Source organism: Lysobacter sp. CA199 (genome assembly GCF_052078715.1).
Lineage (GTDB): Bacteria > Pseudomonadota > Gammaproteobacteria > Xanthomonadales > Xanthomonadaceae > Lysobacter.
Genome location: NZ_JBQJIL010000001.1, coordinates 504,283 through 559,487, shown reverse-complemented (window position 1 = coordinate 559,487; position 55,205 = coordinate 504,283). Strand labels below are relative to the sequence as shown.

At 66.4% G+C, this 55,205-nt stretch carries 50 protein-coding genes (2 of these 50 only partly in view); 25 read left to right on the top strand and 25 right to left on the bottom strand.

Annotated features, from left to right (window positions below; genetic code table 11):
* Positions 1-13, top strand: the 3' portion of a protein-coding gene (locus tag ACTOWJ_RS02655; RefSeq protein WP_441333020.1) for a DMT family transporter. It extends 917 nt beyond the left edge of the window; only the last 13 of its 930 coding nucleotides appear in the window; its start codon lies beyond the left edge, outside the window; it ends in the stop codon at positions 11-13.
* A 67-nt stretch (positions 14-80) separates the two neighbouring features.
* On the opposite strand, the gene ACTOWJ_RS02650 is transcribed toward ACTOWJ_RS02655, so the two are convergent.
* A complete protein-coding gene (locus tag ACTOWJ_RS02650) occupies positions 81-206 on the bottom strand; it encodes a hypothetical protein (RefSeq protein ID WP_441333019.1) in 126 nt (41 codons plus the stop codon).
* A 22-nt stretch (positions 207-228) separates the two neighbouring features.
* Between ACTOWJ_RS02650 and ACTOWJ_RS02645 the strand changes: the two genes are divergently transcribed.
* A complete protein-coding gene (locus tag ACTOWJ_RS02645; RefSeq protein ID WP_441333018.1) occupies positions 229-1,125 on the top strand; it encodes a cyclase family protein in 897 nt (298 codons plus the stop codon).
* 261 nt (positions 1,126-1,386) lie between these two features.
* Here ACTOWJ_RS02645 and ACTOWJ_RS02640 read toward each other — a convergent pair whose 3' ends face one another.
* Positions 1,387-2,286 carry a LysR family transcriptional regulator gene (locus tag ACTOWJ_RS02640; RefSeq protein ID WP_441333017.1) on the bottom strand — a complete coding sequence of 300 codons (900 nt, stop codon included), beginning with the start codon at positions 2,284-2,286 and terminating at the stop codon, positions 1,387-1,389.
* Between the two features lie 82 nt (positions 2,287-2,368).
* On the opposite strand from ACTOWJ_RS02640, the gene ACTOWJ_RS02635 reads away from it, so the two are divergent.
* Complete coding sequence (locus ACTOWJ_RS02635; protein WP_441333016.1) at positions 2,369-3,019, top strand: NAD(P)-dependent oxidoreductase; 651 nt, start codon at positions 2,369-2,371, stop codon at positions 3,017-3,019.
* A gap of 750 nt (positions 3,020-3,769) precedes the next feature.
* On the opposite strand, the gene ACTOWJ_RS02630 is transcribed toward ACTOWJ_RS02635, so the two are convergent.
* The 3 genes from ACTOWJ_RS02630 to ACTOWJ_RS02620 all read right to left on the bottom strand — a co-directional run bounded on the left by ACTOWJ_RS02630 (position 3,770) and on the right by ACTOWJ_RS02620 (position 6,201).
* Positions 3,770-4,744 carry an aldo/keto reductase gene (locus tag ACTOWJ_RS02630; RefSeq protein ID WP_441333015.1) on the bottom strand — a complete coding sequence of 325 codons (975 nt, stop codon included), beginning with the start codon at positions 4,742-4,744 and terminating at the stop codon, positions 3,770-3,772.
* Positions 4,745-4,867: 123 nt separating this feature from the next.
* Positions 4,868-5,779 (bottom strand): DUF72 domain-containing protein, encoded by a 912-nt coding sequence (locus ACTOWJ_RS02625; protein WP_441333014.1) that lies wholly within the window; start codon positions 5,777-5,779, stop codon positions 4,868-4,870.
* A complete protein-coding gene (locus ACTOWJ_RS02620; RefSeq protein WP_441333013.1) occupies positions 5,776-6,201 on the bottom strand; it encodes a VOC family protein in 426 nt (141 codons plus the stop codon). Before ACTOWJ_RS02620 ends, ACTOWJ_RS02625 begins: the two co-directional genes overlap by 4 nt.
* A gap of 136 nt (positions 6,202-6,337) precedes the next feature.
* Between ACTOWJ_RS02620 and ACTOWJ_RS02615 the strand changes: the two genes are divergently transcribed.
* Both ACTOWJ_RS02615 and ACTOWJ_RS02610 read left to right on the top strand, forming a co-directional pair.
* A complete protein-coding gene (locus ACTOWJ_RS02615) occupies positions 6,338-6,688 on the top strand; it encodes a GFA family protein (RefSeq protein WP_441333012.1) in 351 nt (116 codons plus the stop codon).
* Between the two features lie 257 nt (positions 6,689-6,945).
* On the top strand, positions 6,946-7,260 hold the full coding sequence (locus tag ACTOWJ_RS02610) for a hypothetical protein (RefSeq protein WP_441333011.1): 315 nt from the start codon (positions 6,946-6,948) through the stop codon (positions 7,258-7,260).
* Between the two features lie 47 nt (positions 7,261-7,307).
* Here ACTOWJ_RS02610 and ACTOWJ_RS02605 read toward each other — a convergent pair whose 3' ends face one another.
* From ACTOWJ_RS02605 to ACTOWJ_RS02585, 5 genes are all read right to left on the bottom strand, one after another.
* Positions 7,308-7,526, bottom strand: coding sequence for a hypothetical protein (locus ACTOWJ_RS02605; RefSeq protein ID WP_441333077.1), 219 nt, complete (start codon positions 7,524-7,526; stop codon positions 7,308-7,310).
* A 13-nt stretch (positions 7,527-7,539) separates the two neighbouring features.
* Positions 7,540-9,891, bottom strand: a complete 2,352-nt coding sequence (locus tag ACTOWJ_RS02600) for an FdhF/YdeP family oxidoreductase (protein WP_441333010.1) — start codon at positions 9,889-9,891, stop codon at positions 7,540-7,542.
* Complete coding sequence (gene fdhD / locus ACTOWJ_RS02595) at positions 9,888-10,817, bottom strand: formate dehydrogenase accessory sulfurtransferase FdhD (RefSeq protein WP_441333009.1); 930 nt, start codon at positions 10,815-10,817, stop codon at positions 9,888-9,890. Before fdhD ends, ACTOWJ_RS02600 begins: the two co-directional genes overlap by 4 nt.
* Before the next feature lie 46 nt (positions 10,818-10,863).
* Positions 10,864-12,546, bottom strand: coding sequence for an OFA family MFS transporter (locus tag ACTOWJ_RS02590; RefSeq protein ID WP_441333008.1), 1,683 nt, complete (start codon positions 12,544-12,546; stop codon positions 10,864-10,866).
* Between the two features lie 292 nt (positions 12,547-12,838).
* Positions 12,839-13,294, bottom strand: a complete 456-nt coding sequence (locus ACTOWJ_RS02585) for a hypothetical protein (RefSeq protein WP_441333007.1) — start codon at positions 13,292-13,294, stop codon at positions 12,839-12,841.
* Between the two features lie 290 nt (positions 13,295-13,584).
* On the opposite strand from ACTOWJ_RS02585, the gene ACTOWJ_RS02580 reads away from it, so the two are divergent.
* Positions 13,585-14,670, top strand: coding sequence for a substrate-binding domain-containing protein (locus ACTOWJ_RS02580; RefSeq protein WP_441333006.1), 1,086 nt, complete (start codon positions 13,585-13,587; stop codon positions 14,668-14,670).
* A gap of 1,004 nt (positions 14,671-15,674) precedes the next feature.
* Positions 15,675-17,420 carry a ricin-type beta-trefoil lectin domain protein gene (locus tag ACTOWJ_RS02575; protein WP_441333005.1) on the top strand — a complete coding sequence of 582 codons (1,746 nt, stop codon included), beginning with the start codon at positions 15,675-15,677 and terminating at the stop codon, positions 17,418-17,420.
* 81 nt (positions 17,421-17,501) lie between these two features.
* On the opposite strand, the gene ACTOWJ_RS02570 is transcribed toward ACTOWJ_RS02575, so the two are convergent.
* The 3 genes from ACTOWJ_RS02570 to ACTOWJ_RS02560 form a co-directional block, all read right to left on the bottom strand.
* A complete protein-coding gene (locus ACTOWJ_RS02570) occupies positions 17,502-19,691 on the bottom strand; it encodes a TonB-dependent siderophore receptor (RefSeq protein ID WP_441333004.1) in 2,190 nt (729 codons plus the stop codon).
* A gap of 336 nt (positions 19,692-20,027) precedes the next feature.
* Complete coding sequence (locus tag ACTOWJ_RS02565) at positions 20,028-20,786, bottom strand: AAA family ATPase (RefSeq protein WP_441333003.1); 759 nt, start codon at positions 20,784-20,786, stop codon at positions 20,028-20,030.
* Between the two features lie 94 nt (positions 20,787-20,880).
* A complete protein-coding gene (locus tag ACTOWJ_RS02560; protein WP_441333002.1) occupies positions 20,881-22,725 on the bottom strand; it encodes a DUF885 domain-containing protein in 1,845 nt (614 codons plus the stop codon).
* A gap of 1,092 nt (positions 22,726-23,817) precedes the next feature.
* Between ACTOWJ_RS02560 and ACTOWJ_RS02555 the strand changes: the two genes are divergently transcribed.
* On the top strand, positions 23,818-26,463 hold the full coding sequence (locus ACTOWJ_RS02555; RefSeq protein WP_441333001.1) for a TonB-dependent receptor: 2,646 nt from the start codon (positions 23,818-23,820) through the stop codon (positions 26,461-26,463).
* 124 nt (positions 26,464-26,587) lie between these two features.
* Here ACTOWJ_RS02555 and ACTOWJ_RS02550 read toward each other — a convergent pair whose 3' ends face one another.
* Positions 26,588-29,422 (bottom strand): CshA/CshB family fibrillar adhesin-related protein, encoded by a 2,835-nt coding sequence (locus tag ACTOWJ_RS02550; RefSeq protein ID WP_441333000.1) that lies wholly within the window; start codon positions 29,420-29,422, stop codon positions 26,588-26,590.
* 74 nt (positions 29,423-29,496) lie between these two features.
* Between ACTOWJ_RS02550 and ACTOWJ_RS02545 the strand changes: the two genes are divergently transcribed.
* Positions 29,497-30,369 carry a DUF4349 domain-containing protein gene (locus ACTOWJ_RS02545; RefSeq protein ID WP_441332999.1) on the top strand — a complete coding sequence of 291 codons (873 nt, stop codon included), beginning with the start codon at positions 29,497-29,499 and terminating at the stop codon, positions 30,367-30,369.
* 106 nt (positions 30,370-30,475) lie between these two features.
* A complete protein-coding gene (locus tag ACTOWJ_RS02540) occupies positions 30,476-31,792 on the top strand; it encodes a hypothetical protein (RefSeq protein WP_441332998.1) in 1,317 nt (438 codons plus the stop codon).
* Positions 31,793-31,860: 68 nt separating this feature from the next.
* Here ACTOWJ_RS02540 and ACTOWJ_RS02535 read toward each other — a convergent pair whose 3' ends face one another.
* On the bottom strand, positions 31,861-32,157 hold the full coding sequence (locus tag ACTOWJ_RS02535; RefSeq protein WP_336092502.1) for a hypothetical protein: 297 nt from the start codon (positions 32,155-32,157) through the stop codon (positions 31,861-31,863).
* Between the two features lie 115 nt (positions 32,158-32,272).
* Between ACTOWJ_RS02535 and speG the strand changes: the two genes are divergently transcribed.
* The gene (speG, locus tag ACTOWJ_RS02530; RefSeq protein ID WP_441332997.1) at positions 32,273-32,875 is read left to right on the top strand and encodes a spermidine N1-acetyltransferase; all 603 of its coding nucleotides are present in this window, start codon (positions 32,273-32,275) and stop codon (positions 32,873-32,875) included.
* 210 nt (positions 32,876-33,085) lie between these two features.
* Here speG and ACTOWJ_RS02525 read toward each other — a convergent pair whose 3' ends face one another.
* Positions 33,086-34,036, bottom strand: coding sequence for a peptidylprolyl isomerase (locus ACTOWJ_RS02525; RefSeq protein ID WP_441332996.1), 951 nt, complete (start codon positions 34,034-34,036; stop codon positions 33,086-33,088).
* A 251-nt stretch (positions 34,037-34,287) separates the two neighbouring features.
* On the opposite strand from ACTOWJ_RS02525, the gene ACTOWJ_RS02520 reads away from it, so the two are divergent.
* Together ACTOWJ_RS02520 and ACTOWJ_RS02515 are read left to right on the top strand one after the other, a co-directional pair.
* Positions 34,288-34,653, top strand: coding sequence for a PadR family transcriptional regulator (locus ACTOWJ_RS02520; protein ID WP_441332995.1), 366 nt, complete (start codon positions 34,288-34,290; stop codon positions 34,651-34,653).
* Positions 34,650-35,633 (top strand): sensor domain-containing protein, encoded by a 984-nt coding sequence (locus ACTOWJ_RS02515; RefSeq protein WP_441332994.1) that lies wholly within the window; start codon positions 34,650-34,652, stop codon positions 35,631-35,633. Before ACTOWJ_RS02520 ends, ACTOWJ_RS02515 begins: the two co-directional genes overlap by 4 nt.
* Before the next feature lie 67 nt (positions 35,634-35,700).
* Here the strand turns inward: ACTOWJ_RS02515 and ACTOWJ_RS02510 are convergent, their stop codons facing one another.
* From ACTOWJ_RS02510 to ACTOWJ_RS02500, 3 genes are all read right to left on the bottom strand, one after another.
* Entirely contained in the window at positions 35,701-36,096 is a 396-nt protein-coding gene (locus ACTOWJ_RS02510) for a hypothetical protein (RefSeq protein ID WP_441332993.1), read from the bottom strand.
* A 520-nt stretch (positions 36,097-36,616) separates the two neighbouring features.
* Positions 36,617-37,864: a polyhydroxyalkanoate depolymerase gene (locus tag ACTOWJ_RS02505; protein ID WP_441333076.1), complete on the bottom strand. Its 1,248-nt coding sequence runs from the start codon at positions 37,862-37,864 to the stop codon at positions 36,617-36,619.
* Positions 37,865-38,142: 278 nt separating this feature from the next.
* Entirely contained in the window at positions 38,143-38,751 is a 609-nt protein-coding gene (locus tag ACTOWJ_RS02500; protein WP_441332992.1) for a class I SAM-dependent DNA methyltransferase, read from the bottom strand.
* A gap of 127 nt (positions 38,752-38,878) precedes the next feature.
* On the opposite strand from ACTOWJ_RS02500, the gene ACTOWJ_RS02495 reads away from it, so the two are divergent.
* Positions 38,879-39,331: a CopD family protein gene (locus ACTOWJ_RS02495; RefSeq protein WP_441332991.1), complete on the top strand. Its 453-nt coding sequence runs from the start codon at positions 38,879-38,881 to the stop codon at positions 39,329-39,331.
* A gap of 251 nt (positions 39,332-39,582) precedes the next feature.
* Here ACTOWJ_RS02495 and ACTOWJ_RS02490 read toward each other — a convergent pair whose 3' ends face one another.
* Positions 39,583-41,292: an alkaline phosphatase gene (locus ACTOWJ_RS02490; protein WP_441332990.1), complete on the bottom strand. Its 1,710-nt coding sequence runs from the start codon at positions 41,290-41,292 to the stop codon at positions 39,583-39,585.
* 232 nt (positions 41,293-41,524) lie between these two features.
* Positions 41,525-42,697: an MFS transporter gene (locus ACTOWJ_RS02485; protein ID WP_441332989.1), complete on the bottom strand. Its 1,173-nt coding sequence runs from the start codon at positions 42,695-42,697 to the stop codon at positions 41,525-41,527.
* Positions 42,698-42,937: 240 nt separating this feature from the next.
* Between ACTOWJ_RS02485 and ACTOWJ_RS02480 the strand changes: the two genes are divergently transcribed.
* From ACTOWJ_RS02480 to ACTOWJ_RS02460, 5 genes are all read left to right on the top strand, one after another.
* Positions 42,938-43,381 (top strand): ArsR/SmtB family transcription factor, encoded by a 444-nt coding sequence (locus ACTOWJ_RS02480; protein ID WP_441332988.1) that lies wholly within the window; start codon positions 42,938-42,940, stop codon positions 43,379-43,381.
* Positions 43,378-43,545 (top strand): hypothetical protein, encoded by a 168-nt coding sequence (locus ACTOWJ_RS02475; protein WP_441332987.1) that lies wholly within the window; start codon positions 43,378-43,380, stop codon positions 43,543-43,545. Before ACTOWJ_RS02480 ends, ACTOWJ_RS02475 begins: the two co-directional genes overlap by 4 nt.
* Positions 43,546-43,552: 7 nt before the next feature.
* The gene (locus ACTOWJ_RS02470) at positions 43,553-44,878 is read left to right on the top strand and encodes a dicarboxylate/amino acid:cation symporter (RefSeq protein WP_441332986.1); all 1,326 of its coding nucleotides are present in this window, start codon (positions 43,553-43,555) and stop codon (positions 44,876-44,878) included.
* An 88-nt stretch (positions 44,879-44,966) separates the two neighbouring features.
* Positions 44,967-45,761 carry a hypothetical protein gene (locus ACTOWJ_RS02465; RefSeq protein ID WP_441332985.1) on the top strand — a complete coding sequence of 265 codons (795 nt, stop codon included), beginning with the start codon at positions 44,967-44,969 and terminating at the stop codon, positions 45,759-45,761.
* An 8-nt stretch (positions 45,762-45,769) separates the two neighbouring features.
* On the top strand, positions 45,770-46,306 hold the full coding sequence (locus tag ACTOWJ_RS02460; RefSeq protein WP_441332984.1) for a hypothetical protein: 537 nt from the start codon (positions 45,770-45,772) through the stop codon (positions 46,304-46,306).
* A 190-nt stretch (positions 46,307-46,496) separates the two neighbouring features.
* Here the strand turns inward: ACTOWJ_RS02460 and ACTOWJ_RS02455 are convergent, their stop codons facing one another.
* Positions 46,497-46,985 carry an NUDIX hydrolase gene (locus tag ACTOWJ_RS02455; protein ID WP_215056417.1) on the bottom strand — a complete coding sequence of 163 codons (489 nt, stop codon included), beginning with the start codon at positions 46,983-46,985 and terminating at the stop codon, positions 46,497-46,499.
* Positions 46,986-47,212: 227 nt separating this feature from the next.
* Between ACTOWJ_RS02455 and ACTOWJ_RS02450 the strand changes: the two genes are divergently transcribed.
* Positions 47,213-48,643, top strand: coding sequence for a M16 family metallopeptidase (locus tag ACTOWJ_RS02450; RefSeq protein ID WP_441332983.1), 1,431 nt, complete (start codon positions 47,213-47,215; stop codon positions 48,641-48,643).
* 12 nt (positions 48,644-48,655) lie between these two features.
* Positions 48,656-50,074, top strand: coding sequence for a M16 family metallopeptidase (locus ACTOWJ_RS02445; protein ID WP_441332982.1), 1,419 nt, complete (start codon positions 48,656-48,658; stop codon positions 50,072-50,074).
* Between the two features lie 365 nt (positions 50,075-50,439).
* Here the strand turns inward: ACTOWJ_RS02445 and ACTOWJ_RS02440 are convergent, their stop codons facing one another.
* Positions 50,440-50,874: a hypothetical protein gene (locus ACTOWJ_RS02440; RefSeq protein ID WP_441332981.1), complete on the bottom strand. Its 435-nt coding sequence runs from the start codon at positions 50,872-50,874 to the stop codon at positions 50,440-50,442.
* Positions 50,875-50,985: 111 nt separating this feature from the next.
* Between ACTOWJ_RS02440 and ACTOWJ_RS02435 the strand changes: the two genes are divergently transcribed.
* Both ACTOWJ_RS02435 and ACTOWJ_RS02430 read left to right on the top strand, forming a co-directional pair.
* On the top strand, positions 50,986-51,603 hold the full coding sequence (locus ACTOWJ_RS02435; RefSeq protein WP_441332980.1) for an NADPH-dependent FMN reductase: 618 nt from the start codon (positions 50,986-50,988) through the stop codon (positions 51,601-51,603).
* Positions 51,600-52,097 carry an acyl-CoA thioesterase gene (locus tag ACTOWJ_RS02430; RefSeq protein ID WP_441332979.1) on the top strand — a complete coding sequence of 166 codons (498 nt, stop codon included), beginning with the start codon at positions 51,600-51,602 and terminating at the stop codon, positions 52,095-52,097. The genes ACTOWJ_RS02435 and ACTOWJ_RS02430 overlap by 4 nt, the downstream gene beginning before the upstream one ends.
* A 185-nt stretch (positions 52,098-52,282) precedes the next feature.
* Here the strand turns inward: ACTOWJ_RS02430 and ACTOWJ_RS02425 are convergent, their stop codons facing one another.
* Together ACTOWJ_RS02425 and ACTOWJ_RS02420 are read right to left on the bottom strand one after the other, a co-directional pair.
* Complete coding sequence (locus tag ACTOWJ_RS02425) at positions 52,283-52,924, bottom strand: C40 family peptidase (RefSeq protein ID WP_441333075.1); 642 nt, start codon at positions 52,922-52,924, stop codon at positions 52,283-52,285.
* 262 nt (positions 52,925-53,186) lie between these two features.
* On the bottom strand, positions 53,187-53,765 hold the full coding sequence (locus ACTOWJ_RS02420; protein WP_441332978.1) for a C40 family peptidase: 579 nt from the start codon (positions 53,763-53,765) through the stop codon (positions 53,187-53,189).
* A 133-nt stretch (positions 53,766-53,898) separates the two neighbouring features.
* On the opposite strand from ACTOWJ_RS02420, the gene ACTOWJ_RS02415 reads away from it, so the two are divergent.
* The gene (locus ACTOWJ_RS02415) at positions 53,899-54,378 is read left to right on the top strand and encodes an FKBP-type peptidyl-prolyl cis-trans isomerase (protein ID WP_441332977.1); all 480 of its coding nucleotides are present in this window, start codon (positions 53,899-53,901) and stop codon (positions 54,376-54,378) included.
* Between the two features lie 645 nt (positions 54,379-55,023).
* A protein-coding gene (locus ACTOWJ_RS02410; RefSeq protein WP_441332976.1) for a DUF418 domain-containing protein crosses the window boundary here: on the top strand, positions 55,024-55,205 show its beginning. Its footprint extends 1,051 nt past the window's final position; the window shows 182 of its 1,233 coding nt (coding positions 1-182); it begins with the start codon at positions 55,024-55,026; its stop codon lies off the right edge, out of view.

Genomic DNA, 55,205 nt, shown 5'->3' with positions numbered 1-55,205 from the left:
GGCGGCGAAGTAGGCGCGACGTCCGGCCTCCTGAATCTTCTCCCAGCCGTCATCCCCGCGAAGGCGGGGAGCCACAGATTTCAGAGCCATGCATCGGTGCAGCCTTGTATCCCTGCCTTCGCGGGGATGACGAGCAGAGCAGCCCGCGAGGCCAGGCGCAGTTGCCGCGCCCGCATGTCCGCGAACTCATACATCCCGTATTTCATCAGCACTCCGCGGAGATTTCCCTTGTCCACGACCCAACACCGAGTCCAGTTCGATTTCGAAATCGAGTTCAGCAACGGCGGCGGCCTGCAAGGCCAGGGTTTCCGCCTGGATATCGACGGCGAAGACATCGCCGATGCCGAGTTGATCGACTACATCGTGCGAGATCTGCGCCTGCTGATGGTCGGCCCGGCGCGCATCCTCAACAAGCGCATCATCGTCGAGGCGCACAAGCGCAAGGTCGGCGAACTCGAAAGCGGGCGGGTGCGCTATGTCGATCTGAGCCACACCATCGAAGACGGGTTGGTGACCTATCCCGGCATGCCGCCGGCGCATATCTGCGATTACCTCAGTCGCGAGGCTTCGCGCGAGATCTATGCCGAAGGCACGCAATTCCAGATCGGACGCATCGACATGGTCGCCAACACCGGCACCTACATCGATTGCCCTTCGCACCGCTATGCCGACGGCAAGGATCTGTCGCAGATCGGGCCGGAGGATTGCGCCGATCTCGACGCCATCGTGGTGCGGGTCGCGCCGGACGTGCGCGCGATCGACGACGGCCACTTCCGCGATCTGGAAGTGCGCGGCCGCGCGGTGCTGGTGCATACCGGCTGGGACGCGCATTTCGCCACGCCCGCTTACGGCGTGGATCACCCGTTCCTGACCGAATCGGCGGCGCAGTGGTTGCGCGATTGCGCAGTGAAGCTGGTCGGCATCGATTCGGTGAACATCGACGACACCCGCGGCAAGAGCCGCCCGGTGCATTCGACCTTGCTCGGCGCGGGCATTCTGATCGTCGAGCATCTGCGCAATCTGGCCGCGCTGCCCGACGAGGGTTTTCGTTTCAGCGCGGTGCCGCCGAAGGTCAAGGGCATGGGGACTTTCCCGGTGCGGGCGTTGGCCACGATCGTCGGGTGAGGGTTGGGGGCGGCGTTTTGAGTTGGAGGGTGTGTCGGGGTTGGTCGAAGAGCGTCGGGGCTGAAGCCCCTCCCACAAAAGACCTCGCAACTTCGCGATTCGTCCTCAAAGCGGAGACCTCGCTGCGACGAAGTCTTTTGTGGGAGGTTCAGCCCCGACGCTTCGGCATCGATCCCAACAGGATCGTTCTGTCTATCGACGACGTGCGATCGCGTTGCCCTTACCCCAACCCCTCTCCCGTTGCACGGGAGAGGGGCTTAATCACTGCAAATACGCCTGCAACGCCGCGATCGCCATGCGCACCTTGGCCGGTTGCGCATCGCGCTGCGCGGTCACCGCGAACACGCCCAGCGGCGGCATCGTCCAGTCCGGCAACACCGTCACCGCGCGGCCGTCGGCCAGCAGCGGCGCCGCGTCGGGGTCTGGCAGACGCACGATGCCCAGGCCCTGCAGCATCATTTGCCGAAGCGTGCGCGAGTTGTTGCTGACGATGCGGCCGCTGACCCGCACCCGCCGCGCGGGCTCGCCGTCGCGATACAGATCCACGTACTCGGGCTGATTGATCACGCTGAGAATCAGCATCGGATGCTGCGCCAGTTCCTCCGGCGTGCGCGGCAGGCCGTGCTCGCGCGCGTATTCGGGCGAGGCCAGCAGCCGATACGGCCACTCGGCCATGCGCCGTGCGATCAGATTGGAATCGAGCAGCCGGCCGACCCGGATCGCCAGATCGATGCGTTCGGCGATCAGATCGATCTGGCGGTCCTCGGCGAACACACGCAGCGACAGTTCCGGATATGCGCGCAACAGCGGCGCCAGCGCTCCCGCCAGATGAGGCGCGAAACCTACCGGCACGGCGATGCGCAACTCGCCGCGCGGCTCCTCGCGCAGCTCGCCCAGACGGCCGTCGGCGTTGCGCGCGGCATGCAGCATCGCCGCGCAGTCCTCGTAATAGTCCTGGCCGATCTGGGTGGTGGCGAGCTTGCGGGTGGAGCGGTGCAGCAGCACCACGCCGGTTTCGGCCTCCAACTGGCGCAGTTGCTGGCTGACCGCGGAGGGGGTCATGTCCAGTTCGCGGGCGGCGGCGCTCATCGAGCCCAGTTCGACCACGCGGGCGAACACCGCCATGCGCTTGAGGCGATCTATCGTGAAGTCCAGCTTCATGGTCATAGCCTAATTTGGCGGATTATCGCCCGGCCTGTAAGTGAGCAGAATATATCTCGTCCTCACTCACTGGAACTGCCCCATGAACATCGTTCTGATCGGCGCCACCGGCTACGTCGGCCGCGCCGTACTCGAAGAAGCCCTCAACCGCGGCCATCGCGTGACCGCCGTGGCCCGCAACCCCGCCGCATTGCCCGAGCATGCCGGCCTGACTCCCAAGGCCGCGGTCCTGGACGGCCGCGATCCGACGCAGGTCGCCGATCTGGTACGCGGCAGCCAGGCGGTGATCGCGTCGTTCAATGCCGGCGGGTGGAAGAACCCGAATCTTCAAGCCGAGACCGTGGCCGGCTACGCGCAGATCGTCGCAGGCCTCAAGCAGGCCGCCGGTCCGCGCCTGTTGGTGGTCGGCGGCGCCGGCAGCCTGGAAGTCGCGCCGGGCCAGCAACTGCTGGATCAGCCCGGTTTCCCCGACGAGTACCGCGGCGGGGCCGAAGCCATGCGCAGCGTGCTGGACAGCTTGCGCGAGGAGCGGGAACTGGATTGGAGCTTCTTCTCCCCCGCCGCGCATCTGATTCCGGGCCAGCGCACCGGTCGCTTCCGTATCGGCGGCGAGCAATTGCTGGTCGACGAGAGCGGCGAGAGCAAGATCTCGGTGCAGGACTACGCGGTGGCGCTGATCGACGAGGTGGAACAGCCGGCGCATTCGCGGGCGCGGTTTACCGCGGCGTATTGAGGGCGCTTGCGCCGCCCCTGCAGCCGAGGTCGCAATTGCAATCAGGAGCGAGTCGTCTTCCCGGTGCCGGTTGGTTGCGTTTCCCGCTGTAGGAGCTGCGCGAGCTGCGACGAACCGAAGCGACGTACGCCATCGTGGCAACCAAGCCCGGAACCTCCGAGCGTTGAAAGCGGATGGCCGGCGAAGATCATCGCTTCGGTGGGTTGCGTGGTATTCGGTGTCTTTGGTTGTCGCGGCTTGCGCCGCTCCTACAGTCGGAATCGGAAAAGCGTCGCCTCCAGGTCGACGAAGGGCTGCGTTTCCCGCTGTAGGAGCTGCGCGAGCTGCGACGAACCAAAGCGACGTACCTCAGCGCGGCAACCGAAGCCCGGAACCTTCGAGTGCTGAAAGCGGATGGCCGGCGAAGATTATCGCCTCGGTGGGTTGCGTGGTATTCGGTGTCTTCGGTTGTCGCGGCTTGCGCCGCTCCTACAGTCGGAATCAGAAGAGCGTCGTCTCCAAGTCACCGGAGGGTTGCGTTTCCTGCTGTAGGAGCTGCGCGAGCTGCGACGAACCGAAGCGACGTACCTCAGCGCGGCAACCGAAGCCCGGAACCTTCGAGTGCTGAAAGCGGATGGCCGGCGAAGATCATCGCTTCGGTGGATTGCGTGGTATTCGGTGTCTTCGGTTGTCGCGGCTTGCGCCGCTCCTACAGTCGGAATCGGGGAGGCATCACCGATGAGATTCCGGGCGACTACGAACAACAACCGCTCAACCCACGGCCGCAACCAATTCCTCGCGTTGCTTCGCATCCAGCATCGCGCCGACGCCGGCCTTCAGGTTGTCGGTCTGGTTCTTCGGCTTGGATGTGGCCGGAATCACCACCGTCACCGCCGGTTCGCTGAGTACGAATTTCAGGAACAGCTGCGCCCACGAATCGGCGTCGACTTCGGCGGCCCAGGCCGGCAGGGGTTTGCCTTTGACTTGCGCGAACAGCCGTCCGTCTTCGAACGCGCGGTTGATCATCACCGCGATGCCCAGTTCGCGCGCGAGCGGAAAGATCGAGCGCTCCGCGCCGCGCGAGATCACCGAGTAGTTGATCTGCACGAAGTCGGGCTTGAGCGCGCGCATGTCCTGGGCCAGTTGTTCCTGGGCTTCCTCACGGTAATGCGTCAGGCCGACCAGCCGCACCTTGCCTTGTTGCTTGAGTTCGCGCGCCAGCGCCAATTGGGTGCGGGTATCGCGCAGGTTGTGCACCTGCAGCAGATCGATGCGTTCGGTGCGCAGGCGCCTGAGCGATCGTTCGAACTGCGACAGACCTTCTTCGCGGCCGTCGACCCCCGACAGCTTGGTCGCCAGAAACAGTTTCTCGCGCAGCTTGGCCGCGGCGACCAGTTCGCCGAGCACGTCTTCGGCGCTGGAGTAAGTGGGCGCGGTGTCGACCACGGTCGCGCCGGCATCGACGAAGCGCTTGAGCACCTCGCGCAAGGGCTCGCGCGCGGCCGCGTCGTCGCCGATTTCGAAATTGCCGGACGTGCCCAGGCCTATGATCGGGATCGATTCGCCGGTCGCTGGAATTTTGCGCTTGAGCAAGGTGCCGGAGAACGGTTTGTCTGCCCTGGCGCTGTCGGATGCGCCAGGCGCGGCGGCGGACGCGGGTTCGCGGCTGCAGGCGCTCAGCGGCGCGAGGGCGAAACCGGCGGCGACGACGGCGCCGGAACTGAGGAAATCGCGACGACTGGCCATGAGCGTGCTCGCTGCGGGATCGCGGTGGTTGACGAAGTTTGCCGGAAAAGCCTCGCTCATCTTTGCGCTGGGCTCAAGTGCGCCGATCGGCGGGGGCTGCGACGGCGCTTTCGCGTGCGTCGATCAACGCGTGCCGAGCTTCTGCAGCAGCCGCATCGACGCGGCCGGATTGCGCTCCTTGGCCGCGCTGATGAAATACACGAACACCTCGCGCGGCGTCGCCGGCGGTAACGGCTCGCCGGCATGCGGCAGTTCGGGATTGTCCTCGCCGCGCGCCCAGGCCCGCGCGCGCCGCGCCCAGGCGTCCAACTCGACTTCGGGATAACCTGTCGCCACGTTGGCGCGCGCGCGCATCAAGCGTGCATAGACGAAATCGCCGGTGATGTCGGCCATCGACGGGTACTCGTCGGAGTCGGTGAACACCGTGGCGATGCGCCGTTCGCGCGCCAGGCGCAGATAGGCCGGATCGAGAAAGCTCGAATGCCGCACTTCCAGCACATGCTTGAGCGGCCGGCCGTCGAGCGTGCGCGGCAGCGCGTCGAGAAACGGCGCCAGATCGTCCGGATCGAAGCGCCGGCTCGGCGCCAGTTGCCACAGGATCGGTCCGAGACGTTCGCCGAATTCACCCAGGCCGCCGTCGATGAAGGCCTTGGCGCCCGAGTTCGCCTTGGCCAGCGCGCCGGCCTGGGTAATGCGCCCGGGCGCCTTGAGCGAGAACATGAAATGCTCGGGCGTGTCGGCGGCCCATTTGGCGTAAGTGGCCGGTTTTTGCGCGCTGTAGAAAGTGCCGTTGATCTCGATGCTGCTGAGCTGATGGCTGGCGTATTCCAGCTCGCGCCGCTGCACCAGGCCCTTTGGATAGAAGTTGTCGCGCCACGGCACGAAGGTCCAGCCGCCGATGCCGCTGCGGATGCCGTCGACGGGTTTCACTCCGGCGTTGCCGGCCAGCGGATCGGCCGGCGCGGGCGCGGCCGGCGCGAACAGATCGCCGCCGTCGGCGGAGGGCGCTTCGGATTTGCTGGGTTTGCGGTTCATAAGTTCCAGGGGTTGTAAGTGCCGAACCACCAAAGCCGGCCGTCGATGTCGCGGCAGGTATAGGCGCGTCCGCCGAAGTCCTGATCGGCGATCTCGACCACGATCTGCGCGCCGGCCGCGCGGGCGCGGGCGTAGTGCTCATCGGCATCGCTGACGACGACCGAGCAGGCCTGAGTTTCGCGCCCGCCGATCTCATCGGGTTGGACGATGCGCTTGGACCATTCGCCTTCGGTGCTCGGATCGACCGAACCGAGCATGATCATGCCCGGTCCATAGGTCAGCTGGGCGTGGTGGACGATGTTGCCGTCCTGATACACGGCGTGTTTGTCGAAGCCGAACGCGCGGCACAGCCATTCGATCGCGGCGGGCGCATCGCGGTAGCGCAGGGACGGGATGATGGTGCTTCCGGCAATGGGATCCATGAGACGGCTCCTGTGACGGCGGGCGGAGTGAGATTCTCGATGAGCGGTGACACTCGACGAGCGGTGACACTCGTCAGACGACGAGCATAGCGCGGCGGCGTTATTCTCGCGTCTTCAACGGGACGGGAGCATGCGCATGACCACTTACACCGGCGGCTGCCATTGCGGCAAGGTCGCTTATCGGGTCGAAGGCGAGATCGATCAGGCGATCGACTGCAATTGTTCGATGTGTCAGCGCCGTGGCGGCCTGCTGTGGTTCGTGCCGCGCGCCGCATTCACCCTCACGGCCGATCCGGCCGACGTGGGCATGTACCACTTCAACAAGAATTCGATCGATCACCATTTCTGCAAGCACTGCGGCATCGCGTCCTTCAGTCAGGGCACGATGCCCGACGGCACGCCGATGACGGCGATCAACGTGCGTTGCCTGGATGGCGTCGATCTGAAGTCGGTCAAGGTGATCCCGGTGGACGGGCGTTCGTTCTGAGCGGCGTCGAAGGTTCCCGCGCATGAGCTATGAGCCACCACCGTTCCTGCTGCCCGAGGTCAAACTCTGCGGCGACTGGCGTTTGATCGACGTTCCCGCCTGGCAGACGGGCGCATCGCTGCAGTTGCACGGGCAGGCCGGGGCCGACGGCTTTTTCTTCAACGCTTATCGCGGCGTGGATGAAGCAACGGTGCGCGAGGTGCTGAGCGCGCAGCGACCGGCCGTCGTCGGCATCTCTGACCGGTCTGCCGGCCAGCGTGAGCAAGCTGGACTTGGCGCATTGCTACAAGCTGACGTCGATCGACGCGATCGACGCGATCGACGCTTGTTCCTTGCAATGGCTGCAGTTGAGCCATTGCAAGCGCGTGGCTTCGGTCGAAGCGATCGGCGCGCAGTCTGCGCTCACCCATCTGATGCTGGCCGATCTGCGCGCGATCGCCGGCATCGGTTTCCTGGCCAAGCTGCCCGCGCTGGAATCCTTCATCTATCCCGGCACCCGGGTGATCGATGGCGATCTGTCGCTCTTGGCCGGTCTGGGGTATGTGCATCCGCGGCCGAAAGCCGCGTCCTGAGCGTCGCGCGGGCAGCGCGCCGCCTCGTCCGCGAACAGGGGCCGACTTCAGGGCCGATGCTGGACGAAGCGCTCGCGCCCGCGCTCGGTCAACACCGCCACGCTGCTGTCGCCATGCGCTTCCACGCGGACCCAGCCGGGCCCGGGGTGTTCGCCGATGGTTTCCTCGCCGATCCAGGCCAGCTCGCGCAACAGCACGCTCATGCGCACGCCCAGGCGTTTGCACAGGCGCGGTAGCGACACGCCGCCGGCTTCGCCGGCGAGCATCGCCAGCAACGGCTCAGTCAACTCGGACAAGGCCGATGTCCTTCGCCGATTGCAGGTGCTGGGCCGGTTGCGGCTGGTGCGGGTGCACGATCACCGGAATCGACTTGGAGGTTGGCGTGCGCGCCTCGTCGGCGAAGCTCGACAGCGGCACCAGCGCGTTGGTTTCCGGGTAGTAGGCGGCCAGGCAGCCGCGCGGGATGTTGTACTCGACCAACAAGAATCGCTTGACGACGCGCTTGACTCCGTCGTCGCACAAGCTTTCCAGATCCACCCAGTCGCCGGCCTTCATCTGCAGCTCGGCGATGTCCTCGGCATTGATGAACAACACCCGCCGCTCGCCGAACACGCCGCGGTAGCGATCGTTCATGCCGTAGATGGTGGTGTTGTACTGGTCGTGCGAGCGCGTGGTCGCCAGGGTGAACACCGGTTGTTTGTGGCGCGCGCGGGCGCGGTGCACCGGCAGGTCGGTCGGCACGGCGTGGGCCTTGAACAAGGCTTTGCCTTCGCGATTGAGCCAGCGCCGCTCGCCGGCGGCGTTGGTCAGGTGGAAACCGCCGGGCACGCGCACGCGCTGGTTGAAATCGTAGAAATCGTCGAACACCTCGGCGATCTTTTCGCGGATGCGGTCGTAGTCGCCGATCAGCCACAGCCACGGCACCTTGCTGCGTGCGCCCAGAGTCGCGTGCGCCAGGCGCGCGACGATCGCCGGTTCCGACAACAGCATCGGATCGGCCGGCGCGTTGATGCCGGCCGACAGGTGCACCATGCTCATCGAGTCCTCGACCGTGACGCCTTGCGGCCCGGCCTCCTGGATATCGATTTCGGTGCGGCCCAGGCAAGGTAGGATGTAGGCGTCGCGCCCGTGCACCAGGTGGCTGCGATTGAGCTTGGTGGTGACGTGAACGGTGAGATCGCAGCGGCGCAGCGCGCGATGGGTGGCTTCGGTGTCCGGCGTGGCGGTGGCGAAATTGCCGCCCAGCCCGAAGAAGGTCTTGCAGCGGCCGTCGAGCATGGCCTGGATGGCGCCGACGGTGTCGTGGCCGTGCTCGCGCGGCGGTTCGAAGCCGAACACATCGCGCAGGCGGTCCAGGAACGCCGGTGTCGGCTTCTCGTAGATGCCCATGGTGCGATCGCCCTGCACGTTGCTGTGTCCGCGCACCGGGCAGGGGCCGGCGCCGGGGCGGCCGATGTTGCCGCGCAGCAGCATCAGGTTGACGATCATGTTGATCGTGGCCACCGAATGCTTGTGCTGGGTGATGCCCATGCCCCAGCAGCAGATCACGCTCTTGGCGTTGAGGTAGATGTCGCCGGCGCGCTCGATCTCGTCGCGCGACAAGCCTGACTCGGTAACGATCGTGTCCCACGACTCGGCCGCGACCTCGGCGGCGAAGTTCTCGAAGCCGCGGGTGTGTTCGGCGATAAAGGCAGTGTCGATCACCCGTTCGCGCCCTTCGCGCTGCGCCTGCGCGTCGGTTTCCAGCACGCGCTTGATCATGCCCTTGACCGCGGCCAGATCGCCGCCGATGCGCAACTGGAAATAATCCGAGGAGATCCGGGTCGAACCGTTGTGCAGCATCTCCAGCTTGTCTTGCGGGTCGGCGAATTTTTCCAGCCCGCGTTCGCGCAAGGGATTGAACGAGACGATCGCTGCGCCGCGCTTGGATGCCTGGCGCAGCTCGCCGAGCATGCGCGGATGGTTGGTGCCGGGGTTCTGGCCGAAGATGAAGATCGCCTCGGCCAGCTCGAAGTCGCGCAACTGCACCGTGCCCTTGCCGATGCCGATCTGCGCCTTCATCGCCGTGCCCGAAGGCTCATGGCACATGTTGGAGCAGTCGGGGAAGTTGTTGGTGCCGAACTCGCGCACGAACAACTGGTACAAGAACGCGGCCTCGTTGCTGCAGCGGCCGGAGGTGTAGAACAAGGCGTGATCGGGCGAGGCCAGTGCGTTGAGATGCGCGCCGATGCGGGTGAAGGCCTCGTCCCAACTGATCGGCAGATAACGGTCGCTGGCCGGATCCCAACGCAGCGGATGGGTCAGGCGGCCCTGGTTCTCCAGCCAATGATCGCTGTAGCGCGCCAGTTCGGCGACGGTGTGCTTGGCGAACAGTTCCGGCGTGGCGCGGTGCTTGGTCGCTTCGGCGGCGACGGCCTTGGCGCCGTTCTCGCAGAATTCGAAGGTGGAGGTGTGATCACGATCGGGCCAGGCGCAACCGGGGCAATCGAAGCCGTCGGGCTGGTTGGCCGAGAGCAGGGTGCGCGCGCCGTGCACCGGTACGTCCTGTTCCAGCAAATGCTTGGCCACGCTGCGCAATGCGCCCCAGCCGCCGGCGGGGCCGTCGTAAGGACGAATGGGGTTCTTGCTCATGAGTTCGATTCCGTCGAGTCGCGCTCCGCGCCGCCTGCGCGGTTGGGGGGCAGGGTGGATTCGGGCGCGCCCGGTTCGCCGATCTCGTTCTCCAGCAGGCGCTGGCCGTGGGTGTAGACGGCGTAGCCGTCGTCGCGTGCGAAGCCGATCAGGGTCAGGTGCGCGCTCTGGGCCAGAGCGATGGCCAGCGCGGTCGGCGCGGAGATCGCCGCCAGCAGCGGGATGCCGGCCTGGGCGGCCTTCATCGCCATCTCGTAACTGGCGCGGCTGGTGACCACGGCGAAGCCGCGCGCCGGATCGAAACCGGCCGCGCTCAGCGCGCCGATCAGCTTGTCCAGGGCGTTGTGCCGGCCGACGTCTTCGCGCACCAGCAGCACGCGTCCGCCGGCATCGGCCCAGCCGGCCGCGTGGGTGGCGCCGGTGAGCGCATTGAGCGGTTGGCGCAGGCGCAACTCGCGCAAGGCGCGTTGCAAGGCGCGCGCATGCAGCGGCGCGCTGTCGGCGACGCGCGGCGGCGGCCGCAATACCGCTTCGATGCTTTCGGTGCCGCACACGCCGCAGCCGCTGCGGCCTTGCAGATTGCGCCGGCGCTGTTCCAGCGCGGCGGCGCGTTCGGCGGGAACGGTCAGTTGCACGCTGACGCCTTCCAGCGAGGTCGAGATTTCCTCGACCCGCAGTTCCTCGGCGCGCGCCACGATGCCTTCGCTGAGCGAGAAGCCGAGCGCGAAGTCGGCCAGATCCTCGGGCGTGGCCATCATCACCGCGAACGGCGTGGCGTTGTAGATCAACGCGACCGGCACCTCGGCGGCGATCGCGTCCATGGCTTCGTGCACGCGCGTGCCGCGACGGCGGCGCACCTTGCGTTGCACTGCGCCGGCGCGGTCGGCGTCGGGTTCGGTGTCGGGCAGCGAGCGCGGAGTGTTCATATCGATCAGCGGGCCGGACGGCGGTGCCGCCGTCCGGCCGGTTGCCTCAGTGGAACAGCACGAAGGCCTTTTGCAAGGTCACCCACACGCCCCAGGCCAGCGGAATGCCGACCGCGGTCCAGGCCGCGAGCACCAGCGCCGGATTGCCGCCGTGGCCGATCAGGGCCATCTGCTCGGGCGTATACAGCGCTTGTCCGTTGCTGCCGGTCTTTTCGTGGGCGAGGGCTTTTTCGCGCGCCAGTTCTTCCGGCGTCATGAAATGCTTCTGCGCCACGGGGCGCACCATCAGATTGCACAGCAGGCCCAGCACCAGCATCCCGGCCAGGATATACATGGTGGTGTTGTAGACCTGCGAAGGCGGCAGGCCCAGGCTGAGCTGGTAGTCGCGCATGTAGTTGACCACCACCGGGCCGAGGATGCCGGCGGTGGCCCAGGCGGTGAGCAGGCGGCCGTGGATCGCGCCGACCATCTGGGTGCCGAACATGTCGGCCAGATAGGCCGGAATGGTCGCGAAGCCGCCGCCGTACATCGACAGGATCACGCAGAAGATCGCCACGAAGAACGCGATGCTGCCGGCCGAACCGGCCGACGGCGCGGCCGCGTACAGCGCGAAGCCGAGCACGAAGAACACCACGTAGGTCATCTTGCGGCCGATGTAATCCGAGGTCGACGCCCAGAAGAACCGCCCGCCGATGTTGAACAGGCTCAGCAAGCCGGTGAAACCGGCGGCGATGCTGGCGATCAGTCCGAGTTGGGTCGGATCGAGCGACTTGATGCCGCCGTCCACGCCGATCAGCTTGCCGCCGAACACTTCCTGCAGCATCGGCGAGGCCATGCCGATCACGCCGATGCCGGCCGAGACGTTGAGGCACAGCACGCCCCACAGCAGCCAGAACTGCGGAATGCCCCAGACCTTTTTCACGTGCACGTGCTGCTGGGTGATCATCGCGTTGGCGTTGGCCGGCGGCGGCGTCCAGCCGGCCGGCTTCCAGCCGGTGGGCGGGATGCGGTAGCCGAACGCGCCGGCCATCATGAAGACGAAGTACAGCACGGCCATGGTCAGGAAGGTTTCGTACACGCCGACCGAGGTGGGCGTGGCGAAGTGCTTCATCAGCTTGTCGGCGAGCGGACTGCCGATCAGCGCGCCGCCGCCGAAGCCCATGATCGCCATGCCGGTGGCCATGCCGCGGCGGTCGGGAAACCATTTGATCAGCGTCGACACCGGCGAGATGTAGCCCAGGCCCAGACCGATGCCGCCGATCACGCCCGAGCCCAGCCACAGCATCCAGATCTGATGGGTCTTTACCCCGATCGCCGAGATCACCAGCCCGCCGCACCAGCACACCGCCGAGACCACGCCGGCCTTGCGCGGACCGGCGCGTTCCAGCCAGCCGCCCCAGATCGCCGCCGAGCAACCCAGCAGGACGAAGAACAAGGTGTACATCCAGCCCAGCTCGCTGACTTTCCAATCGCAGCCGGTGGCGAATACCCGGGCGAGGAAGCCCATGTCTTTCGCGCATTCCAGCGGTTGGTCGATGCCGATGGCTTTCGACAGCGGCAGCCAGAACACGCTGAAGCCGTAGGCCATGCCGATACACAGATGGATCGCCAACGCGGCGGGAGGCACCAGCCAGCGGTTGAACCCGGGTTTGGCGACGATCCGTTCCTTTGCCAGCAACCCGTCTGCTGCGTGTTGCGGTGCTGCGACCACTACGCTTTCACTGGACATGCCTGAACCCCTCCGATAGTGCGGCTTGCGGTTGTACTCAAATATGTACTTCAGGACATAAAGGGGGGTTAGTCCGGAAGCGCCAGCGAGGCTAACCCAGCTGGGAAGTGACGTATATCACCGGGTAGTCTAATAATCGGCTATGTGCAGCCTATTTAATGTGCCATCCCTCGCTGGCCGCCGCCCAGGCAGAGCCGCGCGGGGCAATGCGCGGACCGCTGTTGCGTGGATCGCAGAAGGCCGCCGGCTGGGCGTGGCCGGCGCTGGGTGTGGATGCGAACGCGGGACGCGCTCATGGCCGGTTACCGTCGGGCATCAGCAGTACCAGCGGCCGGCAGGCCCGGTCGCTGCAGCCCCAGCGCCGCAGCGTGTCGCCGCTGCGCCAGGTCGCGGTGGCCGCGGCGTTGATCTCGAACTCCCATTCGCGACCGGCGGCGAGCAAGCGGCCCTTGATCGAACACGGCAGCCAGTAGAACCGGTCGCCGGTCCCGTCGGGATACTCCTGGGCGTGGCGGAAATACCGTGCCGCCTGATCGGGCTTCAAGCTCCAGGCCTGGCAGGCTTGGGCGAGGCTGGCCTGGCGCGCGTCGGCGCCCGCGTCCATCTGTGCCGCGTCGATGCGCACGATGTGCGGCGCGCCGTCGCGCACGCGCGCGTCGGCGCAGCCGACCAGCGCCGACGCCATCGCGCAGGCGAACGGGGGCCAAGCCAGGCGGCGCGACAACGTGTGCGGGCGGAACGTCTTCATGGAGGAATCCTTGCCGTGGCCATGTCCACGCAGGTCGATCGCCGGCGCATGCGGGCGAGGACTCACATCGTGTTCGCGCTCAATCCTTATCCGTCGCGCGCGCGACGCCGTCAAGCGTGTGTGCGCCTCGTAAATTCAGTAGTGCGAACTCGGTTCGCGGATTGCCGCGAATCGATCCTCCCCGAATCGATTTTCCGCGAGCCTGCCGTTCTCGAACCAGCCGTCCGCGAGCCAGCTCGCCGCGAGCTGGCGTTCCGATGGCCGACCTCGTCCCGAATGCCGGAGCTGCGATGTTCAAAGTTCTGATCCAACCCAAGTGGACCCTGCATGCCGCCGACGGGCGGCCGTTGCCGCCCAAGCTGATCGATCTGTTGCTGGGCGTGCACGCGACCGGATCGCTGGCCGCGGCGTGCCGCGAACTGGACCTGTCCTATCGTTATGCCTGGGGCCTGCTGCAATCTTCGCGCTCGCTGTTCGGCGCGCCGCTGCTGCGCATGACCCGCGGCCGCGGCGCCAAGCTCACCCCGCTCGGCGAGCGGCTGGTGTGGGCCGACCAGCGCATCGCCGCGCGGCTGGCGCCGACCCTGGACAGTCTGGCCTCGGAAGTCGAGGTCGAACTCGGCCGGGTGCTCAGCGCGCAGGCTGCGCCGCCGCGCCTGCACGCGGCGCATGGATTCGCTGTGGAAACCTTGCGTCGCTTCCTCGACGAGGCCAGCACCTCGGTCGATCTGAAATACCGCAGCCCCGGCGAAGCGCTGGCCGCGTTGCGTTCGGGCGATTGCGACCTGGCCGGCGTGCACCTGCCGATCGGCGAGTTCGAAAGCGACATCCTGCAGCACTACGCCGACCGCATCGACCCGGTCGGCGACCGCGCGCTGCATCTGGCGACGCGGCGGATCGGCCTGATCGTCGCGCCGGGCAATCCCAAGCGCATCCGCAGTCTGGCCGATCTGATGCGCGAGGACGTGCGCTTCATCCATCGTCAGCCCGGTTCCGGCGCGCGCCTGTTGCTCGAACGCATGCTGGCCAAGCAGGGGCATTCGATCCGCAATATCCGCGGCTGCGGCATCGACGAACTCACCCATGCTGCGGTCGCGGCCTACGTCGCCAGCGGCATGGCCGACGCGGGCTTCGGCCTGGAAACGCCGGCGCGCCGCTACGGCCAGGAGTTTTTGCCGATCGCCTCGGAACATTATTTTTTCCTCGCCCGCGAACAGACGCTGGCGGCGCCGGGCTTGGCCGAGGTGCTGGCGATCCTGCGCAGCGAACGCTTCCGCCACGAACTGGGCCGGTTGCCCGGTTACGACGCCGACCGTTGCGGCACCGTGCAGGATATGTTCGAGGCGTTTCCTTCGGCGCATGCGGTGTTTGGTTGAGCGATTCGCTTGCAGCTGTGGATCCGACTGCAGGAGCGGCGTGAGCCGCGACAGACCGGAGAGGTGCAATGCCACGCGCTTCGCTGAAACGATGATCTTTGGTCGCTTTTAGTTTTCAGATATGGTTGGTTGCAGGCTTCGGCGTGCGGCGCTTGCGTTCATCGCTTCGGTTGTCGCGGCTCGCGCCGCTCCTACAGCGAGACAGGAGGCCACGCCGCCGCGTTTGCGACTGTAGGAGCGGCGCGAGCCGCGACCAACCGAAGAGATGCAATACCACGCGCCCGCCGAAGCGATGATCTTCTCCCGCTTTTTATTTTTAGATCTCATGGCGTACGGCCTTAGGTCCCCCGCGCTCGCGTCCGTCGCTTCGGTTGTCGCAGCTCGCGCAGCTCCTACAGCGAGACAGGAGGCCGCGCCGCCGCGTTTGCGACTGTAGGAGCGGCGCAAGCCGCGACAACCGAAGAGGTGCAATACCACGCGCCCGCCGAAGCGATGATCTTTGATCGCTTTTAGTTTTCAGATCTGGTTGATTACAGACTGCGGCATGCCGCGCTCGCGTGCGTCGCTTCGGTTGGTCGCAGCTCGCGCAGCTCCTACATCGAGACCGGAGACAACGCAGCAAGCAAACAGCGAGCCATCCCTCGGAAACTTGCGCAACACCGCCATCGACACGTGGCATGGGTCACGTTCGCCGCGATGCGTTCAGCCGGTACAGGGTCAACGCGTCGATTGCGTCGCAATTCGCAACCGCGGGCAGCGCGAACGGGCGCGCGCATGGGCGAGTCCGCCGAGTCGAAGCGGGACGAGTCGAAGCGGGATGATGAGTGTCACCTCGGCGTCGTTCTGTGCATTCAGTGCGCGAGGCCGCGGTGGCGACGCTGCTAGCGTTCGGCGCGGGAGTCGTTCGGCGATGCGCGCGTAAGTCGCTCGGCGGAAAATCGCGCACGCGGCGGTCGCCACGGCATCTCTACGCTCCCCGCCACCTCCACCTACGAGCACATCCCATGACTTATCGTCCGATTTCGCGCGCCTTGCCCGGCGCGCTGGCCTTGGCCCTGGCCGTCGCGCTGATTCCGCAGGCCGTCTTCGCCGCCCCTTCGGCGCCGAGCGCCCTGCAGGCCTACACCGGCGGTGGCAGCACGGCGTTGCGTTGGAACCCCAGCGCCAGCGGCGGCCCGGTTGCGCGTTACGACATCTTCCGCAACGGCGTCAAAATCGGTTCGGTCACGCCCGGCTTCCATGCGGACTTTCCGGAAAAGAACGGCAACGGCTACATCGACGCCAACGTGACCGCGGGCCAGAGCTACAGCTACCAGGTGCAAGCCGTCGACGGCGCCGGCGCGCCGTCGCCGCTGAGCGCGGCCCTGTCGGTCGCTTATCCGACCTCGGGCACGCCGATTCCCAACGTCACCTTGGATTACTCGCAAGCCACCGACCTGCAAACCTGGATGCAAGGCACGGTGCTGCCGTTCGTCAAGAGCTGGTACCCGAAGATCTCCGATCAGATCGCCTTTCCCGACTACGCGCCGCCGCCGGCGTACACGATCAAGATCGATCCGGCCTACACCGGCGTGGCCTACGTCAGCGGTACCACGATGGTGGTCAGCGCCGTTTACGCGCGCAATAACCCGAACGATCTGGGCATGTTCCTGCACGAATCGACCCACGTCGCCCAACAGCACAAGCGCGGCGACTGGATCACCGAGGGCATGGCCGATTGGGCGCGCGAGTTCGTGCTGCACGACCGCGATCCGATTCCGCTGCCGGTCGGCAAGACCTATCTGTCGGGCTACAGCGAGGGCTCGTACTTCCTCAACTGGATCTCCAAGCAATACAACCTTCCCGATTTCGTGCGCATACTCAATATCGCCAAGCACGAGGGCGGACAGATCGACGACGATCCCGATGCGGCGTTCGTGTCGTTGACCGGCAAGACCCCGAATCAGCTGTGGCGCGAGATGACCGGCGCGCCGGTGGCCGGCGCGGCCTTGAACTTCCCGGGCATCGCCGGCCGTTGCGTCGGCAGCCGCGCGGGACGGGTGGAGTTGCGGGTGTGCGACGAGAACGCCAGCGGCCAGCAGTGGACCTTCGCGCGCATCGCCGATCAGACCTTGAACTTGAAGATCGGCGGGCAGTGCATGGACATCGTCTCCAGCGGCACCGCCAATGGCTCGAAGGTGCAACTGTGGTCGTGCAACAACACCGGCGCGCAGAAGTGGCAGTCGCTGGGCAACGGCACCTATCGCAACCCGCAGTCGGGGCGTTGCCTGGATGTGCCGAACGGAACCAACGTGGTCGGCACGCAATTGCAGATATGGGATTGCAACGCCAGCGCGGCGCAGGTGATCGCGCCGGTGGCGGGACGGGCGATCGCCTTCGTCGGCCTGGCCGGTTACTGCGTCGGCAATCGCACCGGGCGCCAGGCCGAGATCCAGGCCTGCGCGGACGGCGCCAGCGATCAGCAGTGGAACGTGTCCAACAACTCCGATGCGACCATCTCGCTGAAGATCGCCGGCGGCGCGGAATGCCTGGACATTTCTTCCAGCGGCACCGCGAACGGCTCCAAGGTGCAGTTGTGGGGCTGCAACGGCACCGGCGCGCAGAAGTGGCAGCACTTCACCGACGGCACCTTGCGCAATCCGCAATCGGGGCGTTGCCTGGACGTGCCCAACGGCGCGGCGGTGCCGGGTACGCAGTTGCAGATATGGGATTGCAACGCGGGCAATGCGCAGCGGGTGCGGTTGCCTTGATGATTTAGCGCAGTCCGGTTTTCGATCGAACCCGGCCCGAGCGCATCGCGCTCGGGCCTTCGGCGTCGCCCGACCGCCGGATCAGTATTTCCAGCGCAGGCTCATCGCCACGAAGCGCGGTTCGCCGTAGTTGTTGTAGTCCAGGTTGGCCCAGTAGGTTTTGTCGAGCGCGTTGCGCACGCTCAAGGTCGCCGTCCAGCGATCGGTGATGCGGTAGTTGGCGTTGAACTGCACCAGCGAGTAGGCCGGCTGGGTCACGGTCACCGGGCCGCCCACCGGGCGCTCGATGTTGAAGCCCTGCACCTTGCTCTGCCATTGCACGCCCGCGCCCAGGCTCAGCCGCTCCAGCGCGCCGCGCAATTGCACGGTGGTGTTGAGCTGCAGGAAATCCTCAGGCAGGTTCGCCCAAATCAGGTCGGTGGCCGCGCGGGTCACCTTGACGTGGGTGTAGCCGGCGTTGATGGTCCAGCCCGGCAGGATCTCGCCGTTGACGTCCACTTCCCAGCCGCGCGCCTTGGTGCCGTTGATGCCGATGTAGGCCGAGCTGCCATCGCTGAGCGAGCCTTCCGGCACGCTCATGTCGCGCACGGCATAGTTGTCCTGCTTGGCCTGGAACACCGCGGCATTGGCGGTGAGACGGCCATCGAGCCACTGCGATTTGATGCCCGCTTCCAGGTTGGAGCCTTCCACCGGCGCCAGCAGGTTTTCGTTCTTGTCCTTGTAGTTCTGCGGATTGAAGATCTCGGTGTAACTGGTGTAAACGGAGACTTGCGGAGTCAGGTCGTAGACCAGGCCGACATACGGGGTGAGTTCGTCGTTGACCTTGTACGTACCGGTGGTGCTGGTGTACGCGCCGGCGGCGTTGTAGTTGCGGGTGCGGGTTTCCCATGAACTCAGGCGCGCACCGGCGATCAGCGACAGCGGTTCGGCCAGGCGCAGACGGGTGGAGACGTACATGCCGCGCTGGGTGGTGCGTTGCTCGCGCCGCGCGCCGGTGGCCGTGAACACCGGCGCGGAGATGGCGCCGTCCCAGGTGTGCACGTTGGGGATGTAGTAGCAGCGTTCGCGGCCGCAGCTGGCCCAGTCGCGCGGATAGGCGGTGGCGAAGGTCGGCGTGGTGGCTTGCAGGTCCTGCCAGCTGCCGCCGACCACCACGTCGTGTTCGCGACCCAACAGGTGGAAGGTGCCGCTCAGGTAGGCGTCCACCGCATCGCGGGTATCGCGGGTCTGGCCGTAGGACGTGCGCAGGAAGATGCCGCTGCCGTCGATGGGGTTCGGATTGCCGCTGCCGTACACGCGGGCGCTTTCCACATCGCCCTTGGTGCGCGCGGCGTTTACGCGCAGCTTCCAGTTCTCGCCCCAGCGCTGCTCCAGTTGCGCGTAGGCGGTGCTGCTTTCGCGTTGCCAGCGCGCCCAGTTCGGCGCCAGATTGGTCGAGCGCGGCAAGTGCGCGAACTCGCCGCGGCTGTCGAAGAACGGCACGGTGCCCCAGGTCGATCCGACCGGATTGTTGTCCTGGGTCTGGTAGCCCAGGGTAAGGGTGGTGGTGTCGGTCAGGTCGCCTTCGATCACCGCCATCGCCGCCGTTTTGTCTTCGCTGTAGCGGTCGTAATAGAAGTCGCGGTCCTGGTAGGCGGCCACCACGCGGCTGCGGAAACGGCCGTCGGCGGTCAGCGGTGCGTTGACGTCCAACTGCATGCGTCGGAAATCCCAAGTGCCGACACTGGCCGCGAACGACGCATCGAACTCCTTGCCCGGGCGCTTGCGCATCAGGTTGACCATCGCCGAGGGCACGCCGGCGCCGCTGAGCAGGCCGTTGGCGCCGCGGATCACTTCGATGCGGTCGTAGAACGCGGTGTCGTATTTCTGGTTGGTCGAGCCGCTGTAGGTGGGCAGGCCGTCGACCTGGAAATCGGTGATGGCGAAGCCGCGCGCGTAGTACAGCGGACGCTGGGTGTCGTAGAAGGAGACGTTGACGCCGGTGACGTTGCGCATGACGTCGTTGATGCTGAACAACGACTCGTCCTGCAGGCGTTTGAGTTCGATCGCGCTGGTGGACTGCGGGGTTTCCTGCAGGCTGATCGACAGGCGGGTGCTGCTGGACGGCGCGGCCTGCGCGGCGTGCACGCTGACCTTGTCCAGGGTCGTGGCGTCGGCGTCGTCGTTGGCGCCGGCAAGGGCCGGCGATGCGGCCAGGACGAGCGCGGACAGCAGGGCGGACGGCAGCGCGGCGCGGCGCAACCGCGGCATGGAGACAGGCGGCAGAAACATGGAGGGATCCGGTAATGGAGGAAAGACGGCCACAGTTCGCCGGCACCGGCGTGGAGACGCCGGGTGCGATCAGATCCTTCTCGGCAAGCGCTCTAGGTACCGCGTCGCTGGCGGGCGCCCTTTATCGGGTCGCGGCGAGCATGAGTGGTATGCGCTGGGCGGCAAACGTAAATCATTCTCGATAACTTGGCAATCGCGCACGTTCTCGGGCTGAAGCTGGTCACGTCTTCCATCGACCCAGGCGAGCGGCTCGTGGGCCGGTCATGGCGACGCGCGTCGGCTATCGGGACGCTGCTTGGACATGCCCGACAAGGCGGGGCAGGCCCTTAACCACCCTCAATCGCCGAGTAACAAATCCAGCTGACGTTGTGGATTGTTCAAAAATGAGCGAGTGACCCGATAGTGCTCGGTTTCTTCGTAAGCGATGCGTTCGAAACCGCTCTCGCCGATCTGATAGATCCAAGCGTCGGGATACGCCATCAGCATGGGCGAATGAGTGGCGATGATGAATTGCGATTTCATCGTCACAAGCTCATGAATCCGCGCCAGCATCGCAAGTTGCCGATTAGGCGATAGCGCCGCTTCCGGCTCGTCGAGCACATAGAACCCGTACCCGCCGAAGCGATTCATCATCAGCGCGAAGAATGATTCGCCGTGCGATTGTTCGTGCAGCGATTTTCCGCCGTACGAGTTGACGATCGGCGGTCCTCCCCAGGGTTCTTCGTCCAGTCGTTGAATTTCAGAGGCGACGTTGAAGAAGCTCTCCGCGCGCAGGAAGAATCCGTCTTTCGCGCGTTTGACGCTTTTACTCAGCGTCAAACACTCGTGCAGACTGGAATGGGAGCCGAAGGTCTGGAACTTGAAGTTCTTGGTGCCGCCTTCGGGGTTGAAGCCCCAGGCCGTGGCGATCGCCTCGAGCAAGGTCGACTTGCCGCTGCCGTTCTCGCCGACTACGAAGGTGACCTTGGGGTGCAGTTCCAAGGCCCTGAGTTCGCGAACCACCGGCAGCGAAAACGGGTATTGATCGAACGATGCGACCTTGTCGCGACGCAAGATTACGTCCAGTACGTAGTGCTCGGCATCCAGTCCGCGCATATCGACCTCGGTTCGAAAAAAAGGCGCAAAAAGAAGGCGCGGGACCGGCCCACGCCTTCAGTCTAGCCGAGCCGGACGCGCCGGACGCGCCGCGTCAGCGAATCGGCTCGTCCAACATCAACTCCCGTACGAACCGCACCGGCGGCGCGCCGTAGGACAGCACTTGGTCGTGGTAGGCCTTGAGATCGAACTTCGGACCCTGCTGGGCTTCCACCGCCTTGCGCATGTCGAAATGCTCCTGCGCGCCGACGAAGTAGGTCGGCAACTGCGCCGAAGTCAGCTGCGCGCGAACCCACTTGCCGGCGGCTTCGCGCTCTTGCTGGAAGGTCTGCCGGGTCATGAACTCCATCGCCTGCTCGCGGCTCCAGTCGTCCACCTGCACGCCCTGATCCAGGATCGCATTGCCGAGCGTGCGCAGATAGAACTTGAGCTGGACCAGGCGGAACAGCGGGTCGTTATCCAGATAGCCCGCGTCGGCCATCATGTCCTCGGTGTAGACCGCCCAGCCTTCGGCGAACACGCCCGAGCGCAGCACCGCGCGCAGGGTCGAAGGGGCCTTGGCCGAATGCGCGCCTTCCAGGTAGTGGCCGGGCATGGCTTCGTGGATCGACAGCAGGTGGATCATGCGCGTGTTGTACTCGCGCAGGAACGAGTCGACCTGTTGCTTGTCCCATTCGTCGGGGATCGGCGAGATCGCGTAATACGTGTCCAGGCCCTTGTCGAGCGGGCCGGGCGAATCGCAGTACGCCAGCGCGACGCCGCGCTGGAACTCCGGCATCAGGATCACCTTGACCGGCGCGTCGGGCACGGTCACCAGGTTCTTGGCGCGGGTGAACGCGGTCGCATCGCTCAGGGTCTGCTTGGCGAAGTCGACCACCTTGTCGCGCGGCGCCTTGTCGGCGTAGGCCAGCTCCAGCGCGGCTTCGATCGCGGCCTGCTGCTGTTGCGGCGTCGGCTGGTCGGGCAGGGCCGGCGCGCCCGGCTTGGTCTTGAGTTCCTTCTGCGCGATGGCGTACATCTCGCCGCGCACCCGGGTCAGCTCGGCCTGCGCGCGCTGCATGATCTGCGCGCGCGACAACGAGGAATTCAGCGAGAACTTCAGCTTCTCGTCGTACAAGGTCTGGCCGATGCGGAAGTTGCCCTTCGCGTTCGGTACCAGGGTCTCGTCCAGCCACTGCTGTTGTTCGGCCACTGCCTTGCGCAGCGTGGCGACCGCATCGTCCAGGCGCTTGCGGTCGGCGCCCTTGAGCTGTCCGGCGTTGGGCGCGATGAAGGTGTCGATCAGGCTCAGCACGCCGGCGTTCTGCTTGGCCACGGTCTCGGCGTGGATCTTCGGCACCCGCGCGGGGTCGAGGTTGGCGCGGGCCTGGGCGAAGATCTGCGGGATCTTCTCCATGCGCGCGGTCGCCGACTTCAGCCGTTGTGGCATCGGCGCGAATTCGCGCGCCATCAAGTTGTAGATCGCATCGCCCGCCAGGCCGCTGTAGATCATCGGGTCCCAGGCCCAGTTCTGCAGGGTCTGGATCGACCACACGTCCGAACGCAGGCGGTTGCGCAGGATCAGGGCATCGACCTGGTTCTCGCGCGAGAGCCGGGTGGCGTCGATCTTGTCCAGTTCGGCCAGCATCTGGTTGTTGAAATCGAGCTGACGCTGGCGGCCGGCGGCGCTGAGATCGTCGATCTCGCCGTCGAAGCGGTGATCGCCGATCTGGGTCGCGGCGATCGGATTGATCTTCATGACGCCATCAAGCCAGCGCTTGGACAACGCGGCGAATGCGGCGTCCACCGCCGGGTCGGCGGCGTTGGCCGCGGCGGCCTGGGGCTGGGCGGTTTGCGCCGCGGGCGTGGCCGGATCGCGTGGACCGCAGCCGGCCAGAGCCAGGGCGAGCAGGGTGGGACTGAGCAAGAGGGCGAGCTGCGTAGGGCGCAACGGGCGCATGTCCATTCTCTGAATGAGCGGAGGCCGGAGCCGGATTGCGCGGAGGATATGCGAAGCCGGTTACGCCCGCATGGGTCATTGGTCGGATCGGTTGTACGGGGTAAAGGTGGCCGCGGCGCGGTGGTTTCGTGTGCGCACGGCGGCGTTGGGGCAGGGCGATGGGTGTGGCGCGGGTGGTGGTCGGGGGAATGGAGAGGCCAGGCGGACGGAGGTTCGCGGTCGCGGCTTGCGCCGCTCCTACAGAGGCTGAAACGCAAGCTGCGAACGCGTCGGGCGGCGAGGCAGGCGGAAATCTCGCGCACTTGCCGTGCTGGATGTTGGATTTCGCTGTGTCGGCAAACGTCGACGAGATAACCATCGGTAATGGACTCATGCGCCGGGCGCGCGATCCGGCCCGGGTCGCGCCGGCAGCCGGGCGGCGGACGAAGTCGGCCAATGCCTTGCGCCACGGGGCTTGCGGCTGAACAGGCCGAAACGGATACGGCCGCGGCCGGCGGGCGAGGGGCCGCGCAAGCGCGATTCGCCACCGCCGCGCGTCGGCGGCGCGCGTTGACATCTTTTTATCGCGATGCAACATAAACCCCGTCGCCGCTCCGCGCGGCGATCTTCCTCCGCAAACGAAACCAGACCCCGTGAACGCAGCCCGCCCGATCTTGCCGCCCTCCGTCAGCCTCCGTTGCATCGGTGGATGTCGTCGGGCGATGTGTCGCCGCTAGGCCGCTGCGTTCCGCGCTCGATCTTGCTCGATCGCGCTTGCTCGATCGCGCTTGTTCGGGCGCTCTTGTTGGGACTTTTCTGGATCGTTCTTGCCATGCCGTCCGTTTTCGATTCGCCCATCGTCGCGCCACGTCATCGCCGCACCGTCACGTCCGCGCGAATGCGCTGCGGCTGTAGCGGGCGGGTGAGGCCCTAGCGGCCGAACCTGCCGAACTTTCCCACCGGCCCGCGCGCACGCGACCTGCGGTTAACCCCGCATTCGTCTCTCTCCCCTCCCAACGACCGCGCTGCGCTTACGCGGCAGCGGCGGTCGCGTGCCGTCGCGGGCCGGCTTTTTCTTTCGTTTCGCCTCTCCCACGTCTTGCAGGAATTCCCATGTCTCGATTCGCCCGCAATCCCGAAGTGCGTTACCGACCTTTGAGCTTGGCCCTCGCGCTGGCCCTGGCCGCGCCGTTCGCGCAAGCCGCCGACGTTGCGGACTCTGCCACCGCCGAACCCGGCGTCACCCTCGATGCCGTGCAGGTCACCGGCAGCAACCTCAAGCGCAGCGACGAGGCCGGCGTGAATCCGGTGTTGGTGATCGATCGCGCGCAGATCGAAAAGAGCGGCAAGGTCACCGTGTCGGATCTGTTGCGCAGCCTCACCGTCAACAGCGGCAACAGCTTCAACGAGCAGTACACCGGCAGCTTCGCCAACGGATCGGCCGGCGTGTCGCTGCGCGGATTGAGCCAGAAGAACACCTTGGTGCTGGTCAACGGGTATCGGGTGGCCTCGTACGGTTTCGCCCAGAACACCCAGGACAACTTCGTCGATCTCAACGCGCTGCCGTTGGGCGCGATCGAACGGGTGGAAATTCTCAAGGACGGCGCCTCGGCGCTGTACGGCTCGGACGCGATCGCCGGCGTGGTCAACCTGATCCTGCGCCGCAAGATCGAAGGCATCGAACTCGATGCGGCCTACGGCGCCGCCACCGAAGGCGGCATCGACCAGCACAGCATCGGCCTGCGCGCCGGTCACGGCGATCCGAGCAAGGACGGCTACAGCCTGCGTTTCAGCCTGGACGTGTTCAAGCGCGGCCAACTCAGCGCCGATGAGCGCGATCTGACCAAGAGTGGGGACTTCCGTTCCCAGCCCGGCGGACGCCTGGCCGGTTGGTCCACGCAGGGCGGCGCGTTCCTGTCGAACCCGCGCGCGCCGGTCGCCTTCCCGTGCCAGCCGGGCACGCAGTCGCGTCCGTACAGCGATTTCGGCAGCCCGCTGCCGGGCAATGCCTGCGCGTTCAACACCCAGCCGTATCGCACGTTGATTCCGGACGTGGAGCGCTATCAGGCGATGGTCGCCGGCGATGTGTGGTTCAACGACAAGGTGCAGGGCTTCGCCGAGATTCTTTACAGCACCAGTCACAACGGCACCTACTTCAGCGCGCCGATGACGGTCGGCACCGGCCTGCGCGCGTACGACCGCGGCACCGGCCGCCTGGTCGATATTCCGGCGCTGTTGCCGGTCGGGCATCCTAATAATCCTAATGCGGTGCCGACGCCGTTCGAGTATTCGTTCCTCGACTTGGGCGCGCGCTACAAGATCAACAAGTCCGAGTTCTCGCGCGTCCTGTTCGGCCTGCGCGGCAAGGGCGAGGTGTGGGACTGGGAAGTCGCCGGCAGCCATTCGCAGAGCGAGCAGCACGAGTACGTGCGCAACTTCCTCAACCGCTATGCGTTCGAGCAGGTACTGGCCGACGGCAGCTACGATTTTCTCAACCCCTCGCGCACGCCCGGCGCGCTGGACGCGTTGCGCTTGTCCACTCGCCGCCCGGGTACGTACCGTCTGAGCACGCTCAGCGGCAAGATTTCCGGTTTCCCGTGGCAGTGGCGCGCCGGCGATGTCGGCGTCGCCGCGGGCGTGGAATTCCGCGACGAATCCCAGGACGCGCGCACCAGCCCGCAGGTGTTGTCGGGCACCGAGCTGCGTCCGGCGATCAATCTGATCGACGGCGACCGCCGCGTCGCCGCGGCGTTCTTCGAGTTCAGCCTCAAGCCCTGGGAACAGGTGGAAGTGCAACTGGCCGGCCGCGGCGATCATTACAACGACTTCGGCAGCGCGTTCTCGCCCAAGCTGGGCGTGCGCTGGCAGGTCAGCGAGGATTGGCTGCTGCGCTTGAACGCCTCGCGCGGTTTCCGCGCGCCGTCGCTGCCGGAAAGCGCGCAGAGCACCACGATCAGCTACGGCTCGGTGATCGATCCCTTCGATCCGGTCCAGCCGGGCGCTTCGCGCGGCGTGACCATCCTGCGCACCGGCAACCCGGACCTGAAGGCCGAGCGCTCCAGCAACATCAATCTGGGCGTGTTGTGGGCGCCCGATGCCGATACCAGCCTGGGCATCGATCTGTACCGCATCCGCCAGGACGATCTGATCGCGCCCGACGACGTGCAGTTCGTGGTGTCCAACCCGCAGAGCAATCCCGGACGCATCACCCGCGACGCCCAGGATCGCCTGCAACTGGTCGAGAACCGTTACACCAACCAGGGCTCGCTGACCACGACCGGTTTCGATATCGAAGGCCGCAAGGTCTGGCGCGCCGGAGATTCGGCGTGGACCCTGGACGGCGCCTGGACCCGTCTTTTGAGCTACGAAAAGCCGCAGATCGCCGGGCAGAGCGCGCTGGAAGGCGCCGGCGGCAACCGCTTCGGCGCGTTGCCGAAATGGCGCGGCATCACCTCGCTGGAATACGCGCGCGGCGATTGGAAGGCGCAGCTCGCGTGGCGCTATATCGGCGGTTACCAGCAGCAAATCGTCGATGCGCGCAGCAATCCAGGGCTGAGCGCCAAGGTCGACGACTACCACCAGTTCGATCTGTACCTGGGTTACGAAGGTCTGCGCGACACCACGTTGTATGTGTCGGTGCAGAACCTGGCCGACAAGGATCCGCCGTTCGATCCGGCCGGCGGCGCGTTGCCGTACGACATCAGCCAATACGATGCGCTCGGCCGGTTCGTGACCCTGGGGGTGAAGTACCGGTTCTGAGCCGGCGGCTCGAAGCGCGGTGTAAACGGGCCGGTGCGGCGGCTCGTGCCCGTCTTCGCCGGCACCGCTGGCCCGCACCGGGAGACGGCGACTGGACGCAGCGTGTCTCGGCCCTCACAGCGGCTCATTCGACCTGGCAGAGCAGTCGCAAGGTCACGTAGTGCTGCGGCGGCGAGGTGGTGCTGGCGGCGATCCGCGGAATGACCAGGCCGCCGCCCATCAGGTCCGCGATCGATCCACTCGCTGGGCAGACGGCGTCGCCGACGTTGTTGCAGGCCACATTGCCCGAGCAGGTCACGCCTGCCTGGGGGAGGTCGCGCACGACGGCACCGGCGACATCGTCCGGTCCGTTGTTCCAGACCGAAATCGTGTAGGTGGTGGGGCCCACATCGACATGGTCGTCATCGGTGTCGCCGGGCGTGCGGATATCGAATGGCTGTGCATTGGTCTTGGCGACGGACAGATCGACGGTCGGTGTCCAGGTGTTGGTGAAGGTGCAGCTCAACTCGTCGTCGAGCGCGGGGGTGAGGGTGATCGAGCGGCCGGTTCCGCTGGGCGCCTGGCCGCCGGGCCGGGCGTTGCTGCACTGGTAGCTGGTCTGGTAGCGGCTCAGGTCGGTCGAGGGTGCCGTGGCCGCGGCGGTTTCCATCAGCGTGTGAGCGATTCCGACGCCGGCCGGATCGAGCCTGGCCGGCGCGGACGTGACCGCGTTGCCGGCGCCGGTCGTGGTTTGGCTGGTGGCGACTCCGCCGGCGGGCGCGATCGACAGCACGAACTGGTCGTTGGCGTTGCGGCGGCCGCTCGTGGCCAGCGCTTTCTGCAACGAGATCGTGGCCCCGAGCAGGGTGATCGGGTAGTCCTCCACTTCGCCGCCGACGGCGACGCCGCCCGGCACGGACACTTGGCTGGCGATGCCGCCGATGCGCAGGCGCAGGAAACTGGGGCCGTCGACGAGACCGGCCGCGTTCGGCATCGTCCACGTCACGTTGGCGCTGGCGCCCGAGCACGCCGCCGCCGCCGAGCGCTCATTCGGATCGAGAAAATCGCCGTCGCGATTGAAGTCGATGTAGCCGTACACCGTCGCCGCCGTGCCGCTGCAGGGCACGTTGAGCGCGTGGGTGCCGGCGGCGCGGATGCGCACGGTCAAGGCGGTGGACAGCGCGTCCTCGTCGTCGGTGCCGTTCGCGTCGTCGCCGCTGGCGGTGGCGTTGGACAGGGCGATCGTCTCGGTGTCGACTCTTGCGCCCAGACGGATCAGCGGCGCGGCCAGTTGCGCGAGTGGATTGGTCGAGTAATTCCAGTCGGCGCCGGTGGGCACGCCGCCGGTGAAGCGGAAATCCGGCAGATGGTGCGAATCGCCGTAGCTCGCCGGCGCGTCGCCACCGTCGGCGACGAACACCATGACGCCCAGCGCGATCGCCGACGAGCCGCCGCCCTTGAGGCTGATGTCGGCCGAACTGGCGCCGTCGAGGAAGCCGACGGCCACCGGGCCGGAGGCGCATGTCGGGTCGCTGCCGTTCATGGTCATGGTCGAGCCGGAAACCGTGACGGTGCCGTTGGTCTGGCAATCGGCCGTTTTGAAGGTTTCCAGGATGCGGAACGTGCCCGAGCCGCTCAGGGTGGCTGCGACGAATTCGTGTGGGGCCAGGGACTGCTCGGCATCGGCGAACACCAGACCGTCGATCGGGAATGCCGGATCGGCGTTGCTGTTGGCCGGGCCGAAGGTCGCCGCACAGGAGAACCTCGCCGACGCCGACGAGCCGTTCACGCGCGTTCCAAGGCCTACCGTCAGGGTGTTGGCCGTGCCGGTGCCGTCGATGTTGTACAGATCGTCCAGGCCGTCGCCCCTCCAGGTGCCGGGGCGATAGCCGATCAGGCCCGGAGAGTCGCCGCTGCTGACGATGTTGGACAGGCCGCAGGTCATGCGCAGGAACTGATCGTCCACGCGCGTGGAGTTGGTGATGGTGGCTCCCGCCTGAGGAATGGACGTGCCGTGCGCGTCCCAGCGGAACCACAGGATGTTGTTGCGGTAGGCGCCGCTGCCGCCGGTGGCGAACTGCGCGGGCACGGGCGGGCTCGCGACGAGGAGGGCGACCAGTGCGATGGCCCGGCCGAGGCGGCGTTTGAGTCTGTCGAGCATGGGTGACCGGGTCGGTTGAGGGCGCAGGAATCGGAGCGCATGGTGACGGAGATCGCGCGGGTCGCGGTGGCACGCGCTCGTGCGCGTGACTGCGGCCGGGCCGCGTCGCCACGCGTGGCTTACGGACGTTAGTGTCTTGCGTGTCGTTCCCGCCGCCGCATCGATATCCTCGCGTGCGCGATCCGACGCAACGACAACCAGGCCGGTCCACAACTGCACGAGCTTGAGCACGGCGTCTTCCGGGACGATCGCGTACTGGCGCGAGAGTGCGGCATATTCCTCCACGCGACCCGCGGTTTGCAACGCGAGTTTGCGGCGACAGTCGACTACTGTTTCTTTTCTGCGTTTGTTTTCAGTATTTTTTGTGGTGTAAACAATAATATTTCGTGCAAGTCCGTATCGTTTTCGCAGTGGCGTCCGGATCGCGCGGGCGATCGTAACGATCGTCTGGATCCGGGCATGATCGACCGGTCGACGATTATCGCCGGCTCGGTAGGAACCTCGATCGCGAAGCGCTGCGCGATACCGCAGCTCGCCGAAGATGCGGCGACATGCAGCCGCGTATGACCGAAGCCGGGTTCGGCCGATTGCCGCGAGGTCGTTGGCGGGAGCGGTTTTCAGCGCCGACGCTTTTCGATCGGGTTCGGCGATGGCAGCGCAAGTCGCCAGCGCTGGCGCCGCTCCGGCAAGCGCCGGTCGCGCTGAATCTGCTGATGCGGGACCTGGCCGCGCCGTTCGATCCCTTGCCGCCCGCTGCGTTTCCAGGATGACCCCACGCGGCGTCCACGGCCGTTGATTGGCGGACGAGGCAACGCGCATCCGGCTTCGGGCTGGAACCGATGCGCCACGGTGGCATAGTGCTGCCTGCCACTGACGGCTGGAGAGACCTCACGATGGACACGAACACGATCGCCGCCCGACTGGGCGCGCTGCTGTTGACTGGCGCGGCGCTGCTGGGTTGCGCCAAGCACCAGGCGGAATGGAAGGACGAGGAAGTCTCGTCGCCGGCGGTGCCGATGGCCAATCTGGCCAAGTCTGGTTCCAGCTCCGGCGGTGCGGGCGGCACCGCCGACAAGGCCGATCTCGGGGTGCTGCTGGCCTACGAACACCGCGTTCAGGTCCGCCTGCCCGGCGAGCGCATCGCCGCTCAGGCCGCGGCGGTGCAGGCGGCGTGCAACACCGGCAAGTTCGGCGCTTGCGCGGTGCTCGGCATGAATCAGAGCGGTGGCGACGATCCTTCGGCGATGCTGCAGGTGCGGATCGTGCCGGCCGGGGTCGAACCCCTGATCGGCTTGGCCGGCAAGGGCGATGAAATCGCCGAGCGCAGCATCCAGGCCGACGACCTGGCCACCGCGGTGCGCGACAACGCCATGCGCCAGGACCGGTTGCAGAAAGAGCACGCGCGCCTGCTCGAATTCCAGGAGCGCAAGGACTTGAAGGTCGCCGACGTGCTGACCCTGTCCAGCCGCATCGCCGAGATCGAGTCGCAGTTGCAGGCCGCGCAGCAGGAAGCCGCGCAGCAGCAGCGGCGCATCTCGACCCAGTTGGTCACGCTGAACTTCCAGACCACCCGCGGCCAGGAAAGCCAAAGCGAGATCGGCGAGGCGTTCCGCGATTTCGGCGGCATCGTCGCGGCGGTGATCGCGTTCCTGATCCGCGCCTTCGCCGTGGTGTTGCCGATGTCGGTGGTGGTGTTCGCGCTGGTGTGGGTGCTGTTGCGCATCCGCCGGGCGCGCAAGGCCAAGCGCGCGGCCGCGGGTCGTTGAGCCGCGCCGCGGCCATGGCGACGGGCGCGCACCACTTGCCCGCCCGTCCATGGGCGGGGCCGACCTGCCCGATGTCGTCGACTCGAGGTGATAGATGATGTCCCCAATGACTGAAGCGACGGCTGTGTGGAACTGGCAAAGCCTCGATTCTGCGCGCAGCTTGACCCATGTCGCGCCGGAGCACCTCGCCCGGATCCGTCGGTTGGCGGTGCAGTGGGACAGCGCGGAGAGCGGTGCCGCGGGACTGGTCGATGAAGATTTCCTGGAACTCGATGAAGCCATGAGCGAGGCGGATTTCCAGGCCGCGCTGGAGGTCTTCATGACGTCGGCCGACATGGCCGCCTTCGCAGGAACGATAACCAATCCCTACGCGCGCGCCGGAGCCGATAAGGCGGCCCTCCTCGAGGACACTCCCGACCCCGCCGTGGCCGCCCAGCTTCTGTCGGGGCAAGCGATCGAACTTACCGCCAGCGCCGAGGAATCGGCGCTATGGGCCGCGGCCAATCTCGGTGCGAACGGGATCAACCCGAAGCGTCCGTTCGGCTCGGAAAACGTATCGCGCGACGTCCGTGCGATCGTCGACCCGGATAAGACTCTGTCGAATGCCGCCTTCGCCAAGCGCCGCAAGCATCTGGAGTCGCGATTGCTTCTGCTGCTGCAGTTCTACGTCCAGAACGCGCGGCTCGAACCCGGCGTTTACCATCGCGGCGGCGACTGGCGCTGGCGGAAAGTCGATCCCGATGCGCCCGCGCCCGGCGAACCCTTGACCCGGCAGGAATGGCAGCAGCGGATGTCCCGGCAGATGCATTACGAATGCGGGAACTATTCCCAGACGCTGCGTTGCCTGATCCATCTGGTCTGGAACAACCGTCTTAGCGGCAGCTATGCGGCGCTGACGCAACAGTTCAAGCTGGACAATCTTTTCGATGGCACCGAATGCGCCGAATACGAAGGCCGTGTCGAGGAGCGTCTGCGCGTCGCGCTGATGCATTTCCCGGATCGCAAAGGGACGATGCCGCGGCCGTGGTTCGCGCTGACGCTGGCGCGGATGCTCAACGGGCAGGCGCGCTTCGCGCAGGCCCGGGAGGTGTTGGAACAGGCGGATCTTTACGGTATCGCGCCGGACGAGGCCGATCTTTCCACGATCGACACGATCGGCGTGGCGTTCCTGGAAGGTCTGGTGACGCGCCGCGGACTGGACGCGTTCGACGAGGACGAGTTCCAGTCGATCCTCGCCGGCTGTCATTCCCGCTGGCGCACGCGCGCGGATTTGTGGAGATTCGTCTGGAATGTCCAACACGAACCCGAACGCTACGAGGACACGGCGCAATCGCTCGGCCTGGCCCATGCGCAGGCGCTCGCCGCGCAGATCGAGTTGATGCGCGGCGGATATGTTCCCGACTATCAGGTGAAACACTTCTGACGGCAGCGGCTTCCGGGGGCGCCGGCTTCGGATCTATACGTCAGGAACGGCAATTTTGGATCGTGCGTTCAGCGCTCTTCTTCGCTTTCGAACTCGACCAGCACGTCCAGATCGAAGGCCAGGGCTTCGACTGCTTCGCGGACTTTGTTGGCGGTCGAGGGATTGGGCGCGTCGATTTCCAGTTCGTGCACGCCGGGGCCGGCGTCGTCGGGCAGGCCGGCGGAACTGGAATCGGAGTCGTCCATATGCGGCATGAGGTCGGCGACTTCCTCGACGTGTTCGATGCCGTCCAGGCTGGACAACAGATTGCCGATCGCACGGGCGTCGTCGTCGTTGCCGGTGATGCGCAATCGAAGCAGGGGCATGGCGGTGGCCTGGCAGCGTGGGGGAGTTGGCAGGCTAGGCAGGCGTCGGCTAAGAGGGTGTGAAACGTCACAAAGCGTCACACCGGCTGCATGGCGCGCGAGTAGGCTATAGGGCATGAACACGTCCTCCGAAAACCGGCCGTCCGAGAGCCTGACTTCCGAATCCGCCTCGTCGTCGGTCCCCGTGCCCAGCGTCACACTGCGTCCGCTCGAGCGCGGCGATCTGCATTTCGTGCATGTGCTCAACAACAACCGCAGCGTGATGGGTTACTGGTTCGAGGAACCCTACGAGTCGTTCGTCGAGTTGGAAGAGCTGTACCGCAAGCACATTCACGATCAGTCTGAGCGCCGTTTCATCGTCCAGGACGGCGGCCAGGAGCGGGTGGGGCTGGTGGAACTGGTCGAGATCGATCACCTGCACCGGCGCGCCGAATTCCTGATCATGATCTCGCCCGAACAGCAGCGCCGCGGCTATGCGCGCGCGGCCACCCGGCTGGCGATCCACTACGCGTTCCGGGTGTTGAATCTGTACAAGCTGTATCTGCTGGTGGACGTCGACAACACCCGCGCGATCCAGATCTACGAAGACGCGGGTTTTAAGCGCGAAGGCGTGTTGATCGACGAGTTCTTCAGCGACGGGCGCTATCACGACGTGGTGCGGATGTGTCTGTTCCAACCGCAGGTGTTGGGGCAGGCCAGCGCCTGGCGCAGTCGATAGCGTGGTGCGGGGGAAGGCGCTCGACGGGCGGATGAGATGAGTGAGGTTGGCTGGCGGCGGTAACTGTTATGCCGCGTGCCCTCACCCCAACCCCTCTCCCGCTTTGCGGGAGAGGGGGTATCGCGTCGGGGAGAGAGCTCGTTTTGCGGGAGAGGGGCTATCGGCTTGGGGAGATATCTCGCTTCGCGGGAGAGGGGCTATCGCTGCAATTCAGGATTTAGCCGCAGCTGCCGCGCGCACCGGCAGCGGCACATTGCAGATGTTGATGTGGCCGGCCGGCCGCTTGTAGAAATCGTCCTGGCGATTGCGCCGCGATTCGATCAGGTCGGCGAACAACGGCGTGTCGGTACGCAGCACTTCGATCTTGGCGCGCTCGGCCTGCGGCACGTCGGCGGCCAGGCGGATGGCGCGGATCGGCGTACGTTCGGCGGCGGTTTCGTAGAACCCCAGCGGGCCGGTGCCGCGCGGCAAGGCCGACAACAGCTCCATGCCCTGGATCACCCGGCCGACCGTGGTGATGTTGAGATCCAGATGGCGCGGTGATTGGCCGATCACCACATACAGCTCGGCGCCGTTGCTGGAATCGGCGGCCAGATCGCGACCGGCGCCGACGGTGCCGTAGCAATGCGCGAGCCAACTGTCGCCCTTGTCGGAATCGCGCGCGGCCGCAAACCCGGCGACGAAGCCGGCCTGCGGCGCCCAGCCGTCGGGATCGGGCAGCACGGTCATCGCCAGTCCCGCGCTCTTGCGCGAGAACTCGGCCGGCAGCTTGTTCTTGACGCCCTTGCCGAACGGCTTGCGCTTGGCCGGATTTTCGCTGTCGGCGTCGCCCCACTGCACCACGTAGTTGTCGTGCGAGCGATTGATGCTGAGCCCATTCCAATAACCGTTATGCGCCAGCGCGCGGATGTTGGCGACGTGCTCGGGCGCGAACTGCGGAGCCAACTCGATCACCACCCGGCCGCGCGCCAATTCCAGGTACAGCGTGTTGTCCGGATCCAGCGCGCGCCAGTCGGAGGCCTGGCTGGCGTCGATGACCTGCTGCATGGTGCGCGCCTTGGCCGGCGCGGCGGCGGGCGCGTTGGGCTGCGCGCTCAGCGGAGCGGCGATCGCCGCGCTCAGGGCCAGGGCGAGCAATGCGGTGGTGCGCTTGCGGTGCATGGACGATCTCCAGATCAGGATGGGCGGGCGCAGTCGCCGCAGATGAATCCGGCGAGGTCGCTGGGGCCGGGGGAACGGTGTTCGATCGCGAAGCAGCAGCGGCCGGGTCGCCGAAGCGTACTCCAGCCGGGCGCGGCCTGAACCGGGCGGGGACGGCACGCATCGGAAGTGCGGATGACTACTGGCACACTCGCTATACCGAACTTCGTAATAGCATCAGCTCCAGAGTAGTCCCGCCGCCCGAGGCCCCCGTGACCGAGCTCGACAGCCAATTGCGCAAGTTCCAGAAAGAGCTCAGCGCCGGCACCGTATCGCTGGCCTTGCTGGCGGTGCTGAGCGCGGCGCAGGAGCCGATGTACGGCTACCAGATCGCCAAGCGCCTGGAACGCGAGGGCGAGGGCGTGCTCAGCGGCAAGCAGAGCGCGCTGTACCCGGTGCTGCGCAATCTGGGCGCGGCGGGACTGCTGGACAGCTATGTCGAGCCGTCGGTGACCGGACCGCCACGGCGTTATTACCGCATCACCGAGACCGGCCAGGCCGTGCTGCACGAATGGGTGCAGGCCTGGCGCGCCACCCGCGATTCCGTCGATTCCGTACTCCAGGGGCTGATTGCATGAACGCCATAGCCGGTACAGGCCACTACCCGAACTCCGAGGCGTCCGCGGCTCAGGCGCAGGCCAGCTACGACAGCGATGCCTTGCCGCATTCGATCGCGCAATACCTCGAACGGCTGCGCGCGGCCTTGCGCGGCGCCGATCCGGCGTTGATCCAGGACGCGCTGTACGACGCGGAGGAGTATCTGCGCGCGGAAATGGCCGAGAACCCGGGCCAGAGCGAGGCCCAGGTGATCGCCGCGGTCGCCGGCAGCTACGGCGCGCCCGACGAGGTCGCCGACATCTACCGCGACACCGAGGTCAAGGTGCAGACCGCGTTGCGCGCGCCCAAGCCGGCGCCGCGCAAATCCATGCTCGGCCGCTTCTTCGGCGTTGCGCTGGAACCGCGCACCTACGGGGCGCTGTTCTACATGCTGCTGTCGCTGGCGACGGGCACTTTCTATTTCACCTGGATCAACATCGGCGTGTCGCTGTCGCTGGGCCTGCTGGTGCTGATCATCGGCGTGCCGCTGCTGATCCTGTTCGTGGGCTCGGTGCGGGTGCTGGCGCTGGTGGAAGGACGCCTGGTCGAGGTGATGCTCGGCGAGCGCATGCCGCGGCGGCCGCTGTACAGCAATCGCAATCGGCCGGTGCTGGAGCGGATCAAGGAGATGTTCACCGACCCGCGCACCTGGGGCACCTTGCTGTACATGATGCTGATGATGCCGCTGGGCACGTTGTACTTCACCCTGGCGGTGATCGGCCTGGCCTTGCCGTTGGTGTTGATCGCGCTGCCGTTCCTGAAGATGTTCGGCCTGATCGACGGCGCGATCATGATCGACGGCGTTTCCTGGCTCGGCGCATGGGAGCCTTGGCTGATGCCGTTGTTCTTCGTGGCTGGCATCTTGCTGTTGTTCGCGACGCTGCACGCCGCGCGCCTGATCGGCTACTCGCACGCGCAGTTGGCCAAGCACCTGCTAGTGCAGGGCGCGCAGCGCGACTGAGGCCGCCTCGCGCGAGCGGTGCGGACAACGAAGCCGGCCGCAGGGCCGGCTTCGTTGCGTCGACGGATCAATCGTTCCAGCACACCGATTTATAGGTCTGGAAGCTGGCCAGTTCGTTGCCGCGCATCGACACGCAGGCCGGATCGTTGGACGAGTTGGCCCGGCGGCAGATGTCGGCGCGGGTCGCACGGGCGCGGTCGATGTCCATGCGTCCGAACCGGCAGGAGCTGTCGGTGCGGATCGGGCAACGCTGATCCATCGCCGTCCACGACAGGTTCTCGGCGATTTCGGTTTCCCGGCATCGCACATGGTTCGGACCGGCGACCAGGCAGGTCTGGTCGCGCACCTGGAAGTCCCTGTCGACCATGCTGCGCGCCTGTCGGCACGGCGCGTCGGCCGCTTGCGAGGCGCTCGCGAACGACATCAGGGCGCAGGCCAGGGTGGCGAGTAAAACCTTCTTCATGCAGCTCTCCTTGCGATGCGGGACCTGGGGGAGAGGATGGCGCCGGCGGTCCCGCGACCGGACCATGCCGCGGCCGCTGTGCGGCTCAGGACTGTGAAAGGCAGGATTCGTGCAAGGACGGGCAGGCGAGGCGAGGCGCGAGCGGGCGTGCCGCATCCGCCGAACGTGATTTGTCGAGCGCGCTCTGCCGAGCGCGACCTGCTGTGCATGACCTGTTGAGCATGGGGTGAGCCATCCGTGGCCATCTGTGCCGGTTCCGATATCGATCGTGGCGCGGTGACGACCGTCCTGGTCGTGGTTCGCCGTGAGAGTCGCCCGCACGCGATGCGCGTGCGTGGCCGACCTGACAAGAAGTACGGATTCCGGCGCCGCGGCCGGACACGACCCATCGCATCCGGGGCGGCGAAGGCCGCCGCCGCGATTTATGCGCGCAACAACGCAATCGCGCCGGACGGGCCGGCGCGAAACGGTTCCGGCCCCGTGGCCGGCTCGGTCGACAGGACGGGCCGCGGCCCGCCGGTTACTTCGCCGCGTTCTTGGCGATGAAGTCGCGCACCTGCGGATACACTTGCTCGCGCCAGCGGCGGCCGCTGAAGATGCCGTAATGGCCGGCGCCGTCGACGGTGATGTGCTCGCGATCGTTCTTCGACACGCCGGTGCACAGCGTGTGCGCGGCGCGGGTCTGGCCCTGGCCGGAGATGTCGTCGAGCTCGCCTTCGATGGTCAGCAGCGCGGTGTTCTTGATCGCGCCGGGATTTACCCGCTCGCCGGCCACGTCCCACAGCCCGCGCGGCAACAGGTGTTGCTGGAACACAATGCGGATGGTGTCGAGGTAGTACTCGGCCGGCATGTCCAGCACGGCGTTGTATTCGTCGTAGAAGCGGCGGTGCGATTCGGCGTCTTCCAGATCGCCCTTGAGCAGATCCTGATAGAAATCCCAATGCGATTGGAAATGCCGTTCGGGATTCATCGCCATGAATCCGCCGTGCTGCAGGAAGCCCGGATAGACGCGGCGGCCGCGGCCGGGGAAGTTGGCCGGCACGTGATGGATCACGTTGTTTTCGAACCACCACAGCGGCTTGTGCACGGCCAGGTCGTTGACCTTGGTCGGACTTTCGCGCGTGTCGATCGGCCCGCCCATCATCACCAGCGAACGCGGGGTGGGTTCGCCGCGCGCGGCCATCAGCGACACCGCGGCCAGCACCGGCACGGTCGGTTGGCAGACGCTGATCACGTGCAGCGTGTCGGCGCCGATCAGGCGGATGAAATCCTGGATGTAGCCGATGTAGTCGTCGAGGGTGAAGGCGCCGTCCTGCGTCGGCACCATGCGCGCATCGACCCAGTCGGTGATGTAGACCTTGTGGTCGCGCAGCAGGGTCTTGACGGTGTCGCGCAGCAGGGTGCTGTGATGGCCCGACAGCGGCGCGACCACCAGCACCGGCGGATCGTCCTTGAGCTCGGCGATGTTGTCGGCGTCGTCGGCGTAGCGCTTGAAGCGCAGCAGCCGGCAGAACGGCTTGCGCTGCATTTCGCGTTCGATCACTGGATAGGCGTTGCCGTCGATCTGCACCGAATGGATGCCGAACTCGGGTTTCTCGTAGTCCTTGCCGATGCGGTAGAGCAATTCGTAGCCGGCGGCCAGGCGCGAGGCGCCGGGCACGCCCGACAGCCAACTGCCGGGCGCGGCGAACATCTTCGCGCCGGCGTCGGCCCAGTAGGTCATCGGGGCCATCCAGGCGCGGCCGAGTTCGTGCATTTGGTAAAGCAGCATCGGGTCGGACTCTCAGTGGCGGACGAACTGGCGCCGGAGCGTAACGGGTTCCGGCACGTGCGGTTTGCTGCGCCGCAGCATAGCGGATCGGGACAGCGGTCGCGTGAATGGCCCTCGGAGGCCGGATCGCGTATCAGGCGAGGGCGATACAGGTGGTCCCGGGAATCTCCTGCTTTCCAACTGTAGGAGCGGCGCGACCGCCATCCGGCCGGTCGCGTCGTGGCTGCGAGGGCGCAGTCGCGGCTCGCGCCGCTCCTACATCGGCGACACGAGGCTCAGCCGAGGGTCTCCAGTGCCGCGGTCCCCCCGCTCAGCGCCGGCGCCAGCCACAGGTGCGAGCCCAGCGCGGCGAATCCCTGCGCGGCGAAACGCTCGCGGTAGAACTTCGCCGGCCGGCGCTTGAAGCCGAGGGTGTCGCCCTCGATGCCGTCCTCGCGGGTGAAGGTCTCCAGGAACGCCACCCCGCCGCACAACTCGGCCAGGCCGGGCAGGCCGCGGTCGAGTTCGCGGGTGTCCAGGTAATGCAGCACGTCGCTGCAGATCAGCAGATCGGCCGGCGAGCACGGACGCAGGAACTCGAAATCGCCGAAGCGCGCCAGATGCAGGTTGCGGCTGCGACCGAAGCGCGCAGTCGCGTACTGGCTGCCGTCGAATCCCAGATACTGCAGGCGCGGGCGCAGCTTGAGCAGCGGCGCCCGCCACGGGCCTTCGCCGCAACCGATGTCGAGCACCGTGCGGATCGGACGCTCGAGGTGGTACTCGGCTGTGGCAACGGCAAGCGCGACCTTGCGCGCCAGCCGCGCGGCGCCGCCGATGGCCTGATCCTTCAGGGCCGGGTCGCGGTACCAGCGTTGGAAGTAATCGGCGTCGTACTGTTTGCTCATCGTGGCCGTGCGTTGCGGTGGAGCGTGGCATCCTAACGCGCCGGGCGGCGCCAGGCCGCCTCGCGCATCGGGCGCGACGCCGCCGCCATTCCTCCGTCACTGCCAGCCTGCCTTCAGGAAGCCCGCGATGAACGCCTATCTGTGGACCAAGACCTTCCATCTCGTGTTCGTGATCGCCTGGATGGCCTCGGTGTTCTATCTGCCGCGGATCCTGGTCAATATCGCCGAGGCCGGCGAGGAGCCGGCGGTGCGCGCGCGGCTGGTGTTGATGGGGCGCAAGCTGTATCGGTTCGGCCACATGATGTTCGGCCTGGCGTTCCTGTGCGGTTTGTTGATGTGGCAGGGCTATCGCGTGTTCGGCGACGGTTTGCCGCAGATGTTCGCGGTCGGCGGTTGGCTGCACGTCAAGCTGACTCTGGTCGCGGTGCTGCTGGTCTATTTCATCTTCACCGGGCGCTGGCTCAAGGGCGTGGACCAGGGGCGCGCGTTGCCGTCGTCGCGCACGCTGCGCTTGTTCAACGAGTTGCCGTTGCTGGCCTTGATCGCGATCGTCTGGTTGGTGTTGGCCAAGCCGTTCTGACGGCGCGGGCGGGCAGAGCGAATCCCCCTTAATCCCCCTTTTGCAAAGGGGAAGACTGCTTGCGTCGTTGCGTTTGGGTGGCGCGGCGGTCGCGGGTGGGCGTGGAGCGCGAACGAAAAACGGCGGCCTCGAAGGCCGCCGTTTCTTGTTTACGCCGGATGCGATTCAAAAACTCGCATCTGGCCCGAAGCCCGTGCCGCTCCCTTCTTTGAAAAAGGGAGCAGGGGATTCCGATCAGATCGCCGACAACCTCACTTGCTCTTGAAGTCATCCGCCTTGGGCAACATCACCGGCACCTTGTTCGCATCGCAATCGCCCTTCGCGCACAGCGCCGCGCGCAGGGTCGGTATCGATTGCAGCATGAAGTGGTAGATGGTGTTCTGCTCCACGCTGCCGCGCACCGCGCCGCTGCCCGGACCGCGCGCCCAGATGCCGACGTCGTCGCCGCCGTGGGTTTCGCTGCTGGTCGGTACCAGCGCTTCTTGCATGTAGTCCGGCGCCTGGGTGTCGACCTTGGTCAGGTCCGGCCGGCCCTTTTCGATTTCCTGCATGCCGCTGGCGGTGTGCGGGAAGGTGTGCGGACCTTCGGCCTGCTGCGAGCTGGCGCCGGTGTAACCCGGGCCGTTGCTGTAGTTGAGCGTGGTGTAGGGCTTGCCGAGCGCGTCGCGCGCGTAGTCGTTGGCGTCGCCGTCCTCGCCGCTGGTGCCGCGCACCTTGCCCAGCATCGGATTGCCGCGCACCGGGTAGCCGACGAAGCTCAGCGTGTGCGAGTGATCGGCGGTGACCAGAATCAAGGTGTCGTCCGCGGAGGTGGCCTTGTTGGCCGCTTCAACCGCTTCGCTCAAGGCGATGGTGTCGGTCAGCGCGCGATACGCATTGCCCATGTGGTGGGCGTGATCGATGCGGCCGCCCTCGACCAGCAGCACGAATCCCTTGTCGCCCTTGATCCGCTGCAGGCGCTCGATCGCCGCGACCGTCATTTCCGCCAGCGACGGCTCGCCCGCGCCGTCCTGCGGGCGGTCGTGGTCGAACTGCATGTGGTCGGGTTCGAACAGGCCGAACAGCGGCTGGTCCTTGGGCGCGGCGGCGAACTGCTTGGCGTTCCACACGTACTCGCCGCCGGGGTGACGCTGCTTCCAGGTCGCGATCAGGTCGCGGCCGTCCAAACGCTGGCCGACCTTGTCGTCGTATTCGGGATCGCGCTGTTCCACCGTCATGAAGTTGCCGCGGCCGCCGCCCATCAGCACGTCCGGGCCGTTGCCGTAAGGCGATTCGATCATCTGCCGGGCGATGTCGGTGCAACCTTGGGCCTTGGCCTTGTCGGGCAGGTCCATGTCGTTTTCCCAGTTGCGATCGGCCGAGTGGCTGAAGGTCGCGCCCGGGGTGGCGTGGGTGACGCGGGTGGTGGTGACCACGCCGGTGGCCAGGCCGCTGCCGGCGGCCAGTTCCCACAAGGTCAGCAGCGGCGTCGCCTGAGCGCCGGCGCAATCGCCGCGCGCCGGCTTCTGGCCGACGCTGAGCACGCCGGCACGGGTCTTCACGCCGGTGGCCATGGCGGTCATGGTGCCGGCCGAGTCGGGTGTCTGCGCGTCGGTGTTGTAGGTCTTGCTGAGTGCGGTCGCGGGGAAGCGTTCCCAGCTCAGCCGGTTCTCTTCGCCAGGCGTGCCCTTGAGCTGGCCGGCTAGGATGCGCGCGGCAGCGACCGTGGTCAGGCTCATGCCGTCGCCGACGAACAGAATCACGTTCTTGGCCTTGCCCGAGGCCGCGCCGCGCTGCGCGGCCTGGGCGGCGCCGTCGCGATACCACCACGCCGGGGTTTCCTCCTGCGGGTGCTTGATCGTCGGCACGTCGATGACGACGCCGGCCGACGGCGCGTCGGCGCGGGTGGCCGGCGTTGCGGACGCGCAGGCGGTCAGCAGCGCGGGGACGAAAAGGACGGAAGCGGAGCGCAGCTTGGACATGGGCGGGCCGGGCGTTGGGAATGACAAGCCGGCGATTATGCCCTGGACGTGTGACCGTGGCTGGGCGCTGGCGCCGGTTGCGCGAGCCTGAGTTTTGCCCTTCGTGGCGGTCTGGCGGGTAGAGGATTGGGACGTTGCGCTGGGCCGGTCGTGGCTCGCGCCGCTCCTACAGCAAGCCCATGTAGGGGCGGCGCGAGCCGCGACCGCGAATCCACAACAACCTCGCCACTACTCAGATCGCCATATCCAGGCGCCGATCCGCCCGATGCTCCAGAAAATTCACCACCAGCCCCAGCCCGATCACCGCCGCGGCCACCACCAAGACCTGATTCAAGCCGACCTGCCGCAACACCGCGCCGCCGATCAGCGAACCCAGGGCGATGCCGATGTTGTAGCCCGACACGGTCAGGCTGGAGGCGATCTCGGCCGAGCCCGGAATCAGCCGGCGCGAGATCTCGATTCCGTAATGACCCAGCGACGGCGTGGAGCTCATCGCGAACAAGCCCAGCACCAGGATGCCGGCATACGCGAACGAGGGCAGACCGATCAGGAAGTAGATCGCCAGGAACAAGCTTGCGATCAGCGCGTAGTTGAAACCGATGGTGCGCGACACGCCGAACCGCGCCGCGGCCATGCCGCCGAAGTGATTGCCCAGCACCACGCCGATGCCGAACAGCAACAGCAGGAAGTTCGCCGTGTCCTGGCTGTAGCCCAGCGAATCGATGATGAGCTTGGGCAGGTAGGTATAGGCGATGAAGTAACCGCCGAACAACAACACGATCTTCATCAATGCCGACAGCACGCGCGGATTGGAGATCACCTCGCCGAAACGGACCTGCTGCGATTCGATCTCGCGCGCGCCGGCCCGGGCCGGAATCCAGCGCCACATCGCCGCCGCGGCGATCAGATAGGCGCCGCCGAGCAGCCAGAAGGTGATCTGCCAGCGGTAGTGATCGCTGACGAAGCCCATGATCGGAATGCTCAGCACGATGGCGATGGTCAGGCCGGAAATCACCTGGGCCATGCCTTCGATGGTCGAGCGCGGACTGAGTTTGCCGGCCAACGGCATCGCCAGCGAGAAGAACAGGCCGTGGTTGGCGCCGAGCAACAAGCGCGCGGCCAACAGCAGGCCGAAGTGTTCCGTCATCGAGGCGAGCACGGTCAACACGCCGGCCACGCCCATTGACACCGCCAGGGTCAGCCGGGTGTCGTAACGCTGCAGCAACCGGGTCAGCAGCGGCGCGCCGAGGGTGACGCCGATGGCGTAGATCGCCACCAGCCAACCCAACTCGTCGCTGCTGCGATGCAGTTGATGGGTCAGCGAAGGAATCAGGCCGACGGTGCCGAACTCGGCCGAGCCGAGGGCGAAGGCGCCGAGGAGGAGGGCGAAGAGCGCTTTGTTCATAAGGAGTGGAGCAGGAGTGAAAAGCGGGGATGAGGGGAGCAGCGGGTGGAGCAGCGCAAGCAGGGGAGTCTCGAATCAACGAACCGAGCGCCGCCGCGACGACCCCGCCGTGCGCCCATCCATTCCCGATTCCCCACTGACGCTTTTCTTTTCCTGTTTCAATGGTGATATTCTATTGTTCCGATATTCGGAACTATGGAAAATATAGCAGCAGGCCCCGGCTTGTTGCAAGCTGTCGCCATGAGACCTCTGCATCACCCCGCCACCGACGACATCGAACTGACCACCGTGCTGTACGCGCTCGCCGATCCGGTGCGGTTGAGCCTGGTACGCGGGCTCAGCAAGGATCAGCCGGTGTCGTGCATCGGCGCCTGCATCGACGAGGAATTGCCGCGCGCGACGCTGTCGCGGCATTTCGATGTGCTGCGTTCGGCCGGTCTGGTCCATACCGTCAAATCCGGGACGCAAAATCTCAATACCCTGCGCTGCGACGATCTGGAGCGCCGCTTCCCGGGCTTGCTGAGCGCGATCCTGGACTGCGCGGGCGGCGTGCCGGCGGCGAAATATCCGGGCAGAGCGCCGGCGGCGCCGGTAAATCCCGTAGCCAAACCCGCGGCCAAACCCGCCGCACGCGCCCGTCGCGGCGAGCCGGCGCCCGCGCGCGCCGGCAAGGCCCGCGCATGAAAGCGCAGACCGCGATGCGGCGTTTTGCCGAAGCGGTTCACACTAATGAGGTTTGGTTGCCGGCTTATGCACTTCCATCAGCCGGCGCGATGGCGAAGCTGTTTATCGTGTCGTCCTTTCGCGCCGCCGCGCCGCGCGCGCCCCACGCTGCATTGATTGGATAGCCCCGCGATGAGTGCTCTGTTCTCGGCCTGGTTCCGCATTCCGTTCTGGCAACGCGTGGTCGGTGGCTTCGTGCTCGGCGCGCTGGCCGGCTGGGCCTTCGGTCATTCGGCTGAAACCTGGTTCGGTCCGCTGGGCGATCTGTACGTCACCTTGATCAAGATGATCGCGGTGCCGCTGGTGTTCTTCGCGGTGATCAACGCGGTGGCCTCGCTGCATGGGCAAAAATCGATCGCCGCGCTCGGCGGGCGCACGTTCGCGTGGTTCGCGCTGACCGCGGTGCTCGCGGTCGGCGTCGGGTTGGCGGTCGGTACGATCCTGCAACCCGGTACCGGCGTCATCGGCTTATCGATGGATTCGGCGTACAAGCCGCGCGACGTGCCCAGCGTGACCAAGGTGCTGCTGGACGTGGTGCCGAGCAATCCGTTCTACGCCTTGACCGGCATCGGCACGACCAAGAACGCGGCCGGCGAAACCGTACTCGCCGCGGGCAAGGGTTCGATCCTACCGGTGATCTTCTTCGCCGCGCTGCTCGGTTTCGCGATGGTCAAGCTCGGCGAAAAAATCGCCGGCGTGCGCAAGTTGGTCGGCGAGGCCAGCGAGCTGATGATCCAGGTCACCCGCTTCGTCCTGGAAGTCACCCCGATCGGCACCTTCGGCCTGATCGCCGCCCTGGTCGGCGCCTACGGTTTCGAAAAGCTGCTGCCGCTGGGCAATTTCGTGCTGGCGCTGTACCTGGCCTGCGGCATTCACATCGTCGTGGTCTACAGCGGCCTGTTGCTGGCGCACGGCCTGAACCCGCTCAAGTTCTTCCGCGGCGCCGCGCCGGGCATGCAGGTGGCGTTCGTGAGCTCGTCGAGCTTCGCCGCGATGCCGGTGGCGATGCGTTCGATCATCCATAACCTGGGCGTCAACAAGGATTACGCAGCGTTCGCTTCGCCGCTGGGCGCGAGCATCAAGATGGACGGCTGCGGCGCGATCTATCCGGCGCTGTGCGCGGTGTTCATCGCGCAATACACCGGTACGCCGCTCACCGCCGACCAGTATCTGATCGTGCTGATCGCCTCGGTGCTCGGCAGCTTCGGTACCGCCGGCGTTCCCGGCACGGCGGTGATCATGGCGACCGTGGTGCTTAGCGCCGCGGGTTTGCCGCTGGAGACCATCGGCTATCTGTACGCCATCGATCGCATCCTCGACATGATGCGCACCATGACCAACGTGACCGGGCAGATGCTGGTGCCGGTGCTGGTGGCGAAGGAAACCGGCCTGCTCGACCGCGCGGTGTACGAGGCCGCGCCGACCAACGTGGGCTTGGAAGAGGACAGGGCCACCTGATCGCGGCGGCGCGGTCCGCGAGGGCCGAAGCAAGGAACGACCTGGCGACGCATGCGCCGCGAGGTGTCGATGCAAGGAGGCGGGTCGGATGTCGATGGAAATCGTGTCGCGTCCGATGACGGACGAAGAGAAGCGGACCCTGGCCGCGAGTGTGCGGTTCCCGATTGCGCGGTTCAGGTGGACGATTTGGATCGCCCTGGGGCGCGCTGGCCTGATCGCCGCGGCGCTTATCCTGGTGCTGGTCAATGTCCTGTGGTTCGGCCGCGACTGGCTGCCGTCGTGCGCGGACGGATGCAGCCAATGGCTGGGCCCGCTGCAGTTGATCGTGCTGACGGCCGTGGTGTGCGCCACCAGCGAAATCCTGCTGGGCTTGTGGCCCCGTTGGCTGGATCGCGAGCGCATTCGCGCGGCCCGCGCCGATCTGCGCGCAGCCGTGATCGATGAAGAGCATTACCGATTCAGCGGCTGCGAATGTTTCGTGCATGCCGATGGCGAACGCGTAATGCAGTTACTGCGGATCGATCCCTCGCGCTGTCTTGAGGTATACGACTACGGCGAAGTCGGCGGCGATCCGGCCGACGACCGCATGCTCCCGCTGCTATGGCCTCGGGTAGGTGCGGTGCAGCGCCGGGCGCCGCGTTCGCGGACCGTGCTGTCGATTGCGTTCGAGGGTGCCGAACTGGCGTTCGTGCCGCAGTACGACGTGCCCAGCCGGGGTTGGCCGCCCGACCGGGCGGTCTGGGAGGTTCCGTGGGGCGAGGTGCGGCGGCGGCTGATGTCGGCCGGAGGCCTGACTGCGGCGGATGTGGCGCGAGCTCTGCGCTTGCGCGATCATCCGAACCGATCCGAATCGACCCGATCCGAATCGCGAGGACCGATATGAAGACGAGGATGATGTCCGGCGCATGCGCCCTGTGGCTGGCCGGTTGCGCGACCACCGCGCCGCAACCGCTTGTCGATCCCGGCCTCAGCGGCGCGGTCGGCGTGCGCTCGATCGACAAGCTGATGCCCAGCACCGACCGCATGCAGTTGGCCGACAACGAAACCTTCCAGATGCCGTTGGCCGAGGCCGGCAATTCGGTGCCGGCGTATCCGTCCGAACTGCTGGCGCACCGGCTGCCGCCGCAGACGGTGTGCCTGCGGGTGGCGATCGGTGCCGACGGCCGGGTCATGGACAGTCAGCCGATCGACGACGCCAAGGCCGGTTGCCCCGGCGGCAGCGGCCACGACCCACGTTTCATCGAAGCCGCGCGCACGGCGGCGGCGCAGTGGCGTTTCGATCCCGCGTTCCGCTGCGTCTACCCCGGTCCCAAGCCGGACGAACAGGGTTGCGTGACCGGCACCGAAGAAGCGGTCGCGGTGAGCCTGGCTTTCAGCTTCGTGTTCGAGCAGCAAGGCGGGAAGGGTTCGGTGCGGATCGGCGGTTGAGCGCGCGGTGCGTCGGCAGGCGCGGAAACTTTTGTGGGAGGGGCTTCAGCCCCGACGCTGTTCGCTCCGAAGCGGTGGTACGGCCCCGTCTGATCGAACAGCGTCGGGGCTGAAGCCCCTCCCACAAAAGCCAGACACCAATCGCTGCGGTTCCGCGCCTCGATATCGAATCGGGGGTGCCGCTCTCCACTCAGATCCGCGAAAACTTCCACGACACCATGCGTCCGTCGCGGTAGGGCATCACCCCGTGGAACGGACGCGGGTCGGCGTCGAACACCAGCGGCAGGAACTCGCGATCGCCTTCCCACATCGGCAGTTCGTGCAGGCGCTCGATGTCGACCCATTCCAGCGTGCCTTCCGGATTGCTCGCGAACGGCGCGCCTTCGAAGGCGGTGATGGTGAACACGAAGCCCAGCCAGTCTTCGCCGTGCTTGCCGAAGCCCGGCCAGCTGATCGTGCCGCGCAGTTGCATCGCGGTGCAGTCGATCCCGGCCTCTTCGAAGATTTCCCGGCGCATGCCGGCGACCACGTCCTCGTCGGCTTCGAGCTTGCCGCCCAGGCCGTTGTATTTGCCCAGTTGGTGATCGTCGGGGCGGGCGTTGCGATGGACCATCAGCACTTGGCGGCCATCGGGCGAGATCACGTAGCCCAGGGTGGCCACGATAGGCGTATACGGCATCGGCGGATCGGTATCGGAAAGGACGCAGCGCGACTGCAGGCGCACAGTGTCGGCGATTGTCCGGGCGACGGCCAGGGGCGCGGGCCCGGCTACGTGACTTCCGGCCCGCACGGGCGCCACGGCCCCGGGTTAATGTGCGGTGGTTTGCGGCGGCGGCGCGTCATGCGGCCATAATCGCCACGGTTCCACCATCACCCGACCATCTCGACAAGGACAGGGAGCACCCCATGCGCAAGCGTCGCCTCAGCATGCTGCTCGCCGGACTGACCACGATCACGACCGCCGCGTTCGCCACTGCGTCCGCGGCCGAGAGCGATCGTTGGCAGTTGCCGGTGGCGGTCAAGAAACTCGACAACGGACTGACCGTGGTCGTATCCCAGGATCGCAGCTCGCCGACCGTCGGCGTCAGCGTGGTCTATCACGTCGGCATGCGCCTGGAGCCGAAGAACCGCACCGGCTTCGCCCATCTGTTCGAGCATCTGATGTTCCAGGGCACCCCGGTCGCGCCCAAGGGCGTGTTCGATCAGGTCATCAGCGGCGGCGGCGGCCGCAACAACGGCTCCACCCGTCCGGATTTCACCAACTACATCGAGGTCGCGCCGGTGTCGGCGCTCGACCGCATCCTGTGGTTGGAAGCCGACCGCATGAAGACCCTGGACTTCAACCCGGCCACGCTGAAGAACCAGCAGGACGTGGTCAAGGAAGAAATCCGCGTCAACGTGAAGAACCAGCCTTACGGCGGCTTCATGTGGATCGACATCGGCCAGCACGCGTTCCAGAAGTGGGAGAACAACCACGACGGCTACGGCAGCTTCCAGGATCTGGAAAACGCCAGCCTGGCCGACGTGCAGTCCTTCCATCGCGATTACTACGGTCCCAACAACGCCGTGCTCGGCATCGCCGGCGACATCAGTCCGGAAGAGGCGTTCAAGCTCGCCGACAAGTACTTCGCCGCGGTCCCCGGTCGGCCGACCCCGGCGCCGCCGGATTACAGCGAAGGCCTGAACACCGCCGAAAAGCGGATCAGCCAGAGCGACCCGCTGGCGCAGGTGCCGGCGATCGCCGCGGCCTGGAAGATGCCCGCGCGCGGCAGCCGCGATCACGCGCCGATGGCCGTGCTCGGCAACGTGTTGGCCGGCGACGATGCCTCGCGCCTGTATCAGGGACTGGTCAAGCAACGCCAGATCGCGCTCAACATCGAACCGCTGTACGGACTGGTCGATCCGTGGACCTACAACGGCCCCACGCTCTACACCTTGTTCGCCCTGTACAAGCCCGACACCAACGCCGACGCGGTACTGGCCGCGATCGACGAGGAAGTGGCCAAGATCGCCCAGAACGGCGTCGACGCGGCCACCCTCAAGCGGGTCAAGACCAAGATGCTGGCCGACTGGTACAACGGCCTGGAGAGCTTCATCGACCGCGCCGACACCATCGCGCTGATGCAGACCCTGTGGGGCGACGCCAACGTGGTCAACAAGATTCCCGGCTGGATCGAAGGCGTGACTTCGGCCGACGTCCAGCGTGTGGCCAAGACCTATCTGACCCGTGCCAACCGCACCGTGATCGATCGCCGGCCGGCCGCCATGGCCGCTGCGCCCGCGGCCAAGGCCGACGCGAGCAAGCCCCAGACGGCCGCGCCGTCGGGCAAGAACTGAGGACACGACGCCATGAGACTCCTAACCACTTCGCTCGCGCTGTCCCTCTCGCTCGCCCTGGGCTCGTTCGCCGCCGTCGCCGGCCCCAGCGCCAAATTGCCCGAACGGCTGCCGCCGCTGGCCGCCGATAAAGCGCTGCCGGTTCCGCAGATCGCGCAGAAGACCCTCGCCAACGGCCTGCAGGTGTGGGTAGTGCCGCGCCAGGGTCTGCCGCGCGTGGACTACGTACTGACCGTGCGCAACGCCGGCTACGCAGCCGATGCCGCCGACGCGCCGGGTTTCGCTTCGCTCTACGCCGGATTGCTGGTGGAGGGCACCGCCAAGTTCAACGCCAAGGCGATCGCCGAAACCGCGCAGAGCTACGGCGGTTCGATCGACGCCAGCGCGGTCAACGACGGCGTGCTGCTCAGCGCCAATGCGCTGCCGACCCAGGCCGCGCCGATGCTCAACCTGCTCTCGGAGGTGGCCGAAGGCGCCAGCTTCCCCGACGATGAGGTCAAGCTGGCCCAGGCCAACGCCTTGCAGGGTTTGAAGGCCGCGCAGGCGCAGCCTTCGTTCAAGGCCACGCGCGCGTTGCTGGCCACGACCTACGGCGATCATCCGTATGCGCGGATCCAGCCAACCGAAGCGTCGATCAACGCCATCACCCCGGAGAAAGTCCGCTCCGAGCACTCCAAACGCTTCCGCCCCGATCGCGCCCTGCTGGTCATCACCGGCCGCATCGGCGCCGATGAAGGCTTCAAACTCGCCGAGGCCGCATTCGGCGACTGGAAAGCCAGCGGCGAGCCCATCGCCGACACCGCTCCGGCGCGCCGCAGCGCACTGCCTGCGCGTGTGTTCGTGCAGCGCGACGGCAGCGTGCAGTCGGCGGTGCGGCTGGGCCGCCCGGCGATTCCCGCCACCGACGCCGACTACATCCCGGCGCAGTTGGCCGGCATCGTGCTCGGCGGCGGTTTCAGCAGCCGCTTGATGCAGAACCTGCGCGAGGACAAGGGCTACACCTACGGCGCGCGCGGCGGGCTCAGCGCCTTGCTGTCGGGCGGCGCGGTGCAGGCCGCGGCCGATGTGCGCAACGAAGTCACCGGCGCGTCGATCGGCGAGTTCATCTACGAGTTCGGCAAGCTCAACGACTACCCAGTGCCGGCGCAGGAACTGGAAGACACCAAGCGCTATGTCGCCGGTGGTTATCTGATCAACAACCAGTTGCAGCGCGCGGTGGCGATGTCGCTGGCGAGCAACTGGCTGTTCGGCCTGCCGCCGGAGTTCCTCGGCGAATACGTGCCGAAGGTCCGCGCGATCGATGCCGCCCAGGTCCAGGCGATGGCGAAGAAGTACTACGCGCCCAAGGATCAGTCGATCATCGTGGTCGGCGATTACAAGGCGGTGCAATCGCAGCTCAAGGAATACGGCGAGTTCAAGCAGGAGAAGTGAGGCGGTCGGCGGCGCGATCTCGGCGGTGAGGTCGGCCGGATCGTTGCGGTACAACATTTCGAGTCGTGTTGCACTACCTCGTCAAGGTTTGTCCTCGCTGAAAAATCTAAGCCCTGGCCGTTAGCGGCCGGGGTTTTTTTGGCCGCGCGCGAGCCTGCGCGGTTTCCGCATCAGCGGACAGCGTTTTGTTCGGCAATGACCAAGCATCGCCAGCCTCCAGCGCCATCCTCCCAGATCGTCATTCCCGCGAAAGCGGGAATCCAGTGCCTTTTGTGCGAGAACGTTTGAAGTCACTGGATTCCCGCTTTCGCGGGAATGACGGTAGGAAAGAGCGTTCTGTCTCAAAGGACCAAAAGCGAGCTGCATCAGCCTCGCCGCGTAACGCCTTCTTCCGTGCCCGGCACCGGCCGCCTTACCAGCCAGGCGCCCAGCAAACCCGCAGGCACCGGCAACAGCAGGCCGGCGACCGTCATCCACAGCGGATGCGGAAACATCCACGACACCGCCAGTACGCCGCACACGATCAGCAGGCCGACGCTCAAAGCCGCGCCGCGCCGGTGCCGGCGCGAGATCAGCGCGGCGACCAGGCCACCGTCGAACGCCGCCACGATCCAGCCGCCGGCCACCAGCAACAGCGCCGTCAGCGGCGCGGAGGCGATATGCGCGGCCATCGTCGCCGCGTCGTAGGCATCGGCGCCCGGCGGCAACGGATGCACGCGCGCCGATCCGTACTCGAACAGTTGCATCGTCGCCATCGCCACCAGCATGCCGACGATCACTCCCAATATCGTGCGCCCCATGAGCCCGCTCCCGCCTGTGGACGCGCCGAGCATCGCGCCGCGGGCCCTGCGTTTCAAGCACTCACCTTCGCACCGGCTCGCGCATAATGCCGCCTTGCCACGGAGGACCGTATGTCTACCGCCAGCCCGTCCGATGCCCCGCGCCTGCTCGCCTTCGCCGGCAGCCTGCGCTCGGGCTCCTACAACCGCCGCCTGATTCCGGTGCTGGCCGAGGGCGCGCGCGCCGCCGGCGCCCGGATCACCCAGATCGAACTGCGCGACTACCCGCTGCCGATCTACGACGGCGACATCGAAGCCGAAGGCCTGCCGGAGAACGCGCGCCGCCTGCAGGCGCTGATGGCCGAACACGACGGCCTGCTGATCTCCACGCCCGAGTACAACGGCTCGATGCCGGCGCTGGTGAAGAACACCCTGGACTGGATCTCGCGTCCGATCGGCGACGGCCGTTCGGGCACCAGCCTGTTCGCCGACAAGGTCGCCGGCATCGTTTCGGCGTCGCCCGGGCCGCTGGGCGGGCTGCGTTCGTTGTTGGTGCTGCGCGACGCGCTGGCCAAGCTCGGCCTGATCGTGGTGCCGCAGCAGGTCGCGGTCGGCCAGGCCGGCGAAAAACTGCTCGATTACGGCCAGCTCGGCGACGAGCGCGCGCGCGAAGCGGTGCATCGCGTCGGCGCCGCGGTGGTGCGGCATCTGCAGGTCTACAACCCGTCTGCCGCCGGAGCCCGCGCATGAAAGGCCAGCAACGCGAATTGAACCTGCGCTTCCTCGCCCAGCCGACCGACGTCAACTACGGCGGCAAGGTCCATGGCGGCATGGTGATGAAATGGATCGATCAGGCCGGTTACGCCGCCGCGGTCGGTTGGAGCGGCAAGTACAGCGTCACCGTCGCGGTCGGCGGCATCCGTTTCGTCGCGCCGATCCGGATCAGCGATCTGGTGACCGTGCACACCAAGCTGATCCTGACCGGCAACAGCAGCATGCATTTCGCGGTCGACGTGAAGGCGCGCGATCCCGGCCTGGACGACGGCGAGCCGGAAGAACGGCTGTGCACGCATTGCGTGATCGTGTTCGTGGCGATGGACCAGGTCGAAGGCAGGCCCACGCCGGTGCCGCCGTGGACCCCGGAGACCGAGGACGACAAGCGTCTGGCCGAATACGCGCTCAAGGTGATGGAACTGAGCAAGGGCATCGAGGCGACGGTGGAGCGGTACGTCCGCGAAGGCTGAGCGGCGGCGTCGGTTCGGCGCAGCGACTGTAGGAGCGGCGCGAGCCGCGACCGCGGGACTGCGGTCTTGCGTCGCATGCGTGGTGTCGCGGTCGCGGCCCGCGCAGGGGGCGAGATCGGCCGCGTCAAAACGAAACAGGCCGCCCGGAGGCGGCCTGTTTCGTTCGATTCGTATGGAATGCGGACTCAGATCCCGTCGACCCGGCGCGCTTCCATGAACTTGCCGCTCCAATAGCCGCTGTCCAGGCTGGACACGGTCACGTCCTTGCCGGTGCGCGGTGCGTGCACGAAGCGGCCGTCGCCGAGATAGATGCCGACGTGGTCGACCCGGCCGCGGCGGCCGAAGAACACCAAGTCGCCTTCGGTCAGCGAGTCGCGTTCGATCACTTCGCCGGTCTTGGCCATCTCGCGCGAGACGCGCGGCAGTTCGATGCCCAGGGCGTTGCGGAACACGTAGCCGACCAGACCGCTGCAATCGAAGCCCTGGTCGGGCGAGGTGCCGCCCCAGCGGTAGGGCGTGCCGAGCAGGGCCAGGGCGCGTTGCAGCATCCCCTTGATCCGGCCTTGTTCGGCGACCGGCATGTCGGTCTTGCTCAGCGCCACGTCCTGACTCTGGCCGAGCAGGCGGTTGAGGTCGGTGGCGAGCATCAGGGCGCGGTCGGAGAGGGTCATCGCCTCCGGCAGCATGTTGCTGGCGGTCGGCTCCGGCGCGTCGGCCGAGTCGTTGCGCAGCGAGGGGCCGCCGGGCAGGCCGCCGCCGATCGCCGAGCCGGTCACGCCGGTCTGGGGAGCGGATTGGGCGAAAGCGGGCAGCACGCAAACCGCCAGCGCAGCGGTCAGCAGAAGACGTTGGGTGGCCCGGCCGGAGCGGCTCTGGGCGGTGTCGCAAGATGCTTGGGGGGTGGCAGCCTGGCGGTTGTGGCGATTGGTTTGGGTCGTCACTTATTAATCACAAAGTTGTCACCGGTAGGGGACGATACCTGCCGAAGACGCGACGTTGGTTCAAATTTCGTTAGACGACTGTTAACAGGTATGTGATTTTCCTCACATTTCCGACCAGTCCGAGACCTGGACCGCATTCAGAAAAGTCTCAGTTCTTCCTGAGAACGCGCTTTGCGCCGCTGTAATGGTTGCGCCAGTAGGGGCCGTCGAGGTGGTCCAGCCGCACCGTTCCGCCGGTGCTGGGGGCGTGGACGAAGCGTCCCTCGCCGACGTAGATGCCGACATGGCTGACGTTGCCGGAACTTCCGAAGAACACCAGATCGCCGGCGGCCAGCCGCATCGGCTCGATCCGCGGACCCTGGTAGCCGGCCAGATCGCGCGAGGTCCGCGGCAGGCTCAGGGCCAGCATGTCGCGATAGACGTAGTTGACCAGGCCGCTGCAGTCGAAGCCGCCTTCCGGGGTATTGCCGCCGTAGCGGTAGGGCGTGCCGACCAGGCTGAAGGCGCGCATCAGCACTGAGTTGGCGGCGCCGGGGTTCTCCGGATCGACGTGCGGCCAGACCCGGGTGGGCTGGGCCGGCGGCGGACGGCGGACGGTTTGCTGGCTGCCGCCGCAGGCCGCGAGCAGGCCGCACAGGGCCAGGCCCAGCAGCAACGCCGTCCACGGCAGCGGCCCGCGCGCTGGCGCGGGAGCGGTGTTGCCGGGATAATGCGCGGCCTTCGTCACGGCCGATAGCTTGGCGGCTATCGGCGGCGGCGACAAGACAATCCATGTGACGTTTTGTGGCGGCCCGTGCACATCGGCGCCGCCGTTACCTTTCCTGATCGCCCCGTGGGCGGTCTTCCCAGCCGGACTTGCCATGAAAATCGAAAAAGATCGCGTCGTGCGTTTCCACTACACCGTTTCCGAGCAGGGCAGCGAGCCGCTGGAAACCTCGGAAGGCCGCGATCCGCTGGCGATCCTGATCGGCCACAACAACATCATCCCGGGCCTGGAAAAGGCGATGGAAGGCCATGAGGCCGGCGACAAGTTCGAAGTCGACGTGGTCGCGGCCGACGCCTACGGCGTGCGCCAGGATGGCCTGACCCAGCGCGTGCCGAAAAAGTACTTCAAGGACACCAAGCTGGAAGTCGGCATGCAGGCGGTGCTGCAGACCAATTTCGGCCCGCGCGCGGTGACCATCCAGAAGATCGGCATGAGCGTGGTCGACGTCGACCTGAACCATCCGATGGCCGGCAAGGATCTGCATTTCGCGGTCGAGATCGTCGACGTGCGCGAAGCGGTGAAGGAAGAGATCGAGCACAGCCATGTCCACGGCGACGGCGGTCACGCTCACTAAGCGGCCGGTTCGTACCACGCTGGCGCTGCAATCGGACGGCCCGCGCGAGCGGGCCGTTTGTTTTGCGCGGGTTCTGGTGGTGGGAGCGATCTGCTCTTGTGAGGGAGGCGTGCTCTGGGAAGAGGCTTGCTGTTGTGGAAGGGCTGCTTTTGTGAGGGGCGCTGCTGTGGGAAGGCTGCTTTTGTGGGAGGGGCTTCAGCCCCGACGCTTTTCGCTCAGCTCTCGAAGAACCCGCCACGGGCGGCATCCATCTCACCGTGTCGAAAAGCGTCGGGGCTGAAGCCCCTCCCACAAAAGCAGCCCTCTCACAAAAGCAGCCCTCTCACAAAAGCAGCCCTCTCACAAAAGCAGCCCTCTCACAAAGGCAGCCCTCTCACAAAGGCAGCCCTCTCACAAAGGCAGCCCTCCCACAGAAGCAGCCCTCTCACAAAAGCGAGCGTTCCCTCAAGAGCGGATGCTCCCGATAGAACCACGCTCTTAGAACCTGGCCTTTAGAACCTGGCCTTTAGAACCTGGCCTTCGCACCAGCGTCGCGCACCACCCTCACGACTCGGTCAGCGTAGTCTGCGAAGACCGCCTCTATCCACCATTTCGCTCGCACACCCTCATAACCCCGGCGACCCGTGTCCGGCAGCAAGGCCCCGCATGAACTCCGCATCGCCCGAACTGGCGCCGATTCCCGCACGCGAGCGTCTGATCGCGCTCGATGCGCTGCGCGGAATCGCCCTGCTCGGCATCGTGCTCAGCAATCTGTCGAGCTTCGCCGGCCCGCTCGCGCAGTTGCGCGAAGGCATCGATCCGGCGCTGAGCGGTCTGGACTACGCCTT

Excerpts from the sequence above, each read along its gene's own strand:
- ACTOWJ_RS02650 (WP_441333019.1), bottom strand. The coding sequence starts at position 206 with ATGAAATACGGGATGTATGAGTTCGCGGACATGCGGGCGCGGCAACTG.
- ACTOWJ_RS02640 (WP_441333017.1), bottom strand. The coding sequence starts at position 2,286 with ATGAAGCTGGACTTCACGATAGATCGCCTCAAGCGCATGGCGGTGTTC.
- ACTOWJ_RS02635 (WP_441333016.1), top strand. The coding sequence starts at position 2,369 with ATGAACATCGTTCTGATCGGCGCCACCGGCTACGTCGGCCGCGCCGTA.
- ACTOWJ_RS02630 (WP_441333015.1), bottom strand. The coding sequence starts at position 4,744 with ATGGCCAGTCGTCGCGATTTCCTCAGTTCCGGCGCCGTCGTCGCCGCC.
- ACTOWJ_RS02625 (WP_441333014.1), bottom strand. The coding sequence starts at position 5,779 with ATGAACCGCAAACCCAGCAAATCCGAAGCGCCCTCCGCCGACGGCGGC.
- ACTOWJ_RS02620 (WP_441333013.1), bottom strand. The coding sequence starts at position 6,201 with ATGGATCCCATTGCCGGAAGCACCATCATCCCGTCCCTGCGCTACCGC.
- ACTOWJ_RS02615 (WP_441333012.1), top strand. The coding sequence starts at position 6,338 with ATGACCACTTACACCGGCGGCTGCCATTGCGGCAAGGTCGCTTATCGG.
- ACTOWJ_RS02605 (WP_441333077.1), bottom strand. The coding sequence starts at position 7,526 with ATGCTCGCCGGCGAAGCCGGCGGCGTGTCGCTACCGCGCCTGTGCAAA.
- ACTOWJ_RS02600 (WP_441333010.1), bottom strand. The coding sequence starts at position 9,891 with ATGAGCAAGAACCCCATTCGTCCTTACGACGGCCCCGCCGGCGGCTGG.
- fdhD (WP_441333009.1), bottom strand. The coding sequence starts at position 10,817 with ATGAACACTCCGCGCTCGCTGCCCGACACCGAACCCGACGCCGACCGC.
- ACTOWJ_RS02590 (WP_441333008.1), bottom strand. The coding sequence starts at position 12,546 with ATGTCCAGTGAAAGCGTAGTGGTCGCAGCACCGCAACACGCAGCAGAC.
- ACTOWJ_RS02585 (WP_441333007.1), bottom strand. The coding sequence starts at position 13,294 with ATGAAGACGTTCCGCCCGCACACGTTGTCGCGCCGCCTGGCTTGGCCC.
- ACTOWJ_RS02580 (WP_441333006.1), top strand. The coding sequence starts at position 13,585 with ATGTTCAAAGTTCTGATCCAACCCAAGTGGACCCTGCATGCCGCCGAC.
- ACTOWJ_RS02575 (WP_441333005.1), top strand. The coding sequence starts at position 15,675 with ATGACTTATCGTCCGATTTCGCGCGCCTTGCCCGGCGCGCTGGCCTTG.
- ACTOWJ_RS02570 (WP_441333004.1), bottom strand. The coding sequence starts at position 19,691 with ATGTTTCTGCCGCCTGTCTCCATGCCGCGGTTGCGCCGCGCCGCGCTG.
- ACTOWJ_RS02565 (WP_441333003.1), bottom strand. The coding sequence starts at position 20,786 with ATGCGCGGACTGGATGCCGAGCACTACGTACTGGACGTAATCTTGCGT.
- ACTOWJ_RS02560 (WP_441333002.1), bottom strand. The coding sequence starts at position 22,725 with ATGCGCCCGTTGCGCCCTACGCAGCTCGCCCTCTTGCTCAGTCCCACC.
- ACTOWJ_RS02555 (WP_441333001.1), top strand. The coding sequence starts at position 23,818 with ATGTCTCGATTCGCCCGCAATCCCGAAGTGCGTTACCGACCTTTGAGC.
- ACTOWJ_RS02550 (WP_441333000.1), bottom strand. The coding sequence starts at position 29,422 with ATGCGCGTTGCCTCGTCCGCCAATCAACGGCCGTGGACGCCGCGTGGG.
- ACTOWJ_RS02545 (WP_441332999.1), top strand. The coding sequence starts at position 29,497 with ATGGACACGAACACGATCGCCGCCCGACTGGGCGCGCTGCTGTTGACT.
- ACTOWJ_RS02540 (WP_441332998.1), top strand. The coding sequence starts at position 30,476 with ATGACTGAAGCGACGGCTGTGTGGAACTGGCAAAGCCTCGATTCTGCG.
- ACTOWJ_RS02535 (WP_336092502.1), bottom strand. The coding sequence starts at position 32,157 with ATGCCCCTGCTTCGATTGCGCATCACCGGCAACGACGACGACGCCCGT.
- speG (WP_441332997.1), top strand. The coding sequence starts at position 32,273 with ATGAACACGTCCTCCGAAAACCGGCCGTCCGAGAGCCTGACTTCCGAA.
- ACTOWJ_RS02525 (WP_441332996.1), bottom strand. The coding sequence starts at position 34,036 with ATGCACCGCAAGCGCACCACCGCATTGCTCGCCCTGGCCCTGAGCGCG.
- ACTOWJ_RS02515 (WP_441332994.1), top strand. The coding sequence starts at position 34,650 with ATGAACGCCATAGCCGGTACAGGCCACTACCCGAACTCCGAGGCGTCC.
- ACTOWJ_RS02510 (WP_441332993.1), bottom strand. The coding sequence starts at position 36,096 with ATGAAGAAGGTTTTACTCGCCACCCTGGCCTGCGCCCTGATGTCGTTC.
- ACTOWJ_RS02500 (WP_441332992.1), bottom strand. The coding sequence starts at position 38,751 with ATGAGCAAACAGTACGACGCCGATTACTTCCAACGCTGGTACCGCGAC.
- ACTOWJ_RS02495 (WP_441332991.1), top strand. The coding sequence starts at position 38,879 with ATGAACGCCTATCTGTGGACCAAGACCTTCCATCTCGTGTTCGTGATC.
- ACTOWJ_RS02490 (WP_441332990.1), bottom strand. The coding sequence starts at position 41,292 with ATGTCCAAGCTGCGCTCCGCTTCCGTCCTTTTCGTCCCCGCGCTGCTG.
- ACTOWJ_RS02485 (WP_441332989.1), bottom strand. The coding sequence starts at position 42,697 with ATGAACAAAGCGCTCTTCGCCCTCCTCCTCGGCGCCTTCGCCCTCGGC.
- ACTOWJ_RS02480 (WP_441332988.1), top strand. The coding sequence starts at position 42,938 with ATGAGACCTCTGCATCACCCCGCCACCGACGACATCGAACTGACCACC.
- ACTOWJ_RS02475 (WP_441332987.1), top strand. The coding sequence starts at position 43,378 with ATGAAAGCGCAGACCGCGATGCGGCGTTTTGCCGAAGCGGTTCACACT.
- ACTOWJ_RS02470 (WP_441332986.1), top strand. The coding sequence starts at position 43,553 with ATGAGTGCTCTGTTCTCGGCCTGGTTCCGCATTCCGTTCTGGCAACGC.
- ACTOWJ_RS02465 (WP_441332985.1), top strand. The coding sequence starts at position 44,967 with ATGTCGATGGAAATCGTGTCGCGTCCGATGACGGACGAAGAGAAGCGG.
- ACTOWJ_RS02460 (WP_441332984.1), top strand. The coding sequence starts at position 45,770 with ATGATGTCCGGCGCATGCGCCCTGTGGCTGGCCGGTTGCGCGACCACC.
- ACTOWJ_RS02455 (WP_215056417.1), bottom strand. The coding sequence starts at position 46,985 with ATGCCGTATACGCCTATCGTGGCCACCCTGGGCTACGTGATCTCGCCC.
- ACTOWJ_RS02450 (WP_441332983.1), top strand. The coding sequence starts at position 47,213 with ATGCGCAAGCGTCGCCTCAGCATGCTGCTCGCCGGACTGACCACGATC.
- ACTOWJ_RS02445 (WP_441332982.1), top strand. The coding sequence starts at position 48,656 with ATGAGACTCCTAACCACTTCGCTCGCGCTGTCCCTCTCGCTCGCCCTG.
- ACTOWJ_RS02440 (WP_441332981.1), bottom strand. The coding sequence starts at position 50,874 with ATGGGGCGCACGATATTGGGAGTGATCGTCGGCATGCTGGTGGCGATG.
- ACTOWJ_RS02435 (WP_441332980.1), top strand. The coding sequence starts at position 50,986 with ATGTCTACCGCCAGCCCGTCCGATGCCCCGCGCCTGCTCGCCTTCGCC.
- ACTOWJ_RS02430 (WP_441332979.1), top strand. The coding sequence starts at position 51,600 with ATGAAAGGCCAGCAACGCGAATTGAACCTGCGCTTCCTCGCCCAGCCG.
- ACTOWJ_RS02415 (WP_441332977.1), top strand. The coding sequence starts at position 53,899 with ATGAAAATCGAAAAAGATCGCGTCGTGCGTTTCCACTACACCGTTTCC.